Annotated in this window: 61 protein-coding genes (1 of these 61 running past the window's edge); 20 read left to right on the top strand and 41 right to left on the bottom strand. The window is 39.9% G+C overall.

All coding sequences use genetic code 11. The features are described from left to right. Positions 1 to 66: 66 nt before the first annotated feature. From coaD to CSV67_RS14645, 3 genes are read right to left on the bottom strand one after another with little or no spacing between them, the layout of a single operon-like run. Positions 67 to 555: a pantetheine-phosphate adenylyltransferase gene (gene coaD, locus CSV67_RS14635; RefSeq protein ID WP_099632344.1), complete on the bottom strand. Its 489-nt coding sequence runs from the start codon at positions 553 to 555 to the stop codon at positions 67 to 69. A gap of 4 nt (positions 556 to 559) precedes the next feature. Then, positions 560 to 1,114: a 16S rRNA (guanine(966)-N(2))-methyltransferase RsmD gene (gene rsmD / locus CSV67_RS14640; RefSeq protein WP_099632345.1), complete on the bottom strand. Its 555-nt coding sequence runs from the start codon at positions 1,112 to 1,114 to the stop codon at positions 560 to 562. Continuing rightward, a complete protein-coding gene (locus tag CSV67_RS14645; RefSeq protein WP_099632346.1) occupies positions 1,111 to 2,553 on the bottom strand; it encodes a hypothetical protein in 1,443 nt (480 codons plus the stop codon). Before CSV67_RS14645 ends, rsmD begins: the two co-directional genes overlap by 4 nt. Positions 2,554 to 2,624: 71 nt before the next feature. Between CSV67_RS14645 and CSV67_RS14650 the strand changes: the two genes are divergently transcribed. Next, complete coding sequence (locus CSV67_RS14650; RefSeq protein WP_369803192.1) at positions 2,625 to 3,020, top strand: DUF7147 family protein; 396 nt, start codon at positions 2,625 to 2,627, stop codon at positions 3,018 to 3,020. 14 nt (positions 3,021 to 3,034) lie between these two features. Here CSV67_RS14650 and CSV67_RS14655 read toward each other — a convergent pair whose 3' ends face one another. Beyond that, positions 3,035 to 3,307, bottom strand: coding sequence for a YlbG family protein (locus tag CSV67_RS14655; protein ID WP_029052395.1), 273 nt, complete (start codon positions 3,305 to 3,307; stop codon positions 3,035 to 3,037). Between the two features lie 280 nt (positions 3,308 to 3,587). On the opposite strand from CSV67_RS14655, the gene CSV67_RS14660 reads away from it, so the two are divergent. Next, a complete protein-coding gene (locus CSV67_RS14660; protein ID WP_099632347.1) occupies positions 3,588 to 4,457 on the top strand; it encodes a glycerophosphodiester phosphodiesterase in 870 nt (289 codons plus the stop codon). A gap of 151 nt (positions 4,458 to 4,608) precedes the next feature. On the opposite strand, the gene CSV67_RS14665 is transcribed toward CSV67_RS14660, so the two are convergent. Then, positions 4,609 to 5,052 carry a YlbF/YmcA family competence regulator gene (locus CSV67_RS14665; protein WP_099632419.1) on the bottom strand — a complete coding sequence of 148 codons (444 nt, stop codon included), beginning with the start codon at positions 5,050 to 5,052 and terminating at the stop codon, positions 4,609 to 4,611. A gap of 68 nt (positions 5,053 to 5,120) precedes the next feature. Further along, positions 5,121 to 6,533: a UDP-N-acetylmuramoyl-L-alanyl-D-glutamate--2,6-diaminopimelate ligase gene (locus CSV67_RS14670; protein ID WP_158231991.1), complete on the bottom strand. Its 1,413-nt coding sequence runs from the start codon at positions 6,531 to 6,533 to the stop codon at positions 5,121 to 5,123. Between the two features lie 111 nt (positions 6,534 to 6,644). Between CSV67_RS14670 and CSV67_RS14675 the strand changes: the two genes are divergently transcribed. After that, on the top strand, positions 6,645 to 7,376 hold the full coding sequence (locus tag CSV67_RS14675) for an amino acid kinase family protein (RefSeq protein ID WP_099632349.1): 732 nt from the start codon (positions 6,645 to 6,647) through the stop codon (positions 7,374 to 7,376). On the opposite strand, the gene CSV67_RS14680 is transcribed toward CSV67_RS14675, so the two are convergent. Then, entirely contained in the window at positions 7,373 to 8,389 is a 1,017-nt protein-coding gene (locus tag CSV67_RS14680; RefSeq protein WP_158232957.1) for a CAP domain-containing protein, read from the bottom strand. The genes CSV67_RS14675 and CSV67_RS14680 overlap by 4 nt on opposite strands. Positions 8,390 to 8,721: 332 nt before the next feature. On the opposite strand from CSV67_RS14680, the gene CSV67_RS14685 reads away from it, so the two are divergent. Both CSV67_RS14685 and ytvI read left to right on the top strand, forming a co-directional pair. Beyond that, the gene (locus tag CSV67_RS14685) at positions 8,722 to 9,081 is read left to right on the top strand and encodes a YugN family protein (RefSeq protein ID WP_099632351.1); all 360 of its coding nucleotides are present in this window, start codon (positions 8,722 to 8,724) and stop codon (positions 9,079 to 9,081) included. 104 nt (positions 9,082 to 9,185) lie between these two features. Then, positions 9,186 to 10,241 carry a sporulation integral membrane protein YtvI gene (gene ytvI, locus CSV67_RS14690; RefSeq protein ID WP_099632352.1) on the top strand — a complete coding sequence of 352 codons (1,056 nt, stop codon included), beginning with the start codon at positions 9,186 to 9,188 and terminating at the stop codon, positions 10,239 to 10,241. A gap of 386 nt (positions 10,242 to 10,627) precedes the next feature. Here the strand turns inward: ytvI and ctaG are convergent, their stop codons facing one another. The 6 genes from ctaG to cyoE all read right to left on the bottom strand — a co-directional run bounded on the left by ctaG (position 10,628) and on the right by cyoE (position 16,746). After that, on the bottom strand, positions 10,628 to 11,551 hold the full coding sequence (gene ctaG / locus CSV67_RS14695; RefSeq protein ID WP_099632353.1) for a cytochrome c oxidase assembly factor CtaG: 924 nt from the start codon (positions 11,549 to 11,551) through the stop codon (positions 10,628 to 10,630). Positions 11,552 to 11,774: 223 nt separating this feature from the next. Further along, complete coding sequence (locus CSV67_RS14700) at positions 11,775 to 12,122, bottom strand: cytochrome C oxidase subunit IV family protein (protein WP_099632354.1); 348 nt, start codon at positions 12,120 to 12,122, stop codon at positions 11,775 to 11,777. Further along, a complete protein-coding gene (locus tag CSV67_RS14705; RefSeq protein ID WP_099632355.1) occupies positions 12,122 to 12,748 on the bottom strand; it encodes a cytochrome c oxidase subunit 3 in 627 nt (208 codons plus the stop codon). The genes CSV67_RS14700 and CSV67_RS14705 overlap by 1 nt, the downstream gene beginning before the upstream one ends. Next, on the bottom strand, positions 12,748 to 14,625 hold the full coding sequence (locus CSV67_RS14710; protein ID WP_099632356.1) for a cytochrome c oxidase subunit I: 1,878 nt from the start codon (positions 14,623 to 14,625) through the stop codon (positions 12,748 to 12,750). Before CSV67_RS14710 ends, CSV67_RS14705 begins: the two co-directional genes overlap by 1 nt. 33 nt (positions 14,626 to 14,658) lie before the next feature. Beyond that, positions 14,659 to 15,726, bottom strand: coding sequence for a cytochrome c oxidase subunit II (gene coxB, locus CSV67_RS14715; protein WP_099632357.1), 1,068 nt, complete (start codon positions 15,724 to 15,726; stop codon positions 14,659 to 14,661). A gap of 102 nt (positions 15,727 to 15,828) precedes the next feature. After that, entirely contained in the window at positions 15,829 to 16,746 is a 918-nt protein-coding gene (cyoE, locus tag CSV67_RS14720) for a heme o synthase (RefSeq protein ID WP_099632358.1), read from the bottom strand. A 374-nt stretch (positions 16,747 to 17,120) separates the two neighbouring features. On the opposite strand from cyoE, the gene CSV67_RS14725 reads away from it, so the two are divergent. After that, positions 17,121 to 18,065: a COX15/CtaA family protein gene (locus CSV67_RS14725; RefSeq protein WP_099632359.1), complete on the top strand. Its 945-nt coding sequence runs from the start codon at positions 17,121 to 17,123 to the stop codon at positions 18,063 to 18,065. A 103-nt stretch (positions 18,066 to 18,168) separates the two neighbouring features. On the opposite strand, the gene pyc is transcribed toward CSV67_RS14725, so the two are convergent. The 3 genes from pyc to CSV67_RS14740 form a co-directional block, all read right to left on the bottom strand. After that, positions 18,169 to 21,612, bottom strand: a complete 3,444-nt coding sequence (gene pyc, locus CSV67_RS14730) for a pyruvate carboxylase (protein ID WP_099632420.1) — start codon at positions 21,610 to 21,612, stop codon at positions 18,169 to 18,171. A 17-nt stretch (positions 21,613 to 21,629) separates the two neighbouring features. Beyond that, a complete protein-coding gene (locus CSV67_RS14735; RefSeq protein WP_369803193.1) occupies positions 21,630 to 22,787 on the bottom strand; it encodes an FtsW/RodA/SpoVE family cell cycle protein in 1,158 nt (385 codons plus the stop codon). 76 nt (positions 22,788 to 22,863) lie between these two features. Next, positions 22,864 to 23,145, bottom strand: coding sequence for an Fpa/YlaN family protein (locus CSV67_RS14740; RefSeq protein WP_085133128.1), 282 nt, complete (start codon positions 23,143 to 23,145; stop codon positions 22,864 to 22,866). A 177-nt stretch (positions 23,146 to 23,322) separates the two neighbouring features. Between CSV67_RS14740 and CSV67_RS14745 the strand changes: the two genes are divergently transcribed. Both CSV67_RS14745 and CSV67_RS14750 read left to right on the top strand, forming a co-directional pair. After that, a complete protein-coding gene (locus CSV67_RS14745) occupies positions 23,323 to 23,820 on the top strand; it encodes a hypothetical protein (protein WP_099632361.1) in 498 nt (165 codons plus the stop codon). A 13-nt stretch (positions 23,821 to 23,833) separates the two neighbouring features. Continuing rightward, the gene (locus CSV67_RS14750; RefSeq protein WP_085133126.1) at positions 23,834 to 24,037 is read left to right on the top strand and encodes a YlaI family protein; all 204 of its coding nucleotides are present in this window, start codon (positions 23,834 to 23,836) and stop codon (positions 24,035 to 24,037) included. A gap of 19 nt (positions 24,038 to 24,056) precedes the next feature. Here CSV67_RS14750 and CSV67_RS14755 read toward each other — a convergent pair whose 3' ends face one another. After that, the gene (locus CSV67_RS14755) at positions 24,057 to 24,401 is read right to left on the bottom strand and encodes a YlaH-like family protein (RefSeq protein WP_099632362.1); all 345 of its coding nucleotides are present in this window, start codon (positions 24,399 to 24,401) and stop codon (positions 24,057 to 24,059) included. A gap of 15 nt (positions 24,402 to 24,416) precedes the next feature. Then, positions 24,417 to 26,258 (bottom strand): translational GTPase TypA, encoded by a 1,842-nt coding sequence (typA, locus tag CSV67_RS14760; protein WP_099632363.1) that lies wholly within the window; start codon positions 26,256 to 26,258, stop codon positions 24,417 to 24,419. A 100-nt stretch (positions 26,259 to 26,358) separates the two neighbouring features. Here typA and CSV67_RS14765 point away from each other — a divergent pair, with 100 nt between their 5' ends. Then, complete coding sequence (locus CSV67_RS14765; protein WP_099632364.1) at positions 26,359 to 26,544, top strand: YlaF family protein; 186 nt, start codon at positions 26,359 to 26,361, stop codon at positions 26,542 to 26,544. A gap of 55 nt (positions 26,545 to 26,599) precedes the next feature. Here CSV67_RS14765 and CSV67_RS14770 read toward each other — a convergent pair whose 3' ends face one another. Together CSV67_RS14770 and CSV67_RS14775 are read right to left on the bottom strand one after the other, a co-directional pair. After that, positions 26,600 to 27,391, bottom strand: coding sequence for an inositol monophosphatase family protein (locus tag CSV67_RS14770; RefSeq protein WP_099632365.1), 792 nt, complete (start codon positions 27,389 to 27,391; stop codon positions 26,600 to 26,602). A gap of 153 nt (positions 27,392 to 27,544) precedes the next feature. Next, positions 27,545 to 27,745: a hypothetical protein gene (locus tag CSV67_RS14775; RefSeq protein WP_099632366.1), complete on the bottom strand. Its 201-nt coding sequence runs from the start codon at positions 27,743 to 27,745 to the stop codon at positions 27,545 to 27,547. Between the two features lie 158 nt (positions 27,746 to 27,903). Between CSV67_RS14775 and CSV67_RS14780 the strand changes: the two genes are divergently transcribed. Then, a complete protein-coding gene (locus CSV67_RS14780; RefSeq protein WP_099632367.1) occupies positions 27,904 to 28,536 on the top strand; it encodes a YktB family protein in 633 nt (210 codons plus the stop codon). Between the two features lie 148 nt (positions 28,537 to 28,684). Here the strand turns inward: CSV67_RS14780 and CSV67_RS14785 are convergent, their stop codons facing one another. The 7 genes from CSV67_RS14785 to CSV67_RS14815 all read right to left on the bottom strand — a co-directional run bounded on the left by CSV67_RS14785 (position 28,685) and on the right by CSV67_RS14815 (position 35,894). Then, positions 28,685 to 28,963, bottom strand: a complete 279-nt coding sequence (locus CSV67_RS14785) for a UPF0223 family protein (RefSeq protein WP_099632368.1) — start codon at positions 28,961 to 28,963, stop codon at positions 28,685 to 28,687. Between the two features lie 12 nt (positions 28,964 to 28,975). Next, complete coding sequence (locus tag CSV67_RS14790) at positions 28,976 to 29,935, bottom strand: NAD(P)H-dependent flavin oxidoreductase (RefSeq protein ID WP_099632369.1); 960 nt, start codon at positions 29,933 to 29,935, stop codon at positions 28,976 to 28,978. 74 nt (positions 29,936 to 30,009) lie between these two features. Beyond that, the gene (lpdA, locus tag CSV67_RS14795) at positions 30,010 to 31,422 is read right to left on the bottom strand and encodes a dihydrolipoyl dehydrogenase (RefSeq protein ID WP_099632370.1); all 1,413 of its coding nucleotides are present in this window, start codon (positions 31,420 to 31,422) and stop codon (positions 30,010 to 30,012) included. A gap of 4 nt (positions 31,423 to 31,426) precedes the next feature. Next, positions 31,427 to 32,797 (bottom strand): dihydrolipoamide acetyltransferase family protein, encoded by a 1,371-nt coding sequence (locus CSV67_RS14800; protein WP_099632371.1) that lies wholly within the window; start codon positions 32,795 to 32,797, stop codon positions 31,427 to 31,429. Between the two features lie 34 nt (positions 32,798 to 32,831). After that, entirely contained in the window at positions 32,832 to 33,809 is a 978-nt protein-coding gene (locus tag CSV67_RS14805) for an alpha-ketoacid dehydrogenase subunit beta (protein ID WP_099632372.1), read from the bottom strand. Positions 33,810 to 33,812: 3 nt separating this feature from the next. Continuing rightward, positions 33,813 to 34,928 (bottom strand): pyruvate dehydrogenase (acetyl-transferring) E1 component subunit alpha, encoded by a 1,116-nt coding sequence (gene pdhA / locus CSV67_RS14810; RefSeq protein ID WP_099632373.1) that lies wholly within the window; start codon positions 34,926 to 34,928, stop codon positions 33,813 to 33,815. Positions 34,929 to 35,255: 327 nt separating this feature from the next. Beyond that, complete coding sequence (locus CSV67_RS14815; RefSeq protein WP_099632374.1) at positions 35,256 to 35,894, bottom strand: YkyA family protein; 639 nt, start codon at positions 35,892 to 35,894, stop codon at positions 35,256 to 35,258. Between the two features lie 169 nt (positions 35,895 to 36,063). On the opposite strand from CSV67_RS14815, the gene def reads away from it, so the two are divergent. The 3 genes from def (at position 36,064) to rnjA (ending at position 38,743) form a co-directional block, all read left to right on the top strand. After that, positions 36,064 to 36,621 carry a peptide deformylase gene (gene def / locus CSV67_RS14820; protein ID WP_099632375.1) on the top strand — a complete coding sequence of 186 codons (558 nt, stop codon included), beginning with the start codon at positions 36,064 to 36,066 and terminating at the stop codon, positions 36,619 to 36,621. 241 nt (positions 36,622 to 36,862) lie between these two features. Next, positions 36,863 to 37,072 carry a DNA-dependent RNA polymerase subunit epsilon gene (locus tag CSV67_RS14825; protein WP_099632376.1) on the top strand — a complete coding sequence of 70 codons (210 nt, stop codon included), beginning with the start codon at positions 36,863 to 36,865 and terminating at the stop codon, positions 37,070 to 37,072. A 3-nt stretch (positions 37,073 to 37,075) separates the two neighbouring features. Continuing rightward, positions 37,076 to 38,743: a ribonuclease J1 gene (gene rnjA / locus CSV67_RS14830; protein ID WP_099632377.1), complete on the top strand. Its 1,668-nt coding sequence runs from the start codon at positions 37,076 to 37,078 to the stop codon at positions 38,741 to 38,743. Between the two features lie 308 nt (positions 38,744 to 39,051). Here rnjA and CSV67_RS14835 read toward each other — a convergent pair whose 3' ends face one another. From CSV67_RS14835 to CSV67_RS14855, 5 genes are read right to left on the bottom strand one after another with little or no spacing between them, the layout of a single operon-like run. Then, entirely contained in the window at positions 39,052 to 39,711 is a 660-nt protein-coding gene (locus tag CSV67_RS14835) for a potassium channel family protein (protein ID WP_085428510.1), read from the bottom strand. Between the two features lie 36 nt (positions 39,712 to 39,747). After that, positions 39,748 to 40,821 carry an ABC transporter substrate-binding protein gene (locus CSV67_RS14840; RefSeq protein WP_099632378.1) on the bottom strand — a complete coding sequence of 358 codons (1,074 nt, stop codon included), beginning with the start codon at positions 40,819 to 40,821 and terminating at the stop codon, positions 39,748 to 39,750. After that, positions 40,818 to 41,615, bottom strand: a complete 798-nt coding sequence (locus CSV67_RS14845; RefSeq protein WP_099632379.1) for an ABC transporter permease — start codon at positions 41,613 to 41,615, stop codon at positions 40,818 to 40,820. Before CSV67_RS14845 ends, CSV67_RS14840 begins: the two co-directional genes overlap by 4 nt. Next, positions 41,612 to 42,424, bottom strand: a complete 813-nt coding sequence (locus CSV67_RS14850; protein WP_099632380.1) for an ABC transporter permease — start codon at positions 42,422 to 42,424, stop codon at positions 41,612 to 41,614. The genes CSV67_RS14845 and CSV67_RS14850 overlap by 4 nt, the downstream gene beginning before the upstream one ends. After that, positions 42,414 to 43,520, bottom strand: coding sequence for an ABC transporter ATP-binding protein (locus CSV67_RS14855; RefSeq protein ID WP_099632381.1), 1,107 nt, complete (start codon positions 43,518 to 43,520; stop codon positions 42,414 to 42,416). The genes CSV67_RS14850 and CSV67_RS14855 overlap by 11 nt, the downstream gene beginning before the upstream one ends. A 201-nt stretch (positions 43,521 to 43,721) precedes the next feature. Between CSV67_RS14855 and CSV67_RS14860 the strand changes: the two genes are divergently transcribed. The 4 genes from CSV67_RS14860 (at position 43,722) to CSV67_RS14875 (ending at position 46,608) form a co-directional block, all read left to right on the top strand. Further along, positions 43,722 to 44,024: a hypothetical protein gene (locus tag CSV67_RS14860; RefSeq protein WP_099632382.1), complete on the top strand. Its 303-nt coding sequence runs from the start codon at positions 43,722 to 43,724 to the stop codon at positions 44,022 to 44,024. A gap of 165 nt (positions 44,025 to 44,189) precedes the next feature. After that, positions 44,190 to 44,732 carry a peroxiredoxin gene (locus tag CSV67_RS14865; RefSeq protein ID WP_099632383.1) on the top strand — a complete coding sequence of 181 codons (543 nt, stop codon included), beginning with the start codon at positions 44,190 to 44,192 and terminating at the stop codon, positions 44,730 to 44,732. 91 nt (positions 44,733 to 44,823) lie between these two features. Then, complete coding sequence (locus CSV67_RS14870; RefSeq protein ID WP_099632384.1) at positions 44,824 to 45,279, top strand: TlpA disulfide reductase family protein; 456 nt, start codon at positions 44,824 to 44,826, stop codon at positions 45,277 to 45,279. A gap of 138 nt (positions 45,280 to 45,417) precedes the next feature. Continuing rightward, positions 45,418 to 46,608 carry an MFS transporter gene (locus CSV67_RS14875; protein ID WP_099632385.1) on the top strand — a complete coding sequence of 397 codons (1,191 nt, stop codon included), beginning with the start codon at positions 45,418 to 45,420 and terminating at the stop codon, positions 46,606 to 46,608. Between the two features lie 95 nt (positions 46,609 to 46,703). On the opposite strand, the gene CSV67_RS14880 is transcribed toward CSV67_RS14875, so the two are convergent. From CSV67_RS14880 to CSV67_RS14905, 6 genes are all read right to left on the bottom strand, one after another. Next, a complete protein-coding gene (locus CSV67_RS14880) occupies positions 46,704 to 47,591 on the bottom strand; it encodes a transcriptional regulator CcpC (RefSeq protein WP_099632386.1) in 888 nt (295 codons plus the stop codon). After that, the gene (locus CSV67_RS14885) at positions 47,578 to 49,017 is read right to left on the bottom strand and encodes an MDR family MFS transporter (protein ID WP_199173195.1); all 1,440 of its coding nucleotides are present in this window, start codon (positions 49,015 to 49,017) and stop codon (positions 47,578 to 47,580) included. The genes CSV67_RS14880 and CSV67_RS14885 overlap by 14 nt, the downstream gene beginning before the upstream one ends. 141 nt (positions 49,018 to 49,158) lie before the next feature. Further along, entirely contained in the window at positions 49,159 to 49,596 is a 438-nt protein-coding gene (gene cbpB / locus CSV67_RS14890) for a cyclic-di-AMP-binding protein CbpB (RefSeq protein WP_099632388.1), read from the bottom strand. Positions 49,597 to 49,732: 136 nt separating this feature from the next. Continuing rightward, positions 49,733 to 49,963 carry a hypothetical protein gene (locus CSV67_RS14895; RefSeq protein WP_099632389.1) on the bottom strand — a complete coding sequence of 77 codons (231 nt, stop codon included), beginning with the start codon at positions 49,961 to 49,963 and terminating at the stop codon, positions 49,733 to 49,735. 154 nt (positions 49,964 to 50,117) lie between these two features. Then, entirely contained in the window at positions 50,118 to 50,987 is an 870-nt protein-coding gene (locus tag CSV67_RS14900) for an NAD(P)-dependent oxidoreductase (protein WP_099632390.1), read from the bottom strand. Positions 50,988 to 51,175: 188 nt separating this feature from the next. Further along, a complete protein-coding gene (locus CSV67_RS14905) occupies positions 51,176 to 51,334 on the bottom strand; it encodes an aspartyl-phosphate phosphatase Spo0E family protein (protein WP_099632391.1) in 159 nt (52 codons plus the stop codon). Positions 51,335 to 51,571: 237 nt separating this feature from the next. Here CSV67_RS14905 and CSV67_RS14910 point away from each other — a divergent pair, with 237 nt between their 5' ends. Both CSV67_RS14910 and CSV67_RS14915 read left to right on the top strand, forming a co-directional pair. Beyond that, positions 51,572 to 51,802 (top strand): YkvS family protein, encoded by a 231-nt coding sequence (locus CSV67_RS14910; protein ID WP_099632392.1) that lies wholly within the window; start codon positions 51,572 to 51,574, stop codon positions 51,800 to 51,802. A gap of 21 nt (positions 51,803 to 51,823) precedes the next feature. Further along, positions 51,824 to 52,471, top strand: a complete 648-nt coding sequence (locus CSV67_RS14915) for a hypothetical protein (protein WP_099632393.1) — start codon at positions 51,824 to 51,826, stop codon at positions 52,469 to 52,471. Between the two features lie 70 nt (positions 52,472 to 52,541). On the opposite strand, the gene CSV67_RS14920 is transcribed toward CSV67_RS14915, so the two are convergent. After that, the gene (locus CSV67_RS14920; protein ID WP_099632394.1) at positions 52,542 to 53,903 is read right to left on the bottom strand and encodes an ATP-binding protein; all 1,362 of its coding nucleotides are present in this window, start codon (positions 53,901 to 53,903) and stop codon (positions 52,542 to 52,544) included. Between the two features lie 179 nt (positions 53,904 to 54,082). On the opposite strand from CSV67_RS14920, the gene CSV67_RS14925 reads away from it, so the two are divergent. Continuing rightward, the gene (locus tag CSV67_RS14925; RefSeq protein ID WP_099632395.1) at positions 54,083 to 55,837 is read left to right on the top strand and encodes a B12-binding domain-containing radical SAM protein; all 1,755 of its coding nucleotides are present in this window, start codon (positions 54,083 to 54,085) and stop codon (positions 55,835 to 55,837) included. 49 nt (positions 55,838 to 55,886) lie between these two features. On the opposite strand, the gene CSV67_RS14930 is transcribed toward CSV67_RS14925, so the two are convergent. Both CSV67_RS14930 and CSV67_RS14935 read right to left on the bottom strand, forming a co-directional pair. Then, positions 55,887 to 57,236 (bottom strand): TrkH family potassium uptake protein, encoded by a 1,350-nt coding sequence (locus CSV67_RS14930; protein ID WP_099632396.1) that lies wholly within the window; start codon positions 57,234 to 57,236, stop codon positions 55,887 to 55,889. Positions 57,237 to 57,399: 163 nt separating this feature from the next. Further along, a protein-coding gene (locus CSV67_RS14935) for a TerC family protein (RefSeq protein ID WP_099632397.1) crosses the window boundary here: on the bottom strand, positions 57,400 to 57,671 show its 3' end. It continues 493 nt past the right edge of the window; only the last 272 of its 765 coding nucleotides appear in the window; its start codon lies beyond the right edge, outside the window — the gene reads right to left on this strand; its stop codon occupies positions 57,400 to 57,402.

A 57,671-nucleotide genomic window follows, 5' to 3' on the forward strand; every position in this document is an offset into this window, starting at 1 on the left:
ATGTTGTCACCGGTTTTGGAATGCCAGTCGGCAATACGTTGACAGCCTATCCGCTCGTAAGAAGAGTTATCCTAACTTTCCGAACTTTCTCATCAGAGCTACATTGACATGGGGGGGTACGAGCGTGGAGACATCTCCAGCGTAACGTGCCACTTCTTTGACCATGCTTGAGCTAAGGAACGAATACTGACTCTTTGTCATCACGAAGAACGTTTCAATACTTTCATCCAGTACCCGGTTCATCGACGTGATTTGCATTTCATACTCAAAATCCGAAATGGCGCGTAACCCACGAACTATGACCGAAGCGTTAACTTCTTGTGCATAATCTATCAACAGTCCTGCAGAAGTATCAATCTTGACATTGTCATATTTCGATATCGCTTCCTGAATCAAAGCAACACGCTCCTCCACTGTAAATAACGGTTTTTTTGAAGAGTTATTCATTACGGCAACACGGACTTCTTGGAATGTTTTTGCTGCTCTTTCTATAATATCTAAATGTCCATTCGTTACCGGATCGAAACTTCCCGGTACGATTGCGATTTGTGTCATGTCGTTAGCCTCTTTTCTTGTAAATCGTAATAGCAGTACTTCCATAAACAGCGGAACTGATTTGACCATATGTATCGTAGTGTTCAGGCAAGTCTATGTGTTTATCATGTTCACAAATAATAATTGCATCGTCCGCTAGCAATCCTTGTGTTATTACATCTTTAATTACATCATAGTATTCAACCGTTGCATAGGGGGGGTCTACAAATAGCAGATCAATAGAGACTTCTTTCTGCTTAAGAATCGCAGCTGCCTGTCGTGCATCTTTTTTTTCAATCCGCAGACATTCTTCCATTCGGCACTTTTCTGTATTTACTTTGATAATAGCACACGCTTTAGGATTCTTTTCAAATACAATAGCCTGTTCCATCCCTCTTGATAACGCTTCAATGGCAACGGAGCCACTACCGCCAAATAACTCAACAATAGTTCCTCCATCGAAGTAAGGACCGATTTTATTGAAAATAGACTCTTTTACCTTGTCTGATGTCGGTCGCGTAGACGTCCCGGGTAAGGATTTCAATGACGTACCCTTTCTCGAACCGGAAATGACTCTCATTCTTTTTCCATCTCCTTTAGCAACTTTTCAATTTGTTCGATAGAAATAGTTTCATCCGATTTATCAATTAACACTAAGAAGATTCGGCGCAACCAATTTTCATCAAAGTATAACGTTTTATTGATTGTGATATAAGGCTTTTCCGTATAATCATATTTGCGATTATTCATAATGTAGAAAGGTTGTACTTTAGAAAAACGATAGGTGCGATTTGGACTGTCGAAATAAATCGACTGCTCGTTTGAACGAATCGAATAGCCCATTTTGGACAATAATTCTTCTGCAGGGTAAAAACTTTTACCATCCTGTACTAGTACCTTCACTTCCGGAACTTCTTCCCCATCAAGCCATACAGTCCGTGGATCCAATAACAAAAAAGGATAGGTATACCGCTGCTCCTTCATCGTTTTATGAAAATAGTGCGTGTCGAACGCTAGTATCTTTGATAACGACCGATCCAAATCGGATGAAGATATTTTTTTACCTATTGTCTCCTGAATGTTTTGACGGAATTGTTGGTATTGCTCTGCAGAGATGGATTCTTTCAAACGAGTAAATGCTGCTTGTTCCGCTTTTGTTCCGATAGGCTCATCTACAAGTATAGAGGCTATCATACTGCTTATGGACGGCTCGTCCGTTTGGAAAGTGAAACGCGACTGGACACTCATTCTGGCTACTTGGTTTATTACTTGCGACATATTGTCCGTTTTCTCTATAATAAAGCGTTCCGCATACAACGGCTGATTACTTGAAGCTAACACTACACTTATATGATTCCCGCCGATAGCTTCTAGCATTTTAACCAGTCGGTCATTATACTTTTTATCGATACCTTCACCGAAGATTGTCAGCTTGTTTGAAGAGTACGCAAGTGGCACGTCCTGTTTCTGCCAATACAGCTCATTAACAAATCCTACGCCACGATATAAACGATAAGTAATACGCTCTTTATTTGCCTTTCCTACACGTTCCAATCCAGACACCCACATGCCACCAATACCTTGCTCATCTGTCACGTGAAGAACTGTCGTGAGTGGCTTTGCCTCCCGAAGAACCACAAATGGCTCCTTAAATAGTTTACGCTCAGTAAGCAGTTTCTTTTTCAGCAATTTATACTGAACGGATTGTTGACCACTTTCACCTTCTTCAAATGCCACAAGAGAATCATTGAGTCGAGCGCATGCGGAGGAGTCCTCTGCTTCGCATCCGTGCTCCACACTTCCTTTCGGCCAGATAATCTCGTGTCTACCATCTGACAAGTTATAAAAGTGGTGACGAATGTACAATCCATCCGCTCGATTGATGACTTCGATTTCCTGACGATACGTATTTGAATTCGCGCCTTCTCCCTTTGCATTGGCCGATTGGCTGTAATGCAAATAAACGAGTCCTCCGTTTACTGCCGCCAAAAGAAATAAAATCCTTATAATAACTTTCAACGTACAACACCTCATCACATGGTATGATGGACACGAACCATTACTAATCGCCTGAAAGGAAGCGCTTGATTATGATCCAACAACGTTTTATCGAACTAGGGGAAGGCTATAGCGACATCTATGAATTACTCGAAATCATGTCTACCAACGCCGACCGAATTCATAAGTCCTATATTTTTTCATCCAAATATAAATCTAATGAACAATTGTCATTAGCAGTTTCTCTTACACCGGCAACTGAAAACAGTCATTTCATGCCGATCTATATTTGCAGAGAAGGAATTCGTTATTCTGCGGACAAACCATCGAAACGTTATGACTTGTTTGTTGAGCATGCTGAGTCGCTAAATAAAAAGCCTGTCAAAGTTGAAATAAAACATTCAACTGAATTTGCTGAGAATGAGCTATTTTACCAATATATTACTGGTATCTTACGCTTAAACCACTTGTTGCCGCCGCTAAATTAATAAGCGGCAGCAATTTACAAACCTGTTTTATAATCGTATTCTTTTGCTTTATCCGGCTTTGCATTTTCATATATCGTGCTAACAAAGGGACGCTGTGAAGGCAATACTTTCCGTACAGCCGATAAACGCTCCAACTTAGTAATTGTCGTTTCCACGTCTTCCATGTCACAGTAAAGCACAACGTATTTCATTCGTTTAGAAATATAATGAACATGCCCGAATTTGCGCAATGATTTTGCTTGTTTTAAATGATGGAGATAGACAATTATGCCTTGTCGATCAATCATGATTCTCCCCCTCTTTCTTACTTCATACAATACCATAGGTGAGAAAAGTCCTGCAACCTTGCATATGAAATGTTTGCGTATATATGAAACCAGGCCCGTCCTCAATCTTTGTTTGCACACCTTCTCTGGAATAGGTTACAATTAAGAAGACATTTATCTGAATCCAAACTGTTTTGTTTTTTACAAGATGATTGGATACAAGTATTTTCTGTTCAGTTGAAGTATAAACATCGCTAAACAAAAATGTGAAAACTCATTATAGTATTGGGGAGGTTTTAGATTGGGAAGGAAAACAAACGTTGCATTAACTGTCGGAGCTGCAAGTGTGGCTGCATGGGCGGCTACAAAAGTGATAGCAAAACAAGAACCACGTGCTGAAAAGAAAGCGCTTAGTTTTTCTGAAGTAGCTATTTTAACCGATGCACAACTGTGCCAAAATACAGAAGTTGACCCACTTACCGCTTATACCGAGATTGCTGATTTAGGTGTTCACGGATTTGCGGTCGATATACAACTCACGAAAGATGAAGACATTCTTTTAGTGCCTAACCGAGAACTTTTGCTTTCCAATGAAATAGCCGACTCTGCGGTAGATGAAATCCTGACAAAACATCATAATGCCCATGATCTTGATACTTTGCATAGTGATTTATCTAGTGTGTCGTTACGTGAACTGTTGGAAAAGTTCCCCCATCTTTTACTTGTCGTCTCTATGAATGATTGCCCTACAACATATGAAGGAAGTTTAATCCCTTCCAAACTGTGGAGATTATTAAAAGAGATTGATGCTACTGAACGTGTTGTAGTGACGAGTCAATACGATGAACAAATCGATCGATTTAATCTGTATGCGCAGAATTCTGTTGCTTTAGGTGCAGGAAGTGAAGAAATAAAAAAAGCATACGTCGCTTACACGAGCAAGTTCGGTCATCTGTACCGGCCAAACGCAGATCTATTCTGCCTGCCTGAAAAACTTGGTATGTTCCCACTTGCTTCAGAAGGCTTCGTCCGCTTTTTACAAGATCTCAATATAACTGTATTTTACGCATTGAATGAAACGGATGAACTTCCAAAAATAGCTAAATTGGACGCCGATGGTTTCATAACCAGTTATCCAAAACAATTGTTGACATTCTTTAATGAAAACTAAAGACTCAAAGTGACTAGAATGCTTACTGTGGACATGTTTTCACGCAAAATGTTGCTTAACGTTTGCTTGCTCCTTTGATACTAACTTTATTTAAAAAGTAACCCCCTGCAAATTTGTTTCCGCAGGGGGTTACTCATTCTTATGAAATAATTTATGCCGAACAAGAACAGCTACCGCCTGAACCACAACCTCCGCCACAAGAGCTGTTAGAGAATGTGCCGTCGCCTGCTGGTACTTTCACGGCTTCTGAAACAGTCCGGCCAATCAAGATACCAATTTCGTCCAACAGATCCTGTACGTCATTTTCAGCCAGACGCAAGGCAGCCACTTCATCTTGCAAATCCAGTTCACGCTTTTGAAGTCGAATTTCCTTCATAATTACTTTATAGTCTGGATGATAGCGCCCGAAACGCTGCACATCCTCATATTGTTCTTTCATTTTAGTGAAATCCATGATCTTTTTTCGCAGATCGACGTTTGAATATACACGGTTATGTGCGTCTTGATAGGTTTTCACCACTTCAGAACACAGCAGCATATCGGAAAGTTCTTCCGCCATATCGATGACTCGCATCCACTCATCTGTCATCATCACCAATTGCCGCACCTCCTATCACAACTATCATAACAAAAAATTAGTTCCTCGACTATTCATTTAAACTTTTACTTTTTGGCATTTCGATTACAAAATGATTTTTTTACTTCTTCCATATCACAAAAGTGCGTCGTCTGATTCTCTATTTGCTGGATTTGTTCATGTCCTTTCCCTGCAATGAGCACAATCTCGCCAGGCTGTGCTTGTGTGACAGCGTATTGGATTGCCTGGTGACGGTCGATGAAGATTTCGACAGGTGTAGCAAATCCCGCCATGCCTGCCAAAATATCCACAATAATTTGTGACGGATCTTCCATTCTTGGATTATCTGAAGTCAAAATTACGTGTGAACTGTAGTGAGCCGCTACCGCACCCATTTGTGGACGCTTCTGACGATCTCTCCCTCCACCACATCCAAATACAGTAATCAACCGTTTGGAGGACTCAGACAAGGCTTCCAACACCGCTTGCAAAGCGTCTGGTGTGTGAGCATAGTCTACATACACTTCAATACCCGCCTCTTCGTATTTCTCCAGACGTCCAGTTGGAAGACGCAAAGCATGCAAATGGGGGGTTATTGCGCGTAATGAATAACCGAGTGCCATGAGAGCTCCTATAGCCGCTCTTGCATTCATTTCGTTATGATGACCTTGATTAGCAAGTAGAACCTTTTGTTGTTGCGTGCCATGAATATGTCGACTGCTAAAATAAATTGGTGGTGTAGTTAATTCCTCTCCTATAGCACGACACGTCTCGTCATCTTCATTCATCACAAGCTGATCAGCCAATGGAATGAGTAGTTTTTTGGCGTCGATGTATGGCTGCCTACCTCCATGTTCTGCGTAATGATCCATCCCAATATTCAAAAAAACACCAACAGTTAACGGGCAGTGCGCTAAACGATTGGTGGATAACCCAATTGAAGACGCTTCAAGAACAATATGGGTCACTTGTTGCTTAATACATTTACGTAAAAAAGGATGTAATTGTTCAGCCGGCATCGTCGTCATAGAATTTCGAATCGTCTCTGTTAGCTTACCGTCAATGTAAAGACCCGTCGTTCCTATAACAGCTGTTTTATGTCCGAGTTCTTTTAATAATTGCCCGGTAAAGTGACTGACTGTAGTTTTACCGTTTGTTCCCGTAATGCCAATGATGCATAATTCTTCAGCCGGGTTATCTGAAAACTTCGCACTTGCATAGGAAATAAATAGCGAACTATCAGGAATCAGAACGACCGTAATTTCTTCTGGTATGCGTGTTCGATCTAGGTTATCTCGATCGATTACCAACGTTTTGGCTCCATTTGTTATCGCTTTTTCAATAAATATCATGCCATCTGTCTTAACGCCTTTCTTTGCTACAAATACATAGTTTTTTTTGACCCTCTTTGAAGATTCCGTGATCCCATCGATCGTTCGCCGAATTGAACCCTGTAAAATAGTGCATGGCCAATCTTTTAGTAATTCAGATAAAAGCAAGGTCTCCCGCCCCTTCCCGAACATTTTATTCTTCAGAGAATATAATGAAACGAAGCATAAAGTATTCTATGAAAGGCGTAAGAAGAATGTCACGAAGAAAGTTGGGATTCTATGATTATCCAGAAGTTTGGCGGAATTGCCATGCAGAATCAACAACAACGTACCAAGTGTATTCAGCATATTCGACAAGCGTTGTCGAAATACCGTGCCGTCATTGTTGTAGTCTCTGCAATGGGTAGAAGGGGCGACGCCTATTCCACAGACAATTTACTTACTCTTACGGACTCCTTCTCAAAATCCGGGGAAGCCAGAGACTTGGCCGCTGCATGCGGTGAATTAATCGCTTCAGCTGTATTATCTGCAGAATTATCTACAGAAGGTATAGATAACACAATTGTCTATGGACAAAATACAGGCATTCGCACATCGGGAGATTTCTGTAACGCAACGATTGATAAAATTAACAGTACACATATTGTCAGTACACTTCAAACGCATTCATGTATCATCGTCCCCGGTTTCCAAGGAATGAATGTACAAGGAAAGTTTATGACTCTCGGTAGAGGTGGCAGTGATTTGACAGCGATCGCATTAGCCTCTGCATTACAAGCTCATCATGTAGAGTTTTTCAAAGATGTACCAGGCGTCATGTCAGCAGATCCTCACACTACTTCTGATTATAAGCGTTTTGATCGACTCACATTCGATGAATTTCTTCCATTATTAAAATGTAATCGACCCATTATTCAGGAAAAAGCAGCAGTGTATGCAAAGCAAAATGCGATGCCTCTTCATATACGAGGCATCGCATCAAATGAGGAAGGTACATGGATTCTTCCTTAGTCGTCATGTATGGAGTTTTCCGATTCAGTCTGCGCCATAAATGACTGAGTATAGTATTTATTATAAACACCAATGCCGGTATGCGTGAAATTCGGATTCAGTAAGACATCCCGGTGTTTTGGAGAATTTAACCAACCATGTACAGTTTCAATGGCATCAATATAATTAAACGCTATGTTTTCGCCTGCTTTGCTTGGTGTTAGTCCAACACCTTTTAATCGATCAGCAAACACTTCCCCAGGTCCTTCATCATGAGAACTATATTTACGGAATATCATTTCCTGGCTATGCTTTCTTGAAAGTGTGGCCAGCTTATCATTATATGATAAAAGAGGCAGTTGATGCCCTTCACGCAATTGGTTAGTCAATTCAAATGTCTGTCGCTCCATCGCGCGATCCACTTCAGTCTGAACAGTAGATGAAGGCTTTGGCGCTTCCATCATTTCTCCAAGATAGGTCATGTCATAAGGCTGATGTTTCACCAAAGTAGTCGGATTGATGAACCGTACACCTTCGATCCCGCCATCTACTTGATCTATATATAATTGTACATACAAATTCTCATAGGGTATAAGAAGCCGATTCTTAATATCTTCACTATTTAACGAAAATGTATAAATATTTTCATTAATCGTCACGTCAATCTCGGATTCAATTGGCGTAAAGCGGTGAATATCCTGTACGTTTTGTCCGATTTTAAACGGAGCTAAATCTGTTGTAGGATCAGCAGTATATATTTGGTTCACTTTGCCATTCAAAACCCCTGCCATAAAACGCGGTTCTTCCGTATAAACCCACCATTCGTACTGAAAACTCGATGGTTCAATCCTTGAAGGTTTACCAAATTGTTCTTCCAGCTTATTAATTTTTTGCCCAACAAGTACTGACATGCCTTCATTGGGTCTCGGCATACCTTCTCCGCCTATCGATGGACCTTTTTCAGGAACGGCAATCGGTGAACCATGCTGTACCGGTGACTCTAGGGGCAAGTTTTCACTTATTTTATCAGTCATGAAATAAAAGACTCCCATTACGATCAAAAGCAAAACAAGAATCTTCCATCCTACACTCCACATGTTATCTTCCTTTCCACTCTTTATATACTACTCCTATAATAATATTACAAATTACAAGAATTCATTTTGCGGTGAATATTTATTCAAAATGAACATCAATTCTAAATTGGTAACATTCTTATATTGTACAGAAGACACACACTATAGTCACCTATATCGGACAGGAAAGAAAGCGTTGACACAATGTTGTCATTGCAACTAAAAACGATTTGTTTTATGATATAATAGTATACGTATTCGTCAGGACGAACATAGAGGGGGATATACAGATGTATGTTGAAAATATTGGCCTTAAAGGCCTTGTAGCAGATTTACGAGTAATGGAAGAAATTATGAATAAGAACAATCTTGAAATTGATGGACAATGGGATTATGAGCGTGTAACTTTCGATAAGAAGTATATTGTTAAAGAAGGTACATACTACTTGCGCGTCTTCGGCGATCTGGTTGAGGGCGATATCGATGGTAGAAAAGCTACGGTTCGTCTAAAGCAACCTGTTCTAGGAAAGCACTACTACCCACACGGCGTTGAGTATGGCGAGGAAGAAGACTTCCCTGCTAGCTTAGTTAAGGATTGCGAACTAACGTTAAAGAAGGTATATGACGAGTTAAAGCAATATAGTTTGTAATGATATGGGAAAGCCGAAGAGCTAAATGTTCTTCGGCTTTTTCTACTATTACTCCACTAATTTGGTTATAATAAAAACAGTATCTATGTGGAGGACGATTACTTTTGAAATTGCTCACAAAACGTAATATCATGATTGCATTCGGTATCATCGTACTATTGGTTATTATATTCTTTATTTTACCCGTTTCCATTCCTATTATTTTGGCTTTGCTTACGGCACTATTCTTAGATCCCCTTGTAAAATGGGTAGAAATACGATTTAAGTGGAAGCGTAAAGTTTCTGTTATTGTGAATTTTATCGTATTTGTTGGAATTAGTGTGCTTGTTCTTTTCTATACCGTCACTACACTCATCGGAAAAATAGTTAATTTCACAAAAGAGATTCCGAATCACTTAAATTCTCTCTCAAGTGTATGGATTAACACGCAAAGCAAGCTATTTCAGTACACAGTAGGCATGCCCGAAGATATTTTGGCTATGCTGGAGAACGAATTCAATGAAATTATCGAATCCATTCGGATTTCTATCATTACACTTTTAAGTTACGATCGAATTTTAGCCATAATATCGGATATCCCCAATTTCCTTGTTAGCTTTATTGTGTTCATGATCGCTTTATTTTTGTTCATGTTGGAATTGCCAAACTTGAAGAAAACATTTTACTTTCATTTAACTGAAGCTACTGCAGAAAAAGTCCACTATATGATGAACCGATTACGTTTCGTCATAGTAGGATTCGTTAAAGCCCAATTGCTGGTCAGCCTAATTATTCTAGCCGTTTCCTTTATAGGCTTACTCGTAATCATTCCTAAATATGCAGTAGTGATGGCGTTGGTGATCTGGATTATTGATATCATTCCGATACTCGGCTCGATTATAATTCTCGCGCCTTGGTCGATCTACCAGTATGTTTCAGGCGATATCGCAATGGGAACAAAATTAGCTATATTAGCTGCAATCCTTTTGATTATCAGAAGAACAGTCGAACCAAAAGTAATGGGCTCACAAATCGGATTGTCTCCATTACCTACTTTGATTGCAATGTTCATCGGTTTGAAACTTTTCGGTATTCTCGGTTTCTTCATTGGACCATTGCTCGTCATACTTTTTAATACAGCGAGAGAAGCAGGCATCATTAAACTGAATTTCAAGATTTAAAACGAAAAGGGATATCTCCATAGAGGTATCCCTTTTCATATGTACAACGTACGACTTTATGAATTTGCAAGATAAAAAAGACTGAAGCCCACCCTTTAGGGTATGGCTTCAGTCTAAAAATGAAATATGAAATACTACGAATTACTTTACATACTGAAGTTGTTTCTCTACTTTTCTTGAAGACATACAGCAACAAGCACATGACGATCCTTGTAATGACTGTAAAAAATCAGATAGCAGATGTAACATGTTTTTTTGGTATACTCCCATTTTTCTTTGCCGTATCAACTACCATCCAATCGCGACCAAAATAGCAGATAATCTGATGAAAATAGTACCGATGGGCTGAGGGTAGTCCTATTACTCGCTAACTCCGTTTTGCACAATCAGCCATGCATAGTTAAGTTATGGCGTTTGAGTAAATCTTTTCGTGTGATTTCATCCGCATTGTCTTTTTCAAACTTTGACCAGCTATAGAAAATGCGGCCAATAACGACTACATAAACAAGTTCTTGAATAACTTTCATCAAGATTCCACCTAATTGCTGATCATACAGCGTAGGCATATTTGTGAATAGTTCAGGTCCCGAGATGCCAAGGCCTGACAGACCTGCTAGAGTTCCGCTTGGTACACAGAGTGCCATCGCTTGCAGCCATGCTTCACCACTGCTATACGTTTCATACACCGGTACGTCCACGAAGATGATTAACGAACAAGCAGGTGTAATGAGCAATGCACTCAATATTACATATCCTATTTTTTTCAAACCGTGTAGTTGCGGTTGTCCTTTTACTGTATTCACTACTGGCCACCAAAGACAAATAGCAGAGAAGAACAGTGTGATAGTGAACAGCGTGTGTAAAGGCAAACTCAACTTCACTTGATCCAGAATGAGTGGATAGTGATACATCGAAAACATAAATGTAAACAGTAATAAACTAACGAGCGGTTTAGTTAATAGCATGAATACTTTCTTGAACATCGTGAATGATAAAAGTTTTTCCCATACCCAGTTCGGTATGCCAATTATGAAGAACGGTGCTACAATCAAAAGCAATATAGCCATTTGAGCCATATGGACAGAAAATAAAATATGACCGATTAAATCCATGGGTGAGCCTTTGACAATATACAGTAACAGCATGGAAGCTAAAAAATACACGGCCTGTCGTTTCGTTAACGGCTGTGACCCCTCAAATCGATCTCGCCATTTAACCGTTATGAGATAATATAGAACAATTCCAAGTGCTATGGCTATTAAGAAATAAGGACTCCACAAAGCCCTAAAACCAAAAATACTTAACGGCAAAACAATCACTCTCCTTTAATAATTAACCCACTAAATCTATTCTGTGTGTAATACGGAGTTATTTACAATTGATATTCGATCACAGCACGAAGTCGACAAAGTTCTTACCTATGCCTATTATACGAGCATATAGCTCATAACTCAATGTACGAACTTTGACAATTTCATCTAAAAGTGAATAGAAAAAGAGCTTATGGAAGAATCCATAAGCCCTTTCTATTGCTTACCACCAAACGATTGTTACAAATGTTAGTGGGATCAAAAATCCTAACATTGCACCTGTAAACATAAACATTTGTGGTACGCCATGTCCTTTTTCATTCATATGCATGAAGTAGTATAGTTGAAGACCAACTTGTACAGCTGCAAAGAGGAATAATGTTGGAATAACAAAAAATTTCGAGAAACCAGCAACGTCATTTAGATGAGCAAACACCATAGAAAATGATACAAGTGTTAAGAAAATCATCAGCGCAAACATCGCAATTTGGCTGCGCATTGATTCTTTTGCTCGACGTTGAGACAGTGACTGTTCTGCAGGAGATCTTTTAATCATTTGAACTTCTGACATCAACCGACCACTCCCATCAAGTAGACTACAGTAAAGATGAATACCCAAACTACGTCAATGAAGTGCCAATAAAGTGAAAATGTATAATATTTAGTTGCGTTATACAAATTCAATCCACGCTTTGAGTTACGGAAGATCAACAAAGTGACCCATACTAAACCAATTGCTACGTGGAACCCGTGTGTTCCTACTAATGTATAAAACGCGGAACTGAACGCACTATTACTGAAAGTAAATCCTTCTTGAACGTAATGAGAGAACTCATATACTTCTAACATCAAGAATCCAAGTCCTAATAATGCTGTTAGACCTAACCATAGTTGCATTTTTTTGAAATTGAAACTCTTCAAGTGATACATTGCGTAGACACTTGTAAGTGACGATGTTAAAAGAAGCATAGTCATCACAAATACTAACGGCAATGTGTATAGTTCTTGCGTTGTGAAACCAAAGCCACTCGGGCCTTTGTTTTTCAAAGCCATATACGTTGCGAACAACGTAGCGAAGAGAATTGTCTCTCCGCCAAGGAATAGCCAGAAACCAACGAATTTATTCTTTGCTTCCAAAGTAGCTCTCTCTGGATGAGCGGGCCACGTTTCAGGGGTGAATTTTGTATTCAAATCCATTAGTTACGCCCCCTTTTAAAATTTTCTTGATCTTGCAAGATTTGTTCTTTTGTAACATAGTAACCAAGGTCATCTTTCACTGAACGAGTTGCCATTGTTACGAACGTGAAAGCAAGACCAAAGATCAATACTCCTAATCCCCATGAAGTTTCCTGGTGGAACATTGCACCGAATCCAGCGATGAATAATCCAAGACTCATCAACATTGGGATAATTGAACCGTGTGGCATATGAATGTCCGTAATAGGTTCAGCTGGTGTAATCATTTCCTTACTACCTTCCATCTTCTCAACCCACAATGTATCCAATCCACGGATTAATGGTGTTGCAGGGAAGTTATAGAAAGGTGGTGGTGATGGAATCGCCCACTCAAGTGTACGTCCGTCTCCCCAAGGGTCATTTCCAACACGCTCATTTTTAACAGTTGTCATAATGATGTTGATTACCATGACTGTAAATCCAATTGCCATTAAAAGCGCACCGATTGTACTGATAAAGTTTGCAAGGTTCCAACCTTGTCCATCCATGAACGTCCAAACACGACGTGGCATTCCCCAGAAACCTAACCAGTGTTGAATTAGGAATGTCAGGTGGAAACCGATAAAGAAGAATACGAAAGTGATTTTACCTAAAAACTCATTCAAAATCGTACCGAACATTTTTGGCCACCAGTAGTGAAGGCCTGCAAAAATGGCAAGTACTACCCCACCTACAATTACGTAGTGGAAGTGAGCTACGATGAAATAAGAATCGTGTAACTGATAATCAAGTGGTGCTGCCCCTTGCATTACGCCTGTTACTCCACCCATTACGAATGAAGGAATAAAACCTAAAGCATAGAGCATTGGAGTCGTAACTTTAATACTACCGCCCCAAATTGTAAGCAACCAGTTAAAGATTTTAACACCTGTCGGTACAGCAATTGCCATTGTCGCTACCGCGAAGATTGCGTTTGCTGTCGGCCCAAGACCAACTGTAAACATATGGTGAGCCCATACCATGAAGCCTAGGAAACCAATTAACACTGTAGCGAATACCATTGCTGTGTAACCGAAAAGACGTTTCCGTGAAAATACAGAGAATATCTCAGAGAAAATACCGAATGCTGGCAAAATCAAGATATATACTTCAGGGTGACCGAAAATCCAGAAAATATGCTCCCAGATAATCGTGTTTCCGCCCATCGTATGGTCAAAGAAGTTACCACTAAACATACGGTCAAACGTTAGGAAGAATAATCCAACAGTCAACGGAGGGAATGCGAATAAAATCATTGCAGACGCAACAAACGTAGTCCATGTAAACAAAGGCATACGCATATACGTCATCCCTGGTGCACGCATGTTAATGATTGTTACAAGGAAGTTAATCCCTGCCATCAACGTACCACCACCCGCGATTTGTAAACCGATTGCATAGAAATCAACACCATGTCCTGGCGAGTGAAGTGATAACGATGCATAAGATGTCCAACCAGCATCTGGAACTTCACCGAATAACCAAGAGATATTAAGGAATAAACCACCAAATGCGAACATCCAAAAACCTAATGAGTTAATGAATGGGAACGCTACGTCACGTGCTCCGATTTGAAGAGGCATGATCGCGTTCATAAAGCCAAAGAGAATCGGCATTGCTGCTAAGAAAATCATGGTCGTTCCGTGCATTGTAATTAAGTCATTAAAAAGCCCTGCGCTTACGAGATCGTTGTTTGGTGTTATTAACTGAAGACGAATGATCATCGCTTCAATACCACCTAGAACGAAGAAGAATAATCCCCCGAGGAGATACAGAATTCCGATCTTCTTATGGTCGACTGTTGTCAGCCAATCCCATAGTGTTGCGCCAAAGCCACTTTTTTGAGCAACTGAACTCACTGTGTTACCTCCTATTCAATTTCCGTTTGAAAATTATTTTGCAACTTTTAAGCCCATTAAGTATTCAGCTAATGCATCTAAGTCTTCATCAGAAATTTGATCTTTACTGAATGAAGGCATCGTGTTGCCTGGTTTATGTTTCTGTGTATCACGAATCCAATCTTTCAAGTTCTCTTCATCGTGTTCAAGGAAGCCTGCTACACGATTACGATCACCGAATGAAGCCAAGTTTGGTCCTTGTGCACCAGATTCACCTACACCTGAAACTGCGTGACAACCGATACAGCTTTGAGAGAAGACTTTTTCGCCGTCAGCATTTGCAACAACAGGTTCTTCTGCAGTTTTTTGCATAGCTGTAACCCAGCTGTCAAATTGATCTCTCGGTAATGTTTTCACTTTAAAATCCATCAATGCGTGAGAAGGTCCACATAGCTCAGCACATTTTCCGTAGAAGACGCCATCTTTCAAACCATCGGATTCTTTCTCAAATGACAGATAGAATTTATTTACGTTCTCCACGTTCGTATCTAGCTTACCGCCAACTGACGGAATCCAGAATGAGTGCTTTACGTCCGCTGCGATCAAGTTGAAGTAAACTTTTTCATCAGTAGGTACTACTAGTTCCTGAGCTGTAACAATACCTAGATCAGGATACTCGAACTCCCACCAATATAACTTCGCAGTAACATCTACTACTAGATTCTCAGCGTTGCCTTCTTCATCAACTGCTCCCATTGCTTTCACATCACCTAATTTATACGTGTAGTGAACGGTAGGAATAGCAAGAATCAAAAGTAATACGATTGGAATGAATGTCCAAATCAGCTCAAGTGTGTGACTTCCTTCCACTTGCTCTGGTATATGATCTTCACCCAACTTGGAACGTCTGAAGCGGAATAATGCAACAGTGTAAATAATTACTACTACAATGATAACCAGTAACATGATTCCTGATGCTAATAGCAACAACTTGAACTGGTCATTAGCGACTTGTCCAGCTGGTTGGAAGGTTGAAATTTCTTCATTACCACAACCTGCCATGAACACAGCGAAAAGCGCTAGTAAAGAAAAGAGACGCCACTTTTTGAGTCCTTTAATCATCGCTAACTAATACCTCTCTTTCTAAAAAAATGTTTTTCTACTCTGGAGGACTGAGTGCCCCATTATGATGAATTCCTGTTTTAAAGAAAGAATTCCGATACGTTAGATGAATATAGAGAAAATAATCATGGATACAAACAAGATTGTCATATAGTTTAAAGAATATACGAACATTCCCGTCGCCCATTTCAAATCTTCTTTGGCCTTAAATCCTTTAATAGATAAATAAAGCCATCCAACATTCAACAGTGTTGCAAATACTATAAAGCCGGTACCGAGCTGTGGTAATAAGAAAGGCAGTGGAAATAGTAGCAATACCCACATAAGCATCGACTTCTTCGTCCGCTCAAACCCCTTAACTACTGGTAACATCGGAATGTTAGCCGCCCGATACTCTTCTGTTCTACGCATAGCCAACGCATAGAAATGCGGTGGTTGCCATATGAACATAATTAAAAACAATGCCCACGCTCCCATTGGCAGTGTAGGATCAACAGCTGCCCATCCGATTAGGGGTGGAATTGCTCCTGAAAGACTTCCTACTACGGTATTGCTTACGTGCTTACGTTTAGACCACATGGAATACAAAACAACATAAGCGAATACACCCAAGATGCCAAGCCAACCTGCCATAGGTGATGCAGAGAATAGTAATACTTCTCCAGCCAGCAGGAATGTAACAGCTAGCGTCATCACAGCGGGAGCTTTAAATCTACCTGTTACTGTCGGTCTCGACTTCGTTCTCGACATGACGGGATCAATATCGCGATCAATCAAGTTATTCATAGCGCCCGAAGATGCGATGATCAATCCAGTACCTAGAATTGCAAATACCAGTAGATCCAAGTTATGGAGAAAACTTTTACCAGTGAATTGAAATGCCAAAAAAAGACCGGTGAACGTAGTGATCAAGTTCGAGTTGACAATACCTATTTTGATCAGCGCCAAAAAGTCTTTCCACAAGGTAATGGTTTCTACTTTTGGATCTGCAACTGTCGAAAGCGTTCGACCGTTTGACATAATAACCCTCCTTTCAAAGTTTTCAGCAAAGACCCTATCACCTACTATATCTAAAATCGTCCGGAATTTCCAGACCATTTCTCAATTTATAGCGGTTTATGCAACCTTTGTGTCTTTATCATTCACCTTCTATATAGTAATGCATTTCTGGCACTCATTTGTGAAGTTAAAGAGACTATTTTATGAACAATTTGTGAAAAGCCTTATACATCAGTGGTTTATTAGCTTCTTGCATTGTGTTTCTGTTATTTTTTCGTTATCATAAAGCTTGCAATAGATGCTTCAATTCCGCGGAAACCATCGAGATTTAGCTATACATCTCTATATAATCATTTTTGGAATTCAGGCAATTTTTTACGTAAATCGACCTTTTGATGGTCAATTCAATAGAAGAAGGTGTTTCGTACTTGCGATATAACAGATTTTTAAAATGGTTTGGGGTAGCTTCTACGATTGGAATGCTCGCAATCTTACTCGGCGGAGCGCTAGTTACCAAAACCGACAGTGGTATGGGGTGTGGAAGACATTGGCCAGGTTGTAATGGACAACTTATTCCTGACGACATCACAGCGGAAGTTTTAATTGAATTCTCACACCGGATAGTTACAGGTTCAGTAGGTATTTTCATCGTCATACTGGCTATATGGTCGTGGAGGGCACTTGGTCATGTTCGCGAAACAAAGTTTTTAGCTTTCATGGCAGTATTTTTCTTGATTCTACAAGCATTGATCGGAGCAGCTCAAGTATTATGGGGACAAGGTGATTTTATCTTGGCCTTGCACTTTGGGATTTCGCTCATTTCCTTTGCGTCCGTCTTCCTATTAACTTTATTGGTGTTTGAAGTAGACCAGAAATTTGATACAGATAAAATACGCATAGACAAAACATTACGTTTCCACACAATTGGCGTAACTATTTATTCTTACTTTGTTATATACACAGGTGCTCTTGTTCGTCATACTAGTTCGGGCCTTATATGTTCTGACTGGCCTTTATGCCGGAATAACGAATTTAGCTTACCGAACAATATGTATGAGTGGATACAGATGGGTCACCGTTTAGCCGCAGCATTGATTGTCATATGGATTGGATTCATTGCAATTAAAGCCATTAAACATTATAGTGATCAACGTGTTATTTACTGGGGTTGGATTACCGCATTTGGCCTAGTACTCGCACAAGCGACCACAGGGATGATTGTCGTACTGACTAAATTAAATCTCTATTTCGCATTGCTACATTCCTTGTTCATCACTTTATTATTTGGCTTATTAACGTATCTAGTTCTTCTAGTCTCTCGCAGCCGGCAGAAGAAGTAAGTGAGGAGCGTGTAACAACTGTTTTAAAGGTTGTGACGCGCTTTTTGTATAAGTTATATAGAAAAACAGCTTCCACAGTCATAACGACATGTGGAAGCTGTTTTTAATGGTCTAATTCTATCAACAAGTCTCCTGATGAGATGGAATCCCCAGGACCTGCATATATAGCCTTGACTACTCCCGCAAATGGAGCTTGAATCGTGGTTTCCATTTTCATAGCCTCTGTAATTAACAAGTGCTCGCCGCGTTTTACTTTCGCGCCAATTGAAACTGCAACTTGTAAAACAGTTCCTGGCATAGTAGCTGCAATGTGCGTTTCATTTGTCGGATCGGCTTTTTGCTTTGTATCATCTCTTGTTTCCACTTGGAAATCTTGGATAATGATCTCACGTGACTGTCCGTTCAATTCGAAATACAGCGTGCGTGTTCCGTCAGGATTAGGTTCACCGATCGACACCAATTTGACGATAAGTGTTTTACCGAACTCAATCTCAATCTCGATTTCTTCACCTAAACGTAAACCATACAAGAATTCTGGTGTATTGATAACAGAAACATCATCGAACTGCTTTCTCACTTCGATATATTCTTCAAAGACTTTCGGATACAAAACGTAAGCGAGCGCATCATGCATTGTAGCGGGCTTTTCCATTTTTTCCGTCAACCTTTTTAGAACGTCTTGGAAGTTTACTGGTTCTAGTAACTCACCCGGGCGTACAGTGATCGCTTTGCGCCCTTTCAATATTACTTCCTGTAACTCTTTCGGGAAACCACCATATGGCTGACCAATTGAGCCTTCGAAAAACTCAATAACGGATTCTGGGAAATCAATAGTTTGTCCTTTCGCAATGACCGTATGCTCGTCCAATTCATTTTGCACCATGAACAACGCCATATCCCCTACTACTTTCGATGATGGTGTCACTTTGACAATATCGCCAAAGAGGAAGTTCACGCGGGAATACATTTTTTTCACTTCTTCCCAGCGCTCTCCAAGACCTACTGCTTTTGACTGCTGTTGTAAATTCGAATATTGGCCACCAGGCATCTCATGAACATAAATTTCTGAGTGTGGACTGTTCATGCCACTTTCAAAAGGTTTGTAGTATTTTCGCACATCTTCCCAGTAATGCGAAAGTTTCTCTAACGACTCTGTATTTGCACGTACATGACGTTCACTGTTTTGCATTGCATACGCAAGTGAATTGGCCGAAGGTTGTGAAGTCATTCCCGCCATTGAACCAATAGCTGTATCGACAATGTCCACTCCCGCTTCTATCGCTTTGGCGTACATATAAATACCATTGCCGCTCGTATCGTGTGTATGCAAATGAATTGGCAGACTTGTTGACGCTTTCAATTCTGATACTAAACGATAAGCTGCTTCAGGCTTCAGCAATCCTGCCATATCTTTGATCGCCAATATATGAGCGCCAACTGATTCGAGTTCTTTGGCCATCTCTTTGTAGTAGTTGACTGTATATTTAGCACGATTGTCGTCCAGAATATCTCCTGTATAACAAATTGTCGCTTCTGCAATCTTTCCTGTTGACCGTGTTTCGTCAATTGCAACTTCCATACCTTTGATCCAGTTCAAGCTATCGAAAATACGGAATACATCTATACCGGATGCAGCCGATTCTTTTATGAATTCGCGAATGACGTTATCTGGGTAGTTTGTATAACCAACTGCATTGGCTCCTCTGAAGAGCATCTGGAATAAGACATTAGGTACTTGCTTACGTAATTTCTCGAGTCGATCCCATGGACTTTCTTTCAAGAAGCGGTATGCTACATCAAATGTCGCGCCTCCCCACATCTCAAATGAGAAAAGATCAGGTAATAAATGAGCACTTTCAGTTGCAATCTGCGTTAATTCTTTTGTTCTCATACGCGTAGCCAATAAAGACTGATGTGCATCCCGGAAAGTAGTATCTGTCAGCAGTACATCGTCTTGCTTTAACACCCACTCGACTAACCCATCTGCACCTTGCTCATCCAAAATTTGTTTCGTTCCATTTTGTATCGGCATACTATCATCAATTTTGGGTATACGTACCGGATGCAACACAGGACGTGTTGAGTCATCGATACCAGGGAATCCATTAATGGTAACATTTCCCAGATACGATAAAACTTTCGTACCTCTATCATGTTTCTTAGCAAACGCAAATAATTCTGGAGTTTCATCGATAAAGCTCGTATTGTAATTGCCTGATAAAAAGTTTTCATGACATACGACATTTTCAAGGAAAGGTATATTCGTTTTAATTCCACGTATTCTGAACTCTTTCAAATTTCTGTGCATTTTACTTGCAGCATCCCCAAAAGTCGAACCCCAAGTTGAAACCTTTACTAATAAAGAATCATAGTACGGGCTAATCACAGAACCTTGATACGCATTGCCTGTATCCAAACGAACACCAAATCCGCCACTCGAACGATAGACCATTACTTTTCCTGTATCAGGCATAAAGTCATTCAACGGATCTTCCGTTGTAACACGTGATTGAATAGCATAACCAAATAACGGAATATTTTGTTGCGCTGGTATGTTCACTCGTTCAGAATGAAGGGATTCTCCTGCAGCGATAAGCACTTGTGACTGCACAATATCAATTCCTGTAATCATTTCAGTGATTGTGTGTTCCACTTGAATACGCGGATTGACTTCAATGAAATAGAAAGAATTATCAGCCACTAAAAACTCCACAGTCCCCGCGTTGATATAGGATACATTTTTCGACAATTTAACCGCAGCATTACAAATCTCATGGCGTAGTTCTTCAGTCAATGAAATAGAAGGAGCAATCTCCACTACCTTTTGGTGGCGACGTTGAATAGAGCAATCGCGTTCGTACAAATGGACTATCTCCCCATATGTATCACCCAGTATTTGTACTTCAATATGTTTTGGATTCGTAATGAATTTCTCTACATACACTTCATCAGAACCAAATGCTGATTTCGCTTCGGATTTCGCTCGATTATAAGCCTCCTGCACTTCTTCCGGTGATTCGACGATTCGCATACCACGACCACCGCCACCTAACGAAGCTTTAATAATAATTGGATAGCTATGCTGTTCACCAAATGCCGCAACCTCCTCTACAGAAGTAACTGGTCCATCACTACCTGGTATAACGGGGATATCAGCTAATATTGCTTGCTCTCTAGCTTTTACCTTATCACCGAACATTTCTAAATGATTAGACGTCGGACCAATAAAGATAATTCCTTCTTCTTCTAGACGTGCTGCAAACTGAGCATTCTCCGCTAAGAATCCGTAGCCCGGATGAATTGCATCGACATTTGCTTTTTTCGCGATGTCGATTATCCCTTCAATATCCAAGTATGCATCAATTGGCTTCTTACCTTCACCCACAATAAACGATTGATCAGCTTTGTAACGATGTAGTGAAGCACGATCTTCAGCTGAATAAATTCCAACTGTCGCGATCCCTAATTCTGTACACGCTCGAAAAACACGAATTGCAATTTCGCCGCGATTTGCGACAAGTACTTTCTTAATCTCTCTTTTCTCCACTAACAAATCAATCCCCTCTACTCTGATCTCTCATACTTTACAAACATTGAAACGTTCATCAAAATACCTAGCGCAATCGACAAGAACACAACAGATGTACCGCCATAACTAATAAACGGCAATGTAACGCCTGTTAACGGAATTAATCCTGTCAATCCACCTAAGTTTACCAGTGTTTGAATAGCAATCAAACTACCTACACCAGCTGCGAGCATTCTTGCATGTGCGTCTTTTGTACGCAGTGCAACCGTAAACGCTCTCATCACGATGAAAAAGAGACCTCCAAGAACAAGCGTCGTTCCAAGCAGTCCAGTTTCTTCAGAGATTACTGCCATAATAACATCAGTATGTGGCTCAGGTAAATAGCCAAGTTTCTGAATACTGTTTCCGAGGCCTACACCTTTGAGCCCTCCAGCACCAATTGCAATGTATCCATTGACAATTTGCAGGCCTGAACCTTGTATGTATTCAAAGGGATCTGTAAAAGCAAGGAAGCGTCCCATACGCGAAACAGTCATGACCGTATCCCACTTAATCCACAGAACAATCCCGATTAACACGCCTAGCAAAGCGAAAAAACGACTGATGATTAGATAGTTCTTCACTTGCATTCCGCTTGCCATGATGACAGAAATAGCAACAAGGAATAAAATCATGGTGGCTCCAAAATCCGGTTCCAATAGTACTAATAAAAGAGAAGCCGTTAAAACAGAAAATGTCGGGAAAATAGTAGTTTTGATTTCATCCAATGTACCTGCATAATATTTATTCGCAAATACACCTGAAAAATATACGATAAATGCAATTTTTGCTACTTCTGTTGGCTGTAAGTTACCTATTCCAAACGGTAATGAAAGCCAACTCTTCGCCCCTACAGCATCACCAAATCCGATGAACTTTACAATGACCAGTAAAGTAAACATGACGATTAGCGTACTATACAAGAACTTCTTATTTCTATAATGCCGGTAAGGAATAATGGATACCAACAGAAACGCTGGTATCGCAATGGCTAAGTTCGTTACTTGTTTCCTAAAGAAATGAGATGGTTCAAAGTTATAAATATTCATAGCCCACACCATACTTGCACTGTAAATCATAATCAGTCCAAATAAAGAGAGCAGTAAATAGACAAAAAATAATGGATAGTCAAAATTGCGTAAAATTCGATTCATATAAGTCTTCATTTTCATTGTACCTCGTCGTCTTAAATAAAAAACTCAAACTGTTGGAGTAGTTTGAGTCTTCCATTTATTTATTTGTATACAGTTCGTGTAAAATATTTAACTCTTTTTCAAGAACAGAGATTATTTCACGGCCTTTATCTTGTTCGACTAGTCCGAGCTTAACAGCAAAATCAATCTCACGGGATAATCCGTACATTTGCGTATCGAGTACTTCCTCATATAGTGGACATTGCGGCATCGTTAAATTATCCATTTGAACTTTGATTAGCTTTGCAATTTTCTCTGCATCAATTTGCAGTTGTTTCATGGCCTGTTCTTTGTACGTATCTTGAACTTCTATTTCCATGGAGACGCCCCCATTATTCATTATTCCCGCAAGGTGTTAATGTCTAAATTGTATCTTTTGCTCTTACAAAATGCAAGCGTTACCCAATGAAAAAATTGAATCGAAATGAAATCCTTTTCACATCTTCTATGAAAAGGTATACTAAAACTAGTGACTATCGATTGAGGGGGATATATTTTGGAACTTATTATACCAATTACCGGAAACGTGAAACATGCAATTACATTAGATCCTACTGTTTGGATATTTGATGATCGTCGTATTGATCTGGATGAATTCTTCTCAGAGGATTTTATTGAAAAAGATGAAATGGAAGAGTATAAAGAAAGAATGGGTAAACACTGGTCTAGAGAAATCATGGAAGGTGCCACATACCCACCTACTTTAAAAAGTGAAAAAAGATATGAAAAAGATAAAATGTTGTCAAACAGCTTCGGTATTGTATTGAAACCATTCATACACAATGCTGTTCCATCTGCAAATGCAACAACATTTACACTCATTACAAAAGACGAAAAATACACGTATCCACTTGAGGAAGCAAACAACGTCATTTTCAAATTCAGTCATAATGGCAAACCTCTTCGAGAAGACGGTCCTGTACATGTACTGTTTAAAGACGGATCGAATCAAGATTCACCGATTCGTTATGTCCAGGCTATCCAAGTGGATTGAAGGAGAAATTCCAATGCGCGTTAAATGTGTCATATGTGACCAAAACGATCAATTAGAGGATGATAATCCGCTTGCCAAGAAATTACGAAACCGGCCTATTCATACGTATATGTGCCCTACTTGTAGAGAGCGGATCAGTAATTTAACAGAGAAGCGTATTGCAACTGGCAACTTTGTTTTCCACCGCAGCTCAGATCCGACTGAAAAAGATTTTTAATCGAATAAAAAAGACTCCGTTACTCAGTAACGGAGTCTTTTTTGTGTTCATTCATTCGTCGAACACGATAGATAATAAGAATAGCAGCAGCCACAAACAGTCCTTCTACGATTGGAAGAAAGAAAGCTAAGAATGTTAGTATGATACATCCAATAAATAGGAACGTATAAATGATAACGTTTCGACCAAAGCCAATCTTCCTTGCAAATCCAAGCTTATACACAATAGCAGACATGATGAAAACGAGCGCAAACAGAATATAGCCGGCTGTCGTGAAATTTGGCGCATATTCATAAATAATGCGAGCGGTTCCCGACAACCGATTGTAGACCATTTCTGAATCTTCTACTCTCATTCCATACATTCCCTTCTATCTTTATTATTCGCCAAGTTTTTTCTTTTTATTTATACGTTCACGTTCATTTTTGTCTAGAACTTTTTTACGTATACGAATAGATTCTGGTGTAACTTCACAGTACTCGTCATCAGCAATATATTGCAGTGCTTCTTCAAGCGACATAAGACGTGGCTTTTTCGTTGTAACAGTTTGGTCTTTCGAAGCTGAACGAACGTTAGTAGCATGTTTGATTTTCGTTAAGTTAATCGTCAAATCGCTATCACGGTTACTTTCTCCTACTACTTGACCAGCATAGATTTCTGCACCTGACTCCACAAACATGGTTCCACGGTCTTCAAGTTGCATAACACTATAACCAGTTACTGTTCCATTCTCCATAGACACAAGAACTCCGTGACGTCTGCCACCGATTTTACCAGTAGTAACTGGTTTATAGCTGTCAAACGTATGGTTTAAGATTCCGTATCCACGAGTCAATGTAAGGAAGTCTGTTGTATAACCGATCAATCCGCGAGCGGGTACCAAGAAAATTAAACGCACTTGGCCGTTACCGTTATTGATCATATCCAACATTTCACCTTTACGTTCACCAATAGATTCGATGATTGATCCAGTATGTTCTTCCGGTACATCAATTTGAACGCGTTCGAAAGGCTCGCTACGCTTACCATCAATTTCGCGAATGATTACTTGTGGCTTAGAAACTTGAAGTTCGAAACCTTCACGACGCATATTTTCGATAAGAATAGACAAGTGAAGTTCTCCTCGTCCAGATACGATCCATTCGTCCGGAGAATCTGTTTGTTCCACTCGTAATGAAACATCTGTCTCAAGCTGTTGATCTAAACGCTCTTGAATTTTACGTGAAGTGACCCATTTCCCTTCGCGTCCAGCGAATGGACTGTTATTAACTAAGAAACGCATTTGTAGCGTCGGCTCATCGATGTGGAGTTCAGGAAGCGCTTCTTGATGATCGGTTGGGCAAACTGTCTCACCGACATCAATGTCACCCATTCCCGAAACGGCTACGAGGTCACCTGCGTACGCTTCTTCAACTTCGACTCTTTTCAAGCCTAGGAAACCGTATAGTTTTGTTACCCGTAATGTTTTTACAGATCCATCACGCTTAAGAACTGCGACTTGCTCTCCAACTTTCATCGTTCCACGGAAGATACGTCCGATTCCGATACGACCAACGTAATCATTGTAGTCCAGTAGAGATACTTGGAACTGAAGTGGTTCGTTGCGATTGTCGATTGGTGATGGAATGTTTTCCAAAATGGATTCATAAAGAACACGTAATGTGTCTTCTTGTGTTTCAGGATCTGGAGAAAGACTCGCAGTACCATTGAATCCTGAAGCATAAACAACCGGGAATTCCAATTGTTCATCATTCGCATCAAGTTCGATGAATAATTCAAGTACTTCGTCTACTACTTCTTCCGGTCTTGCGAAATCACGGTCAATTTTATTTACAACAACAATTGGCTTTAGGTTTGTTTCCAGAGCTTTTTTCAGTACGAAGCGAGTTTGTGGCATACAACCTTCGAATGCATCAACAACTAAAATTACGCCGTCGACCATACGCAAGATTCTTTCTACTTCGCCACCAAAGTCAGCGTGTCCTGGTGTATCCAAGATGTTGATTTTTGTGTCATTATATTCAATAGCAGTGTTTTTAGCTAGGATCGTAATTCCTCGTTCACGCTCTAGTTCGTTTGAGTCCATTGCGCGGTCATCTACATGTTCATTCGACCGGAAAATACCGGATTGTTTTAGTAATTGGTCGACCAATGTCGTTTTACCATGGTCTACGTGGGCAATAATTGCAATATTTCTAAGATCAGTACGTTCGTTTGTCATTTTTTCACTCCGTTTATCTTTATTTCAGATGTTCAACTGTGTTATTATAGCACAAGATAGTCTAATTAAATAATATTTTAATTTATATGGAGGGATTTTTTTGAAAGACATTAAGTGGATTTTCGTAATTTATTCACTCGGTGCCGTACTTTCCATGTCCGCAATTGGTATTGGAGTAGGTATGCGTAGTCTATTCGTTGTTGTCCTTGCCATTGTCGCCCTTATTTTAATAATGGGTAACGGATTTAAAACGAAAGCACGTATGCGTAGAGAAGGCACGCTATAAATAACTCAAAGGGACTGAATATTAAACCGTTTTGGTTTAACAAACAGCCCCTTTTTTATTTTAGTCGGATATATTTCGATAAAATCTCTTCATGTAATCCCGGACGTGTGACAATAAATGTGTCAGATCCGAGTAGATGTGGTTTCACACCTTCTAAGTTCGTTGCTACAGCTCCTACTTCTTGCGCAATGACGATTCCCCCAGCTATATCCCAAGGCGCCAGCCGCATAGAAATATACGCGTCGATTCTTCCCGACGAAACATATGCTAGCTCAATCGCAGCCGAACCATATGATCGTGTCCCACGGCAACGTGTGACGAGCTCAATAATTTTTTCATTTTCCACGCGATGATTTGGCGCAACCCAGCTAGCATTGATGCCGATGATCGCTTCTTCAAGTGGTGTGATTTCCAGCTGGGGTAGACGCTCATCGTTGAAATAAGCACCTTCACCTTTCGCTGCATGGTATAACTCATCCCGCATTACATCATATATGTAGCCCAGCATCCCCACGCCGTCTACATAAATCCCCAAGGAAATCGCAAAGTTCCTTCTCTGATGGATAAAATTCATCGTTCCGTCAATTGGATCAAGGAACCAAATTATTCCGTCAAGCGAAGATATCTTATCTCCAAATCCCTCTTCCGAAACCATTTTATGCTCAGGAAAGTCTTGTTTTACCCGTTCTACAAAAAAGCTTTCCACTTCTTTATCGATATTGGTAACTAAATCATTAGCGTCAGCCTTTGAATCGATGTCAATTGTACTAAAAAAAGACACTCGTATTTTGTGGCCAGCCTCTTTGATTAACGATTTCGCATATCGATCTATCGCATTAAGATTCATTCTGCCACCTCTTCCCATTCCGACTATCGCTAGTATAACACAGAGGCAACGGAACAAAAGAGATAACAGTGATAGGATATTAAGTAAAAAGACACCCCGTCACATTTCCTTCAATTTCTGAAGTGAATGGGGATGTCTTTTATTAAACCATGCTTACATCGAAAAAACATTAAGTGTCTCCATTTCATTGTGAATTTCCGTCAATCGTAGTTTGCTTTTATCAACTTGATCTGTGTCTTGGTCTTGTAGTGCGTCGTATAGAGTAGCTAATTCATAATCCAATTCCAATTGTAAAGTTCTCACATATTCTCTCTCAACATCTTCTTTTCGGATAAAATGAACGACCTGTTTCATAAGTAGCACCCCTTTTAAGTTAATATTTGACCCCAACCGTCTTATTAGTAAGATATGCAAAAATTCCGACTTTTAGTGGTTAGAAGCCTTGTTATTTTAAATTATTCCCCAATTACTGATAAGATAAACGTAGTCACTACAAACTGGAGGAGATTTTCTTGTTTCAGTCTTATTGGTCATCAAATGATTTTGACGTTTTTACCATTGATGGCTTGGATAATCGCATGAAAGCTTTGCAGGAAAAGGTACAACCGAAATTCATAGAATTAGGAAATCATTTTGCACACCGCCTTTCCGCCCACGGTACGGGTGAGTTTTTTCCACATGTTGCAAAACACGCGAGGCGAACTGTCAATCCGCCACGGGATAGCTGGGTAGCATTCGCTCCCGCTAAGAGAGGCTATAAAGCGTTACCTCACTTTCAGATTGGCTTGTGGAGCACTCATTTATTCATTGTACTGGCAATTATTTATGAAAATCCCGATAAAAAAGGGATTGCTACACGTTTAGAAAAAAACTTGGAAGTTATGACTGCCTTACCAAAAGATTTTATAGTTTCCGGAGACCATATGAAGCCTGAAGCTGAGCATATTAGTGAAGGAGGTGTAGAAGGTCTCGAAAAATTGTTGGATCGTCTACAAACGGTGAAAAAAGCGGAGTTTTTAGTTGGTCGTCACCTTTCAAGAGATGAAGCATCCAAAATGAGTGAAGAGCAATTTTATGAGTATGCAGAGGATACTTTCACGAAGTTATTGCCTGTTTATGACGTGGTTATTCATTCTTTAGATTAAAATAAAAATTGCATGTGGGAACACACCATGGATCGACATACTAGGCGGATGCTTCCACGTTCGATCAACAGTGCGTTTTGTAAAAGGCCTATTAGGAAGTGAAATCAAAGCAAAAGACACCTTTTAAAATGGGTGTCTTTTACTTTGATTATTTTTTCACCTTTAGCAGTTCGCCTGGTTGGCTCTCTTTTGCCGCTTTCACTACGCGAAATGCAACATAGTCACTGCTTTCCTCAAATTCCTTGCATAGCGTTTTTTCTTCGGCCATGGATGGAACAACACTTTTGAAAGCTCGATAATATCTCATGAATTCGTCTCGTTCGATACTCGATTCATAGGCTTGCTCCACTTTTGTGAAAAAATCAATCACCTTCACGATCTCTTCTGTTGACCAATCCGCACGTAGTGGATATTGATAACCTGCCATTTACTTCTCTCCTTATCCGACACTCCATTTTTTTCGAATAGTTATTGCTTCTTTTTTCATTCGTTCAAACAATTCGGCAACGCTTGGAACATCTTCAATCATACCCGCTACTTGGCCACCCCAACCAAAGCCTTGATCATTCATACCATCGTGAATGAATTTACAATTTGCTTCCCCGCTAATAAATGCTTTCAGTCCTTCGTAACCAGCATCTTCCGCTTCCAACTTCAGAATCTTCTCTGTCCATTCATTCGTCAATGCACGAGCAGGTGCACCAATCGTGCGTTTGATAATCGTTGTATCTTGTTCACTGCTCGCTAAAAGAGTTTCAAGATAAGCAGGTGATGCATCCACACATTCTTTTGTCGCTATGAAACGAGTACCCATCTCGATTCCTTCTGCCCCTAGTGCTTGCGCTGCCATCCAGCCCCGTCCATCACCAATACCACCTGAACCAATGACCGGTATACTAACAGAATCTACAATCCTCGGAATTAAGACCATCGTACCTATATCGTCACGGCCTAAATGCCCTCCGCCCTCTTGTCCAACCGCTATGACAGCATCCGCACCAATCTCTTCGGCTTTTTGCGCTTGTCTTCTAGCAGCCACCAACACCATCTTCTTCACGTTAGTACCGGTTAACATGTCAAAAAGCGGCGCGGGATTTCCCCCGGTAACCGATATAATATCGATCTTTTCTTCTAATGCAGCTTCCACCATCGCTTCGTAGGATCTACCATGATTACCAATTGCAAAATTTACACTGAATGGTTTATCTGTCTTTTCGCGAACTTTGCGAATCTCTTCTTTCAATGCGTCAGGTGAAGTCAAGCTCATGGCTGTAATTTGGCCAAGTCCACCCGCCTCCGAAACGGCAGCAGCAAGGTCTGAATAAGCCAGATACGCAAGTCCCCCTTGCACAATTGGATATTCAATTCCAAACAGTTTTGTCACTCTAGTTTCCCACATGAAAATCCCCCATTTTTCATAATGTAAAAAGACCCATGAGAAAAAATCCCATGGGCTGTTCAATTCTAGCTGTTTTATTTCGTCATCATGTGAATCGGCTTACCAAGAGCAACTTCTGCTGCTTCCATAGAAATCTCACCGAGTGTAGGGTGAGCATGAATAGTCATAGAAATATCTTCAAGAGTCATACCCGCTTCAATCGCTAGACCAAGCTCTGCAATCATGTCAGAAGCATTTTCCCCAACGATTTGAGCGCCTAGTAATAAACCGTCTTCTTTGCGACCGACAAGCTTCACGAAACCTTCTGTAGCATCCAATGAAAGGGCACGGCCGTTAGCTGCAAACGGGAATTTACCGCTTACTACGTCATAACCTTCATCTTTTGCTTGTTGTTCGTTTAAGCCTACAGTTGCCAATTCCGGATCGGTGAAGCATACAGCCGGAATAGCCATATAATCCACTTCAGATTTTTCTCCAGAAATAGCTTCCGCTGCAATTTTCGCCTCGTAAGACGCTTTGTGCGCAAGCTGAGGTCCCGCTACGATATCACCGATTGCATATACATTCGGTAGATTTGTACGGCATTGCTTGTCCACTTCGATCAAACCGCGGTCAGTCATGTTCAAGCCAAGACCTTCCAAGCCGATTTCATCTGTATTCGGACGACGGCCCACTGTTACCAGAACGTAGTCCGCTTCAATTTTTACTTCTTCACCTTTAGCTTCGTATGTTACTACGACGCCGTCTTTCGTTTCTTCAACGCCTTTAGCAGATGCTTTCACAACTACTTCAACGCCTTTTTTCTTCAAGCCTTTTTTAACGATTTGCGTCATTTGTTTTTCGAAACCAGCAAGGATATCATCCGCGCCTTCAAGAATAGTTACTTCAGATCCTAGATTAGCATAAGCAGATCCAAGTTCTGTACCAATATAGCCGCCACCAACAACGACAAGCTTTTTCGGTAATTCTTTCAAACTTAAAGCGCCTGTAGAATTGATTACACGGTCTGTGAATTTGAATGAAGGGATTTCAACTGGGCGTGCACCCGTTGCGATAATAACGTTGTTGAATTTATATGTTTGAGCAGAGTTGTCTGTCATGACACGTACAGTGTTCGCATCTACGAAATACGCTTCACCTGCAACTGTTTCTACTTTATTCCCTTTAAGCAAACCTGATACGCCGCCAGTTAACTTAGAAACAACACTTTCCTTAAATTTCATAGCTTTAGAAAAGTCTAGTTCGACAGATTTCGCAGTGATTCCCATACCATCTGCATTCTGAGCATCCACAAAGCGATGTCCAACAGAAATCATCGCTTTAGAAGGAATACATCCAACGTTTAAACAAACACCGCCGATTGTATCTTTTTCTACGATGGTAACTTTTTGACCAAGTTGAGCTGCGCGTATTGCCGCTACATATCCCCCTGGGCCTGAACCTACTACAAGTGTGTCAACTTCAATTGGAAAATCTCCTACTACCATTGCTTTACGCCTCCATTAATAAAAGTGATGGATTACTTATTAATTCCTTAAGATAGTTTAACGCTAATTGCCCCGTTACGCCATCAATCACTCTGTGATCAAATACTAATGATAATGCTAACATAGGTGCAGCTACAATTTCACCATTTTTTACAATTGGTTTTTCAGAAATTCTTCCGATACCTAAAATAGCTACTTCTGGATGGTTAATAATCGGTGTAAACCACTGTCCACCCGCGGAACCAATGTTCGTAATCGTACATGATGCACCCTTCATTTCTGCCGCTTGAAGTTTTCCATCGCGCGCTTTTCCAGCTAGCTCATTCACTTCATTTGAAATGGCAAACATGGACTTGCGATCAGCATTCTTAACAACTGGTACCATTAGACCGCGATCTGTATCTGCTGCAATTCCGATATTGTAGTAGTGTTTTTGAATTAATTCCTCTGTCGCATCGTCTAGTGACGTATTTAGTTGAGGGAACTCACGCAATGTGGCTACGAGCGCTTTTACTACATACGGAAGATATGTTAACTTCACATCTTTCTCTGCTGCAATCGCTTTAAATTCTTTCCGATGTGCAACAAGTGCTGTAACATCTACTTCATCTAACAGTGTAACATGTGCTGCTGTGTGTTTTGAATTTGACATTGCTTTTGAGATTGCTTTTCGCATAGGAGACAGTTTTTCACGAGTCTCTGGGAATTCACCTTCAAAAACAGGAGCTTTCTTCTCTGAAGTGCTAGGTGTTTCCTCGGTCGACTGCGATTGGGTCGTTTCTTCAACCGATTGTTGTTGATCTCCCGCTTTAAATGAATCTATGTCTTCCTTTAATACACGGCCGTTTTTTCCACTCCCAGCCACTTGTGCTATCGTTACATCTTGTTCACGTGCATATTTACGAACGGATGGCATCGCAATTACTCGGCGATTTTCATCTACCTCACTAGTAGTTGTCTCGATGTTTTGTTCTTTTTGCGGTTCTGTCGATTGCTGCTCTCCAGATGCCTGTTCAGGTTTCTTGGAATCTACACTACCAAGTGCTTCCCCTACTTGTTCATGAGATTTTTCTGCACTTGCTTCTTCAGAAGAGTCCGCACTTTCTTCATCGTCTTCATGATCTGGAATACCGTGATCCGGTGCATCAAAACGTACTAATTTATCTCCAACAACTGCTACCGTACCTTCAGTAACATAAATTTCTTCCACTGTACCTGATACAGGTGATGGAATTTCAACTACGGATTTATCATTTTGTACTTCTAGTAATGTATCATCTTCTTGGATTTCATCGCCCGGTTTTACGAACCACTTAACGATCTCCCCTTCGTGTATACCTTCACCAATATCTGGTAATCGAAATTCATAAGTCACGTAATTCACCCTTCCTGGATTGTCCAACAGTTATTTAGAATGTTAGAACTTCTCTTGCTTTCGCTGCAATGTCTTTGGCATTAGGCAACCATGTGTTTTCGCCTGCCGCAAAAGGATATACCGTGTCTGGTGCAGTCACACGCATCACTGGAGCTTCTAGACTCAAAATAGCGCGTTCAGTAATTTCAGCTACTACGTTAGCAGCAATTCCCGCTTGTCGCTGCGCTTCTTGTACGACGATTGCGCGGTTTGTTTTTTCAACAGATTGTATAATTGTTTCTATATCGAGTGGCTGAATCGTACGTAAATCGATTACTTCCACTGAGTAATTTTCTTTTTCAAGCGCTTCAGCAGCTTTTAAGCTTTCCTGCACCATTGCACCGTACGTGACAATGGTCAAATCTTTACCTTCACGCTTCACATCAGCTTTGCCTAAAGGAATAGAATATTCTTCTTCAGGAACTTCTTGTCTGAATGAACGATAGAGTTTCATATGTTCCAAGAAAATTACAGGGTCATCACTTTTGATTGCAGAGATAAGCAATCCTTTTGCATCATACGGAGTCGATGGAATAACTACTGTTAAACCAGGTTGTGATGCTACTAGACCTTCTAGACTGTCCGCGTGCATTTCCGGAGTGGCTACACCTCCACCAAATGGCGCACGGATCGTAATCGGCGCATTAAAATGGCCGCCTGTTCTAAAGTTCATTCTCGCAATTTGTCCACTCACTGAATCCATTACTTCAAACAGAAAACCAAAGAATTGAATTTCCATAATGGGACGAAAGCCAGTAAGTGCTAGTCCAATTGCCAATCCACCAATACCAGATTCGGCTAGCGGCGTATCAAAAACCCGCTCCTCGCCGAATTCTTTGTGGAGGCCTTCCGTCGCACGGAAGACACCTCCGTTTGCGCCTACGTCTTCACCGAATAGCAATACGTTTTCATCTGTCTTTAGCTCAGTACGAAGGGCATCTGTAATCGCTTGAATCATTGTTAATTCTGCCATGGATTAGTTCGACTCCTTTCCAGCATACGCATCCAATTGTTCTTGTAAGTTAAATGGCATATCGCCTTTATACATGATTTTCATAAAGTCTGTCGCCTTTTGTTTAGGCTGTGCATCCGCTTTTTTGATAGCTTCTTTAATTTCTTCTTTTGCTCGTTCAATTACTTTTTCCTCTTGTTCTTTAGACCAAATACCTTTGGCTTCTAAATACGTTCTAAAACGCACAATCGGGTCACGTTTTTCCCATTCATTATCCACATCAGATGTACGATAGCGTGTTGGGTCATCACCAGCCATCGTATGAGGTCCGTAACGGTAACACATTGTTTCGATCAACGTTGGTCCATCTCCATTAACTGCACGTTCTCTTGCGTCACGTGTTGCAACGTATACCGCCAATGGATCCATTCCGTCTACTAATACACTTGGCACGCCTGCCGCTACACCTTTTTGAGCAAGGGTCTTTGCAGCAGTCTGTACATCACGATGTGTAGAGATTGCATATTGGTTATTCTGAATGACGAAGATAGCAGGCACTTTATATGCCCCTGCAAAGTTCAATCCTTCGTAGAAATCACCTTGCGAAGTTCCGCCATCACCTGTGTATGTAATGACGACTGATTTTTGACCTTTTTTCTTAAAGCCTAGACCTACACCAGCTGCCTGGACATATTGTGCACCAATAATGATTTGCGGTGGGAAAATATTAAGTCCATCAGGAATCACGCTTCCTGCATAATGCCCTCTCGACCATAGGAATGCCATATACAATGGCCAGCCATGGAATAATAATTGAGGAACGTCACGATATCCAGGGAGAATGAAATCATCTTTTTCCAACACATATTGAGAAGCTAACTGGGAAGCTTCTTGCCCTGCAGTAGGAGCGTAAAATCCTAGACGCCCTTGTCTATTTAAAGAAATAGATCGTTGATCAAGGATACGTGTATAGACCATGCGATTCATCAATTCCACTAATTCCTCATCGGGAAGTTTCGGATCTAAGTCCTTATCAACGATCTTTCCTTCCTCATTCAATATTTGTACCATATCAAATTGACTTTCAATCAGTTGAAGCGCTTTCACCGGGTCATACTGATTACCTTTTTTAGCTACCATATCTTGATCTCTCCTTCGTATCTGTATTATACCTTTTTCAAATAAAATTGATACAACTTCTTATAAATACTAGTATACGCAAAACTGAGCGCTTGGTCAACCATTGTAATCAAAGACTTTTAATCATTTTTATATTTTTCTAAAAATGTACTGTACTAACACAATATCGTTTCTGTATTGGTACAGAACTGCTTTTATTGGGTCATACCGGCCAATCTATATCTATGAAAGTCATCAATGAACATTCATATAACAACTGAAATGATAAGTCCTTACAAATACCTATCGCGTACTAGTTGTCGCTTTTAATCCTACCTACTCACTACTTTATATTTCCTTTTTATTGTTTTCTAAACTTTTCAAAGCGCGGGCCACTAACCTGTTTACTTCCCTAGTTGCTTCATTGAATTCTATAAGTGATCGTTGGCTAGAAGTGATTAAATCATTTACATCACGAACATGCTTTTGAAGTTCATGCTCGCGGATGGATGGATCTTCAATTTGCGTATATAATTGCGTCTGACTATCTATAAGTTTTTTATACTGCATGATGAATGTCTCTTGTATTTCAGAACGTTCATACAATGCTTCAACTACTTCATCTAGTGAATCATGTAATTCCATACGCTCTACCCACTCAGACATCCGGTCTATCGCTTTCTTCGACTCGTGTAAAGCACTTTCCTCTTTTTCTAACAGTTGAGCCCGTTCATGTGCAGACTTTTTCATCGCAACCACTCGTTGTTTCACTTCTTGATATTGCTGTTGAGTCAGTTCCATTGTCTCAATAAACAAGACTTGTTCATTCTGCTCCTTCTCGTGTAACTTCTTTCCAAAGTTGTTCCCTTGTTTTTCTTTTTCATTCAGAACCACGAGTAAATCTGTAAGTTGTTGAGTTACTTCAGTCTCTTTGGAACAACTAGTTAGTAGAAGGAAGATGAACAATACGCAAATTACTTTCTTCATTAATAACCCTCCAGACACTTTATATACTTTTTTCTTTCACCATTTTTCTCATTCGTCTATACTGTATAAGAGGAAATTGGTTTTTACGATTATATACCCTTCATGCACAATAGTTACTATTTTATCGTAGATTGTACTATACCTAATATATCCGAGAGGAAGAGTAGAAATGATTTTAATGAATGATATTATCCGGGAGGGTCACCCAACGTTGCGATTAAAAGCAAAAGAGGTGAGTTTTCCTTTAAGTAATGAAGACCGTCAATTATGCGATGATCTGTTGGAATATGTCGTCAACAGCCAAAATGATGAGTTGAGTAAAAAATACGGCTTACGATCTGGCATCGGTTTGGCCGCTCCACAAGTCAATGCATCTAAAAGAATCTTCGCTCTGCATATCCCGGACGGCGAAGTTCTATTGGAAAACTTTATAGCTATTAACCCGAAAATCATTAGCCATTCCGTTGAAAAGACCTATATAGAAACCGGTGAAGGTTGTTTATCAGTAGATCGTGAAGTGCCTGGTTATGTTCCCCGGTATGCAAGAATCACCGTAAAAGCTTTTGATAAAGAAGGAAACGTAATCAAAAAACGTCTAAAGGGATTACCCGCCATTGCATTCCAGCATGAACTCGATCATTTGAACGGCATTATGTTTTATGATCATATTGATGCGAATGCCCCTTACAAGGAAATCCCCGGCGCAACAGCATTCGACAGAGAGTAAAGCTCTTACACTTGACAGGACGAAGTTTTTCTGTTACAGTCTTGTCAAGGAGTGATGATGCCATGTACAAACGTCTAAAACGCAAACTGCTAAGACGACTTAATGGCCTGCTCGGTAAAAAGACAATTGCTTAGACATTTACGCCCGCCAACTAAATTGGTGGGCTTTTCTTTATTTTAGGGAAATTGCATGCTATTATTGATGATATGTATTATTAGGAACGTAAAAAGGAGAGTTAAACATGATTTTTAAAGTATATTACCATTTAAACGTACATGAAGTTCCAGTCCGCGAGAACACACTCAGCTTGTATGTAGAAGCTGAATCAGAAAAAGAAGTCCGTGATCAACTTAAAGATCGCGATCTTATGATTGAATACGTACAAAAGCTGGAGGGTGAGCATTTAGCATATGAACAAGCCTCCCCAGACTTTCACGTTGAGCAGGTCTAATCAATGAAATCTATTAAAAACAATGAAACAGCCGTTTTTGCCCTAGGCGGACTAGGTGAAATCGGTAAAAATACGTATTGTGTACAATTCCAAGATGAAATCATCATTATTGATGCCGGAATTAAGTTTCCTGAAGATGAATTGCTTGGTATTGACTATGTAATTCCAGATTACACTTATCTCGAACGCAATATTGATAAGATTAAAGGCCTTTTCATCACACATGGTCACGAAGACCATATCGGTGGAATTCCTTATCTATTACGCAAAGTGAACGTTCCCGTCTACGGTGGTAAATTAGCAATTGGTTTACTTCGCAATAAGTTGGAAGAACACGGTTTGTTGCGCACTACGGAAATTCATGAAATTGAAGAAGATGATTTTATCAAATTCCGTAAAACCGCCGTATCATTCTTCAGAACAACGCACAGTATTCCTGATGCATTCGGAGTAGTGGTTAAAACTCCTTCCGGAAACATCGTTCATACAGGTGACTTTAAGTTCGACTTTACGCCTGTCGGTGAACCTGCTAACTTGCATAAGATGGCCAAAATTGGTAGTGAAGGTGTACTTTGTTTGTTATCAGATAGTACAAATGCAGAAGTACCGAACTTCACGATGTCTGAACGTAAAGTTGGAGAAAGCCTAAATGATATTTTCCGCACTGTAGACGGTCGGATTATTTTCGCTACATTCGCTTCAAATATCCATAGATTACAACAAGTGATCGAATCGGCGCAGATTTTTGGTCGTAAAATCGCTGTCTTCGGGCGTAGTATGGATAATGCCATCACGATCGGTCGCGAACTTGGTTATATTGATGCTCCGAAAGATTTATTCGTAGATGCTCAATCACTCAACCGACTTCCAGCTAATAAAGTGATGATTTTATGTACAGGTAGCCAAGGTGAACCGATGGCTGCACTATCACGTATCGCAAACGGTACGCATAGACAAGTCCAAATCCAACCTGGTGATACCGTTATCTTCTCATCTTCACCCATCCCAGGTAATACTCTGAGTGTGAACAAAGCGATTAATTCATTGTTCCGTGCAGGTGCAGAAGTTATTCATGGTCCATTAAACAACATCCACACATCCGGTCACGGGTCACAGGAAGAGCAAAAGCTGATGTTGCGTTTAATCAAACCTAAATACTTCATGCCAATCCACGGTGAATACCGCATGATGAATATGCACTCCCAACTTGCTATAGACTGTGATGTTGAACCTGATAACATTTTCATTATGGGCAATGGTGATGTACTCGCACTCACTGACTCGACAGCAAGACTTGCCGGACGTGTACCTTCAGGCGATATATACATCGATGGAAGCGGTATTGGGGATATTGGTAACGTTGTACTACGCGACAGACGAATTCTTTCTGAAGATGGTCTAGTCATCGTTGTAGCAACCATCGACACCAAAAAGAACCGTTTAGTATCTGGTCCTGACCTGATATCACGCGGTTTCGTCTATATGCGTGAATCAGGCGCTATGATCAATGAAGCACAATATATGCTTTCGAAAACATTACAACGCAAACTGGCTGCTAAACCTGATTCCGTCAACAACCTAAAAGGCGATATCATCGATACACTCGTTCCGTATTTATACGAGAAAACGAAACGTAAGCCGATGATCCTTCCTGTCATTATGGAACTCTAAAAAGCATACAAAAAAGCAAGCGCACATTAGCACTTGCTCTAGACTGAAGGCAACTCCTATAAATTAGGGGTTGCCTTCATTTTTTTATTTGGATTTTTTATACGATCTTTTAACCATTTACTAGATGTTCCAAGTTGAAAAACAACACTAGTTGTTCCTAAGTGAAAGGCGGCGACTGATGGGTCAGCTCGACAGGTGAGACAACCAAAGGGAGCTTGCGACGTGGTTGGCTCACCGCGGGTCCATAGGAAAGGGTACGCCTGGAACGTCGATCAACGGCGCTCTCCCCTTCTCGCACTTTCTATTCATTAATGCAATGCCTTCCGTTCAAACCGATGTATATCCAGATCAGAACCGATCACAATCAACACATCGTTCACTTCTATTTGCTCAATCGCCTGAGGAGAGACTAATATATGTGTTCCACGCTTGATCGCTACAATATTCACACCGTACTTGGCACGGATATCCAAATCTATTAGCGAAGAGCCTGCGATGTGATTATTAGCTTGAATCTCCACGATAGAGTATTCATCGGATAACTCCAGATAATCCAGAATATTATTCGAAACCAAGTTATTCGCAATGCGTTTTCCCATATCTCGCTCAGGGTGAACAACTTGATCCGCTCCGATTTTTCGCAACACTTTTTCATGGTAGTCATTTTGGGCTTTCACTGTAATTCGCTGTACACCGATTTCCTTCAAAATCAACGTAGTCAAAATGCTTGCTTGAATGTTTTCACCGATTGCGATTACCACATGTTCGAAATTTCGTATGCCTAACGACCGCAATGCTGCTTCATCCGTCGTATCGACAGCCACAGCTTGTGTAGCAATATTTGCAAATTCCTCTACGCGTTCTTGTGACTTATCAATCGCCATAACATCGGCTTCTAATTCAATAAGTTCTTTAACGATACTACCGCCAAAACGACCTAAGCCAATTACTACAAATTCCTTTTTCATCTCATTACTCCTCGCCATTGAGAATAGTCACATGTCTTATCGCAATCCCATTTTAAATTTCAGGAATAACTCATTATACACTCCAAGTGTTTCTAAACCTAAATTTTCATACACTTCCAGGTTCTTTCTTGCCTCTTCATCAGGATAAAATCGTTCATCACCTGTAATCTCATCATCCATAAATGACAAAGCCGCCTTATTTGGTGTAGAATACCCCACGTATTCTGCGTTTTGCGCTGCTACTTCAGGATCAAGCATGAAATTAATAAATTTATACGCGCCTTCAACATTCGTAGAGGTTTTCGGGATGACAATATTATCAAACCATAAGTTTGAACCTTCGTTCGGCACGATATAATTAATGTCGTCGTTCTCAGAAATCATATCTGCCGCCTGACCAGACCACGTCAACGCCACAGACGCTTCGTTATTGATCATAAGTTGCGTGACTTCATCGCCTATAACCGCTTTAACGTTCGGACCCATCGTTTCTAGCTTGTCTGTTGCCTCTTTTAATTCCTGCAAACTAGTGGAATTCAATGAGTAGCCAAGTGAATTCAATGATATTCCGATCACTTCTCGCGCACTATCGACCAAAATGAGCTTCTGCCGCAGTGAAGCATCCCATAAACTCTCCCAACTCTCAAACGTCTGACCTTCCAATAAGGATGCATTATATGCGATACCCACTGTTCCCCAGAAATATGGAATCGAATACTGATTGTTTGGATCAAACGGCAAATTCATGAAGTATGGATCGATATGTTGAACGTTCGGAATTTTCGAGAAATCGAGTGGCAGTAAAAGATTTTTCTCTTTCATCATCTGCACCGCATATTCGGACGGAACTGTTACATCGTAAGCAGTTCCCCCTTGTTCAATTTTTCCCATCATACCTTCATTCGAATCAAACGTTTCATAGATTACTTTGATGCCTTCTTTTTCTTCAAATTGCTTCAGAAGGTCTGGGTCAATATACTCTCCCCAGTTGTATACTGTAATCGTGTCTTTACCTGCTCGCCCCGCCTTATGCTCGAGCTGATAATTAGCGAACAACAAGATACCCGAAACGAGTAGGATCACAAACGCACTACTCATTAATCCTTTCATTTTTTCACCCCCTGAGGTGATTTTGCTTTATTTCCGATTATATAATAACCAAGCACTAGAATTATTGTTATTAGGAAGATCAATCCGGATAGCGCATTGATTGTCAACGTGATTCCCGTGCGTGCCATAGAATAAATTTCTACGGACAGGGTAGAAAATCCATTTCCTGTCACGAAAAAAGTAACAGCAAAATCATCCAATGAATAGGTTAACGCTAGAAAGAACCCTGCGAAAATCCCCGGCTTAATATAAGGCAATATGACACGCGTCAATATATCTTTACGTGAAGCGCCTAAATCCCGTGCTGCATCTATTAACGTCGTACTCATTTCTAATAACTTCGGCAGTACCATAATGACGACGATCGGTATACTAAAAGCGATATGAGAAATTAGCACCGAAGCAAAGCCCAATTTCACACCAACCAACGTGAATAATATTAAGAAAGATGCACCGATAATTACATCTGGACTGACAATCAATATATTATTTAGCGACAATACCGCTTGTCGTGCAGATTTATTTTTCATGAAGTAAATGGTGAGCGCACCAATCACACCGATTGTAGTAGACAGTAGGGCCGATAATAATGCGATAATGACTGTATTTAAGACAATGATCAGAAGTCGCGTATCTTGAAATACCGCTTGATAGTGATCCAAAGTGAATGATTCGAAATGCGACATCCCATCTCCCGAATTGAAGGAGTAGTATATGAGATAAAAAATAGGAGCATATAAAATTACAAAGACTGCTGCCAAATAAATTCTCGGCAAAATCCCCAGTTTCTTCATTTAATGATGCCTCCCTTTTTACCAGAAGTCAGTACCATGATTAAGAACATGAAGATGATGAGAAAGACAGCAATCGTAGAGCCCATTCCCCAGTTTTGTGTAACGAGGAATTGTTGCTCGATCGCGGTACCAAGTGTAATCACTTTATTACCGGCAATTAAACGGGTAATCATAAATAAAGAGAGTGCCGGTATGAACACAACTTGTATACCTGATTTCACGCCATCCGTAGTCATTGGCCAAATCACCCGTTTGAATGTCACCCATGCATTCGCTCCTAAATCTTTCGATGCATCCAATAAAGTAGGATTGATTTTATCCAAAGAGTTAAAAATAGGCAATATCATAAATGGAATAAATATATACACGGAAACAAACACGAAACTGAAATCCGTGAATAATATTTGCTGACTGCCTATCCCGACAGCCTCCAAAAGGGCATTAATAGGCCCATAAACCCCCATTAATCCGATAAATGCATAAGTCTTTAACAACAGATTAATCCATGAAGGTATAATAATGAGTAACAACCACAACTGCTTATGCCTCGTCTTCGTTAAAAAGTAGGCTGTCGGATAGGATATCAATAAAGCAAAAAAAGTTATGAGAAATGCATACCAAAACGAACTTATCGTTAATTTGAAATAGATCGATGTAAAGAAGTTTCGATAGTTAGCCAATGTTAAATGGCCCGACAAATCAAAAAATGAGTAATACACAATAACGGCAATCGGTGCTAGCACAAATAATAATAACCAGGCTGCATACGGTGTGGCATATATAAAACGTAACGGATTTTTACTCCTCATCTTCCGCCACTCCAAACGATTCCAGACGTGCATCAAAATCCGCTTCAGATTCATTCAAACGCATAACGTGAATGTCTGCTGGTTCAAAATCTAAACCGATTAACGTTCCTACATCCGCTGGTTTCGTTGAATGAACTAGCCACTCATTACCATCGGAATCGTACGTTGACAGTTCATAGTGTACACCCCGGAATAATTGCGTATCTACAGTGACACTTAATTTCCCTTTTTCAACAGTCGTCATTTCCAAATCTTCAGGACGAATGACAATATCCACTTTTTCATTAGGATAGAATCCGCCATCTACACATGGAAATTGTTTACCGGTAAATTCCACTAGATAATCTTTAATGATTCTTCCAGTTACTATATTCGATTCACCAATAAAGTCTGCCACAAAGCGATTGATGGGCTCATCGTAAATATCAATTGGTGTCCCCGACTGTTGAATTTCTCCATTATTCATGACGAAAATTTCATCGGACATCGCAAGTGCTTCTTCCTGGTCATGCGTAACAAAAACAAATGTCTTGCCTAGACGCTGCTGGAGCTCCCGCAATTCATATTGCATTTCAGAACGTAATTTCAAATCTAGCGCCGACAATGGCTCGTCCAATAAAATCACTTCAGGGTCATTGATGATTGCTCTAGCAATAGCCACGCGTTGACGCTGCCCACCCGACATTTCAGTAATTTCACGGGTTTCGTAACCATCTAGATTTACAAACTTCAACGCTTCTTTTACCCGACGATCCACTTCATTCTTATTCACTTTTTTTATACGTAAACCGAATGCAACATTTTCATACACATTCAAATGAGGAAACAATGCGTAATCTTGAAATACCGTGTTCACTTGGCGTTCATTTGCGGGAACGGAGTTGATCTTCTTTCCATTAAAGAAGATTCCCCCATCCGTCGCTTCCGTAAATCCGGCGATCAAACGTAAAATAGTTGTTTTTCCACAGCCTGAAGGTCCAAGTAATGTATAAAACTTACCGCGTTCCATTTCGAACGAAACACGATCGAGGACAGTTGTAGATTCATTATAGCGTTTTGTAACATTCTCAAAACGAATAATAGGGTTAGTAGTCAATACGTCTCCTCCTTGCCTAAACATATTATTTCTTGTAATGAATGAACAGTTGTAAACTCACTCATTATACACAAAATGTTGGTGAAATCAACTATCTATTATAAGTAGAATCAGAAAACAGCCTACAGGAAAATAGTCATGATTATTGTTTTTTCGCAGATGACATAGTAGAATGAAACCATATATTGAGGAGGGATTCAGTTGGAAGACCATTTATTTTTTTATCTGGACTCTGATGCCAAGCGGAATCGAAAAAACGAACCCGCAACAAGAGAAAATCATCTAGAAGGAATTTTTCTAGTAAATAATAAAAAAATCCGAACATGGAAAGAGATGGCCTCTCATTGCGTAGAGTGCATGGAGCCATTACATTATAGCGATGAATTTGACGCACGTTACTGTAAAGATTGCAATGAATGGCGAGAAATGATTTGTGATCCTAATTGCAAAACATGTCAAACACGCCCAGTAAAACCTTCTGACTGTAAACAAGACTTTGAGTAATCAGATGCTCAAATCCTAAATATATGAAGTGTATCGCTCTTTATAATAATAATTATTATCTTCAAGTCATTCTAATTGAATTTCACATGAAACTTTGTTATTCTACTTATAATTGTGCAACACAGTCATGTTGTTGTACAAAAGACTAATTGGAGGTTTTATATAATGGCTGAGCGTATGGTAGGTAAACAAGCTCCAGATTTCACAATGGAAGCAGTACTAGCTGACAAATCTTTTGGTAAAGTTAGTTTACAAGAAAACATGAAGAACGACAAATGGACAGTTCTTTTCTTCTATCCAATGGACTTCACTTTTGTATGTCCAACAGAAATCACTGCAATGTCGGATCGTTACGATGAGTTCGAAGACTTGGATGCAGAAGTAATCGGTGTTTCTACTGATACTATCCACACTCACCTCGCTTGGATCAACACTGATCGTAAAGACAATGGTCTTGAACAACTAAAATACCCACTAGCAGCAGATACTAACCACTCTGTTTCACGCGACTACGGTGTATTGATCGAAGAAGAAGGTATTGCATTACGCGGCCTTTACATCATCAACCCTGAAGGCGAACTTCAGTATCAGACAGTATTCCATAACAATATCGGTCGTGACGTGGACGAAACTCTTCGTGTACTACAGGCACTACAAACTGGCGGTCTTTGCCCAGCAAACTGGCGTCCAGGTCAAAAAACTCTTTAATTTTTGGACAACCATCCCCACGCGTTACACTATTCGTGGGGATTTTTTTATCACATACTATATACACCCACTTGGCTAGGAGGAATTCTCGATGAAATTACGTGAGCAAATGCCTGAACTTCAAGGTGCTACTACTTGGTTGAATGGTGAAACTTCTAAATCGGAACTTGTTGGAGAAAAACCGACACTGATCCACTTCTGGTCTGTAAGTTGTCACATGTGCAAAGAAGCGATGCCGGATGTAAACAATTTCAGAGATCGATACAAAGAAGAACTAAATGTGGTAGCCGTACACATGCCTCGTTCAGAAGACGATGTCGATTTGGAACAAATCAAGGAAGTAGCAGCTGAGCATGATATTACACAACCTATTTTCGTTGATAGCGAATTGAAGTTAAACGATGCATTTGAAAACCAATATGTCCCTGCATACTATGTCTTTGACAAAGACGGTCAATTACGCCATTTCCAAGCTGGCGGTAGTGGTATGAAAATGCTAGAAAAACGTGTAAATCGCGTGCTAGATGAAATGAAAAAAGAAGATTAATTGTACCATCGACTCTTTTCTAAAAGGAGTCGTTTTTTCTGCCTTCTCCTCATAGTACTCTACAGCAAACATGAGACAGACATTGCCGATTTATTTATGATACGATTAGTAAAAAGTTTTTAGAAAGCGAGCTGCCGAATGAACAAAATACCTACAACAATCGCACTTTATATTTTAATGTTCAACATGTTCATCGCAATGGCTGGTGTCGGCTTGATCATCCCCATTATGCCTGAATTCTTAGGTACTTTCGGAGTCGCAGGACGCGCACTCGGCCTATTGATTGCCATGTTCTCTTTCGCTCAATTTATCTTCTCTCCGATCGCGGGAAATCTTTCAGACAAATACGGCAGAAAAAGCATTATTATTTTCGGTTTAATTATCTACGGACTTTCTCAATTAGCTTTTAGTTTATCAACTGAACTATGGATGCTCTATCTCGCACGATTCTTTTCCGGCTTAGGTGCCGCCTTTATTATTCCGCCTACTATGGCATTTGTAGCGGATATTACATCCACTCAAACCCGCGGTCGCGGAATGGGATTACTTGGCGCTTCAATGTCTTTAGGTTTTATGATTGGTCCTGGAATTGGCGGTTTTTTATCTAAAATCAGCTTATATTTCCCATTTTATTTCGCTGCATCCGCGTCTATTCTAGCGGCGATCGTGTCCTTATTGCTTCTACCGAACCCTAAGCCTGTACTGCAAGGAAGCACAATGAACGAAAACATCTTCCAACAAATGCGTAGATCTACACAAACTTCTTATTTCATTATGCTGATTGTCATGTTTGTATTTTCATTCGGATTAGCCAATTTCCAATCCACCATCTCGTTATATGTGGATCATAAGTATAACTATACGCCTGCTCAAATCGCTGTCATTATTACAGTCGGCGGATTTGTAGGTGTCATCATCCAGACATTTGTCATCGATCGTTTGTTCAAACGTTTTGGCGAAATGCGTATTATTTTAGTCAATTTAGTCTTAGCTGCTTTCGCAATGTTAGGCATTTTATTCGTGAATACATTCTTCACTATTCTCTTGGTGTCAACGATCTTCTCAACCGCCACTTCATTGTTGCGACCAGCAGTCAACACCTTAGTTTCGAAACTAGCCGGTAAAGAACAAGGTTACGCAGCCGGTATGATGAATGCTTATATGAGTCTAGGAAACATGATTGGACCCGCTACAGCTGGATATATATTCGATTGGAATATGGAGTCTCCCTATATAGTCGGCACAATCATTCTCTTACTCTGCTTTATCCTCGCTTTATACTGGGCTAGAAACAACAAGCCACTTATTGAATCTGCGAGAACTCCATAACACAGTGTCGTGATAGTAAAAAATGAAGACAATCTCTAGTAGTAATAGAGGTTGTCTTCATTCAAGCAACCTCCAAACTGAATGGAAGTTCTTTTTTAATGATCTTTTCTTAATAACTTCGCATACTCCTGCACGATATCTACAAATGCCTTCACTTGCTTCAATTCAAAAGTAGAACTATAGCCAATCAGCCATGTATCACGTGTCAGCTCAAACTCTTCTTCGCTATTGAGCAACGGGATCAGATTGACTTTTTCATCGCCTGACAATGTGATAGAAGGCAGTATGGCATAACCTATACCTTTCAACGCGAGTTGCTTGCACATTTCAATTTGATCCACTACGATTTGACGGCTTGGATTTTGATTGAAGTGCTTATTCCACCAGCGCTGGATTTCCATGTAATAATTTGAATCACTTTTATACTGAATGAAGTGACGGTTCGTGTCTTTTAATTCATCAATTGTAGAGATTTCAGAATCTACTAGATAGAGCTGATCACGAAATAAATAGACGCGATTACTTTTCCAGTCTGTTTGCCCTCTAACAATACCAATATGCGCTTCCCCTTCATACAATGCTTTGGAGATTTCTGAACTCCATCCTGTCATCAATGAAATTTTAGCGTCGGGGTAAAGTGCTACATAGTCTTTCAATACTTGGGGCAACCAAGTTTGACCGATTATAGAGGCACAAGCAATCTTCAATGTTCCATGTACTTTATCTTCGAGTGAGGCAATCAATTCCATCGTCTCATCTTTCTTCGCCAATGCTTCCTTCGCATAGCTGATGACGTGTTCGCCTGCGGGTGTCGGTTCCAAGCCTTTTTGCGAACGTATGAACAATTGCATGCCCCATTCTTTTTCAATCGTCTGAAGGCGCTGTGACAAAGCAGGCTGAGACAAATGAAGGCGCTCTGACGCTTTGCGCATATTACCTTCTTCAGCCAAAGCTTTGATGATATCCAACTCAATTGTTGACATGATCTTGCACCTTCCCTCGTGGAATTCGTAAAATCAACAATAAGCTGATGACTGCAAATACGGCAATCGCAATATACACCCCATGCAACGAACTATCCAAACCATTTTGTAAACTGATTAGCTCTTGTGATGCAATCATCGAACGACCATCTTCGGTTAACAATGTATTTACATCATCAATCGTGTAGGGCAATTTTTCTTTGGCAAAATAGGTAATGAGTGTAGCGTTCAAAATGGCACCAAACACAGCAGCACCAATCGTATTGCCAAAATTCTTCATGAACATATTAGCTGCGGTAGCCGAACCTCTTTGTACGCGCGGCACAGCTCCTTGAATCGTCACAATAAAGGATGTATTGGTCAGCCCCATTCCGACACCTATGAAGAAACTTGAACACCCTGCCCATACCGGCCCTAGCGTCGCGTTCATGAAGACAAACATCATGGTGCCAATCACAAGGGACACACCACCTGCAAACGATACGAGAAATGGACCGAATCGTATGAGTAAGTGCCCTGCCAACGAGGAAGCTAAAGGCCAACCAATTGACATGGCAGTTAATGTGAAACCTGCTATGATCGCTGGTTGTTCCATGACTCCAGATACGTAAGTAGGTAAATAAGAAGAAACCCCTATTAAAATAACTCCAGTAGTCAACGAGACGAGATTCGCATATAAAATAACGGGGTTTTTCCATATGCCAAAAGAAATAAGTGGATCTTTCGCCAACTTTTCTTGTCTAAAAAATAACCAAAATGAAATCCCTGAAACTACGATCAATGCTATACCGAAAGCTGAAAGACGTCCAAATCCTTGACCTCCCTCTACTAGCCAGATTAAGATGGTCGCCAAAGCAGATGTTAGAAAAAAAGCACCTTTGTAATCTACAGAAGCTTTTTGTGTTTCTTTTGGTTCATATAAAAAGAAATAAATGACACCCATTGAAAGTAATCCGAGCGGTACGTTCACCCAAAATATATATTGCCAGCTTACGTACTGTACAAGGAATCCGCCAATGACAGGGCCCGAAACTGCAGAAACGCCCCACACACTCGACAAATACCCCTGTATTTTCGCACGTTCTTCCGTTGAATAAATATCGCCAATAATTGTAGTCGCAATTGGCATAACAGCTCCTGCTCCCAAACCTTGTATGAGACGATAGACAATTAATTGCTCCATTGTGATGGCAAATCCACAAAGTATGGAACCAATTAAAAAAATGGTTAAGCCCATAAAAAAAATCGGTTTTCGACCAAATAAATCGGCTAACTTTCCATAAATCAAGACCGTCACGGTACTCATTAATAAATAAGATGAGAATATCCAACTATATCGTGAAAATCCACCTAATTCGGAAGCGATCGTCGGCATGGCAGTGGTAACAATAGTCGCTTCAACTGCTCCCACAAACATAGCGAGCATAACAGCAGCAAGTACAAAGGGCCGATTAGTTTCTTTACGCACAGCTATTTCAACTCCATCTATTAGAAAAAGACCCCTTTATCGGAGTCCTCTTATATTTTACCGATATATTCGCTTCACTGTTTTATCTACATCCATACATTATACATTGTAAATATATTTTTTAAACTCTTTCATAATCACACGTCGTGTAATAATACCTGCAAATGTTCCATCCTCTTCTGTAACGCAGAGAAATGGATGATCAATCAATAGATCGACAGCACGTTGAAAACGGTCATTAACACGAATCGTTGGTAGATTCGTATCCATAATTTCATCTACTTTTATATCTTCTAATCTCTCATATTCAATGCGTTCCATGCCCAAAATGGAATCTGTAATCATCCCAATCCCAAGGAGCCCTTTCAAATGATACTGATTATCCAGTACAGGGATCGCGGAATAGCCAGTCTTCGTCAAAACAAGTAGCGCATGCTCTGCGTTATTGCCAATTTGCACGTGAGCAACTTTTTCCGAAGAAATAATTTGGTCTACGATGGGTGCGGTAAGAAAATCTTTATTGTTTATAGAAACCATAGGTGATCGCTCCTTCTGTTCTTCATCTACATACATTTACCTAAAAGTCCGTTCACTGCTTCCCATCCATCATACCACAAAAATCCATCTCTCACCTCAAAAGAAAGCGGATTCACAAAACAAAAAACCTCTTTCTTTAATAGAAAGAGGCCCAGTAATAAAAAATGATGATAAAGATAAAAACTGAAGCGATAATGATAATCCACAGTAATGGATTCATTGTAAATGGATGCTTCGCTACAACATTCGGTATACGATCCTTTTCATTTAACTGGAATGCACGACTCATTTTTCCTACTCCAGCTATTCCGATCCCTAGCATAATGACGGTTACAAACACCATAGGCCACAACCAAATATCCCACATCATAACTCCCTCCTTTTCGCACATACTATATGAAAGAGCATGTGCAATAAGTGAGTAAGTATGCATACCTAACATTCAATAAATCATTCGCAATTTGTTCGTTTGGATTCTTTAGACGACATATATTAAGAAGCTCCTATGATTTGCTTATATTTCACTCTATATACTTTTTAATCAAAACTTGTGTTCCTTTTTCCCCATAACCTTTAGCGAGTAATTCCGTATACATATCGCGAGCTAGCTGTAATCCTGGCAATTTCAGATTCATTCTTTCTGTTTCCTGTAAGGCAATATTTAAATCCTTTACAAAATGTTTTACATAAAATCCTGGTTCATAATTCTCGTTAATAATTCGGGGACCCAGATCTGATAAACTAAAGGAATTCGCTGCACCCGAAGTGACGGATTGTAACATGGTGTCCGGATCAAGACCTGACTTCATAGCGTATGCAATCGCTTCGCATGCTCCTATCATATTTCCAGCGACAGTAATTTGATTGCACATTTTGGCGTGTTGCCCAGCTCCCGCTTGTCCTTGATAGACAATTTGTTTGCCGAAAACAGACATAACTGGTAACAGCTTTTCAAATAAATCTTTTTGACCCCCACACATGATAGAAAGTGTGCCATTTTGAGCGCCTATATCTCCACCAGATACAGGTGCATCAAGTGCATTCATTTGTAGTGATGCAGCCTTTTCTGCAATGGCAACGGCTAGCTCTGGGCTTGAAGTTGTCATATCCACTACAGTCTGAGAAGGGCGACTGTTTGCAAATATACCTTGACGGGAAAAATACACTTCCTCCACGTCGGCTGGCATGCCAATCATCGTGAAAATAATGTCCGCATCTTTAATAGCTTCAGCCACGTGATCAGCCCATTTAGCTCCTAAAGCCATCAATGGTTCCGCCTTTGTTTTCGTTCTAGTGTATACGGTTACTTCATAAGATGCGTTAAGCAAATGCTTAATAATACTAGAACCCATCACACCTGTACCAATAAATGAAATTTTTTCTTTTTGCATATTCCCACTCCTCATGATATATGTTTATGTCCATCGTACAGAAGTTCAAATATTTTTACAATTGAGCAGACATAAAAAAGAGGACCAATACAAGATTGGTCCACAAAAGGGGGAAATGAGAATGTTGCTGTGTTCATTTATATTGTTCCCACTTTTATTTTAAGTTAAACATTCAATTTGGTATTAATTCAAGGTGATTGTGTTTCTTTTTTCTCGTTGAATTCATTAATCAATACATCTAATTTACGACTAAGTTCAATGGTGTCCTCAGCGTTCATACCATATTTTTCTGCGACTTGGATTAGTTGTTTTCTTACACGTTCAATTTCTACATTGCATTTATGCACTAGTTGCACACCTTCCGTCTATAATTACTCTATTCTTTAATATACCAACAATTTAATTTTATTAAACCGAAATAGCATCGACATTTTACGACATTATTTACATATGTATATTTTCTTGATTTCTAGAAATAAGACTTTACGTTTTGAAGATTATAAGGCAAACTATAAAGGAATTCCCAATAGTATGATTCATTGTTTCGCTTAAAGTACATGATGATTGAAGAAAGGATGGTTAGAATGACGATTGCAGAAATAGGTGATATTATAGAATTCAAGGAAGGCTTACAAGGAATTGTGGAAAAAGTGAACGAAAACTCTGTAATTGTAGACTTAACGTATATGAAAGACTTCGATGAATCGGTCATGCAGGAGAAAACAGTCATCAATCATAAACGTTATATCATTTTGAGTAGTAGTTCGCAAGAAGGAAACATTCCTCGCTGTGATCCGTCCAATAGAATAGAATAGTATAAGAAGGAGTGGTACCATATGAACAACAAATGGCGTATTATTTTCACTTCACTGACAGCCTCTATCATGCTTGCTGCATGCGGAACATCTGATGCAGATCCGGAAAAGGATACAACAGGTAATGCTATCGAAGAACCTGCTGCTCCCGTAACGGATGTGGAAGATAGCACTTCTTCCAACAATGAAGCAAAAAATGAAACAGACACTGAAGTAGGAACAGACGACAATGCAATGAAAAATGCTGTGGAAACAACTAGCGATGAACAAGATTACTCGATGAAGGTACTCCCTGGATATAAACTTACAAGTGAAGAACCAGGCAGAGATAGTCTATATCTGGAAGAAGACGGCGAAATATTCATGCGAATCGAAACTATGCCTAAAGATGAGGAATCCTATACTTTTGATGAGCTCTATGAAAATATGGAAGAATTGTTGACGGCTTCAAGTAACAGTGGAACACCTGTTGAGATCACAGAGCAAACAGATCTTCCACAAGCTGATGATATTCTGTCTGTTAAAGGTGCAGTAGTAGATTCTTCTGAAGGTTATTTTACAGGCTATGTCATCGAACGTGAAGACAAGTTAATTCGTGTAACTATTTACGCTCAAGAAGACAACGAACATATAACAGACTTTAAGAATATGGCAGCTACAATCAAGTGAATATATCCATATAGAAAAGGCCTATCCTTTTAGGATTGGCCTTTTCTATATGGACTTTCAATGATTCTGATCACGATACGAAAATTTGTGGGAAAGATAAATGGAAAACTGTTCCTTTACCGACCTTACTAGTAACGGATATAGATCCACCATACTCTTGAACGGTTTTCTTAACAAATGGAAGTCCCAAACCAGTTCCTCCCGGTTTGTTTGTAATAAATGGCAAGAATAAATTTTCAAGCATCTCTTTTTCCATTCCACTCCCTGTGTCGGATATAAAGATATCTACATTCTGCTGATCACCTTCGCTTATCAAGACAGACAACGTATCATTTGTACTCATCGCTTCCATTGCATTTTTAAGAAGATTAATGAATACTTGTTTAATACGGTTAGGATTGGCTTTAATTAATAATGACCCGGTAGCATTAAATTCATTTACTAAATGAATTTGATCCAACAATGCTTTAGGGCGAAGCAATATAAGTACGTCTTCTATTAAAACGGATAATGAAAATACAGTGATTTCGTCAACAGTTGGTTTTGATAGTGCGAGCATTTCGTTCATACGTTTGACTTCATCTTGAATTACGTTTACATACATTTGTGCATTTCCAGTTACTTCGTGTTCCAGTAGTTGAAGAAACCCTTGTAATGTTGTCATCGGATTGCGTACTTCATGTGCAATGCTTGCAGCAATTTCTCCAGTTGTGCTTAATTGATCGGAGTGTGCTAGTTGCTCAAATAGACGTTCTTGTTCAGTAATATCTACAATTCGTAAAATGAACATTTGTGTTTTACAATCCAGTTTCAAACTAACGTCTTGGTAACGCTGTATTTCCTTAAATGTGTAAGACATTTTCACTGTCGAAGATCCTTGTGTTAGAGCTTTTAAAATATATTCTTCAAAAGAAAAAGAAGAGGTTGGAACCATTAAATTAAAAAGATCTTGTAGATGTAACAGTTCACTAGAATTTTGATCTGGGAATATTTCTGAAAATAAATCATTGGTTGAAATGATATACCCAGATTCATTCACTAGCGCCATTGGTATAGTCGCCGTTAAATAGGCACTTTCATAAAGTTGATGCAATTTATGATTTTGTTCACCTATTTTTATTGTTAAAAGCGCCCTACCGTTATATTGTTGGTATATAATATAACAAGGTTCACGATTGTTATTCGGCATAATTAGATGACCAGTCAATACAGTTTGATCGGCTGTTGTTTCTGTTTTCAACAGAAACAAACGCTTCTCTATTTGTTCCAACAAACTATGATCAAATATTTCAGATATATGGTGTGGTATGAAATCTTTAGGCATGAGTAATTTAACAGCTTCCGTCATATTAAGTATATCGCCCTCTTCATCTAAGACGATTTTAAAAAGTGAACTTTCTAGATAACGATTGATATCTAGTGTGTTTAACACTGTAGCAGTCCCCCCATAAAGTAGCAACTATCAATTACTTACTTGTAATTTTTTTCTCGTTTGGAAGTAAATTCTGATTGATTCTTATTATGCCATAATGACGTACTTGTTCACATAGGCTTATAGTCTATTTTGTTATTTTCAACTACTTATATTATTTTGAGATTAGGAGTTTTGTCATGAGCATCATTTTATCTACATTAAACGCTAAATATATACATACCAATATTGCAATTCGCTATTTGAAAGCTTATGCAGCACCTGAATTTCATTGTGAACTAGCTGAATTTACCATTCATGATCCAACGCTCTCTATCGTTTCGGAGCTATATCAACATTCTCCAGACGTCGTAGGTTTTAGCGTATATATTTGGAATATAGAAGAAACTATAAAAGTAATTCGTATGCTGAAACTGACAAGTCCTAAAACCGTTATAGTTTGTGGTGGACCTGAAGTAACGTATGACTATGATCAGTGGTTAAAAAGAGTACCGGAAATTGATATTATTGCGATAGGAGAAGGCGAAAAGACGTTTAAGGATATACTTCGAGCAGTCGATGGACAAACTGATCTTTCTTCTGTACAGGGTATTGCCTATCGTACAGAAGGAAAATTAAAGATTACAGCTCCAGGTCCTAAATTGGATCTTCGAGAACTGCCCTCCCCTTTTCGTTTTCCGGAGGATATTCCGCATCTTACAAATCGTGTAATGTATATCGAAACAAGTCGCGGCTGTCCATTCTCTTGTCAATTCTGCCTTTCTTCAATCGAAGTGGGTGTTCGATACTTTAATCGAGAGGCCATAAAAGAAGACATTCGCTACTTGATGCAACATGGCGCAAAAACGATTAAATTTGTCGATCGTACATTCAATATTAGTAGAAGTTATGCAATGGAAATGTTCCAGTTTCTTATAGATGAACATTTGCCTGGAACCGTCTTTCAATTCGAGATCACCGGTGATATCATGCGACCAGAAGTGATTCAGTTTTTAAATGACAATGCACCCAAAGGCCTATTTAGATTTGAAATTGGTGTCCAATCTACCAATGACCTAACCAATGAATTGGTTAAAAGAAGACAAAATTTCACTAAGTTATCGCGAACGGTCACTATGGTAAAAGAAGGTGGAAAAATTGCTCAGCACCTTGATTTGATTGCTGGACTTCCTGAAGAAGATTATGCATCTTTCCGTGATACGTTCAACGAAGTGTTTGCTTTACGACCTGAAGAATTACAGTTAGGCTTTTTGAAGCTACTACGCGGAACCGGTTTACGTATCCAGGCAGAGCAATATGGTTATCGTTACATCGACACCGCCCCTTATGAAATTGTATCAAATAATGTCCTGTCCTTTGATGATATGCTGAAGATTAAACAAACAGAAGACATTCTCGAGAAATATTGGAATTCAGGTCGATTTATACACTCTATGGAGTATATTGTCACAGAATTGGTCGATACACCATTTGACTTCTTCCAATTATTCGGAGCATTTTGGGAGAAGCAAGGTTGGTCACGAATCGGTCATCAGTTCGAAGACTTATTCACTCGCTTGGAACGCTTCCTAGAAGAAGTATTGAAAATCGATACTTCTATAGCAGAAAGTCTATTGAAGATGGACTATTTACTTCATCAAAAGTTTTTGCCGAGAAAGATCTGGTGGAATTCTGGTGTGCCTGAAGAAGAGTTAAAAGAGGTCTATCAATTACTCTTACGTTCCCCACATTTGCTTGGTGATACGTTTGAGTCAATGGATTACACTGAACGAACGATTCGAAAGCAAGTTTTCATCACAAAGACCTCTGCTAAATTAAAAGAAGATCTATCCGTAATAAAAGATCCCGGTTATCTGATTGTCCAATACACACCAGGTAAAGAAGCACAGCACTACCATCTGTCTGAACAAGCACTAGACACCGTTTATCTATAATAAAACCGCAGCATGCGAACATTCGCTTGCTGCGGTTTTATATTTCCTATTAACCAATAATTACACGCTCTTTTGGGTAATGATAAGGCGTTTTATTCGATTTGCCACCTATCGTATAGATGAACGATATCAAACCTACTCGACCGATAAACATTAGCACCATAATAATCACTTTACCGAACACTGATAAATCACTTGTAATACCAAGTGACATGCCACACGTTCCGAAAGCGGATGTGATTTCAAATAACAACGGGATTACAGGTATTCCAGGCTCCGTAAGTAATAGCAACAATAATGCCGCCAACACCATAAAGCACGCTACGAGGATGACTGCATACGATCGGAATACGTCAATTAGTTTAATTTGGCGTTTAAAAACGTGTATAACGTCATTCCCCTTCGCAAAGTTAATGAGAAATAATAGCGCAATAGCAAAGGTCGTCGTGCGGATACCGCCACCTACTGAACTGGGCGAAGCACCAATGAACATGAGCGCACTGACAAAAATATCTGTTGCTTCACTAAATTGCGTTACGTCATACGTCACAAGACCCGCCGATCGTGCAGAAACTGAATGGAATAACGCCGTGAAAAATTGCTGATGCCAGCTCATTCCTTTAAATGAATTCAATGATTCCAACACCCAAATAGTGAATGTACCTGCGAGTAACAGAATACCGAATGTCGCGGTCGTAATCTTAGTGAAAAGGGAGAAGCGAAAATGCGGCACTTTTTTCGAAAAGAAGCTCTTCACTTCAATCAGAACCGGAAAGCCAATAGCACCTAAAATAATTAATATCATTAGTATAAGTTGCACGAAGTAATCATCATGATACGGTATCATCGATGAACCCGTAATGTCAAAACCCGCATTCGTAGTTGCAGACACCGCCATGAACATGCCATTCAACAACGCTTCACTAAATGAATTGTAAGAACGATAAATATATAGTGTTAAAATACCACCGCCAATAATCTCAATGGCTACGATAATTTGGATGATGTGACGTATTAATTGAACGACACCTTGTAATGTGTACTGATTCGTGTCCACCATAATCAGTTGCCGCTCTCTCATGCCAATTCTTTTCTTTACAAGTAGCCAGAAAAATGTTCCTAATGACATGATGCCAATACCACCGAGCTGAAGGACGAGCATGATCATGCAAATACCAAATACAGAGTACGTTTCTCCGATACTAATAGAAGACAAGCCCGTTACGCTGACGGCGCTCACAGCCGTAAATAAACTATCTATAAAGGCCACCTTCACGCCCGGTTTATAGACACCCGGCAAGTTTAACAAGACAAAAGAAGATGCAATTGCCAAAAAGTAGTAGAAGGCGATAATCTGTGCTGGGGTAAACTTATGAAAAACTTCCCTGGAAAGCCTCATCTTTTTCAAATTCCTTTCATAACGGAAACTTCATTTTCCTACTTTATCAAATCCCTTAATGAAAAGATAGCTATATATAGAACATTACACTCTTTATACACTTCTAAACTGAGGCAACAAAAAAGCAGTCCCTTCCGTTCACATGGAAGAGACTGCTTTCGTATTATCTGTTAGCTTTCACTTTAGATTTGGCAACGGCCAGTAGATATCCGCCGATAGCTAAGATTAATAACACAACCCAGAATGTTGTTTTCCACATTGTAGAGTGTGGGAATGCTTCTGGAATGATGAGAAGCGCAGGGTGTGCCAGCGTTAATACAACTAGCTTTACACCTACCCATCCGACAATTAAGAATGCTGCAGTTTCCAAGGTTGGATACTTTTCAAGCATTACCACAAATTGTTTCGCTGCAAATCGAATCATGACCAAACCAA

Origin of the sequence: Sporosarcina sp. P2 (genome assembly GCF_002743255.1) — a bacterium.
GTDB lineage: Bacteria > Bacillota > Bacilli > Bacillales_A > Planococcaceae > Sporosarcina.

What these genes read in the sequence shown, in the direction of transcription:
- CSV67_RS14790 (WP_099632369.1), bottom strand. Translation starts at nt 29,935, where the DNA reads ATGTGGGAAACTAGAGTGACAAAACTGTTTGGAATTGAATATCCAATT.
- CSV67_RS14700 (WP_099632354.1), bottom strand. Translation starts at nt 12,122, where the DNA reads ATGTCAGAAGTTCAAATGATTAAAAGATCTCCTGCAGAACAGTCACTG.
- CSV67_RS14880 (WP_099632386.1), bottom strand. Translation starts at nt 47,591, where the DNA reads ATGTCAACAATTGAGTTGGATATCATCAAAGCTTTGGCTGAAGAAGGT.
- def (WP_099632375.1), top strand. Translation starts at nt 36,064, where the DNA reads ATGATTTTAATGAATGATATTATCCGGGAGGGTCACCCAACGTTGCGA.
- CSV67_RS14925 (WP_099632395.1), top strand. Translation starts at nt 54,083, where the DNA reads ATGAGCATCATTTTATCTACATTAAACGCTAAATATATACATACCAAT.
- CSV67_RS14740 (WP_085133128.1), bottom strand. Translation starts at nt 23,145, where the DNA reads ATGGAAATAGAAGTTCAAGATACGTACAAAGAACAGGCCATGAAACAA.
- typA (WP_099632363.1), bottom strand. Translation starts at nt 26,258, where the DNA reads ATGACAAACGAACGTACTGATCTTAGAAATATTGCAATTATTGCCCAC.
- CSV67_RS14805 (WP_099632372.1), bottom strand. Translation starts at nt 33,809, where the DNA reads ATGGCAGAATTAACAATGATTCAAGCGATTACAGATGCCCTTCGTACT.
- CSV67_RS14785 (WP_099632368.1), bottom strand. Translation starts at nt 28,963, where the DNA reads ATGGCAGGTTATCAATATCCACTACGTGCGGATTGGTCAACAGAAGAG.
- CSV67_RS14835 (WP_085428510.1), bottom strand. Translation starts at nt 39,711, where the DNA reads ATGAAAAAGGAATTTGTAGTAATTGGCTTAGGTCGTTTTGGCGGTAGT.
- CSV67_RS14725 (WP_099632359.1), top strand. Translation starts at nt 17,121, where the DNA reads ATGGTCAATTCAATAGAAGAAGGTGTTTCGTACTTGCGATATAACAGA.
- CSV67_RS14685 (WP_099632351.1), top strand. Translation starts at nt 8,722, where the DNA reads ATGTATGTTGAAAATATTGGCCTTAAAGGCCTTGTAGCAGATTTACGA.
- CSV67_RS14930 (WP_099632396.1), bottom strand. Translation starts at nt 57,236, where the DNA reads ATGAGGCTTTCCAGGGAAGTTTTTCATAAGTTTACCCCAGCACAGATT.
- CSV67_RS14840 (WP_099632378.1), bottom strand. Translation starts at nt 40,821, where the DNA reads ATGAAAGGATTAATGAGTAGTGCGTTTGTGATCCTACTCGTTTCGGGT.
- CSV67_RS14910 (WP_099632392.1), top strand. Translation starts at nt 51,572, where the DNA reads ATGACGATTGCAGAAATAGGTGATATTATAGAATTCAAGGAAGGCTTA.
- CSV67_RS14650 (WP_369803192.1), top strand. Translation starts at nt 2,625, where the DNA reads ATGATCCAACAACGTTTTATCGAACTAGGGGAAGGCTATAGCGACATC.
- rsmD (WP_099632345.1), bottom strand. Translation starts at nt 1,114, where the DNA reads ATGAGAGTCATTTCCGGTTCGAGAAAGGGTACGTCATTGAAATCCTTA.
- CSV67_RS14875 (WP_099632385.1), top strand. Translation starts at nt 45,418, where the DNA reads ATGAACAAAATACCTACAACAATCGCACTTTATATTTTAATGTTCAAC.
- CSV67_RS14870 (WP_099632384.1), top strand. Translation starts at nt 44,824, where the DNA reads ATGAAATTACGTGAGCAAATGCCTGAACTTCAAGGTGCTACTACTTGG.
- CSV67_RS14865 (WP_099632383.1), top strand. Translation starts at nt 44,190, where the DNA reads ATGGCTGAGCGTATGGTAGGTAAACAAGCTCCAGATTTCACAATGGAA.
- CSV67_RS14915 (WP_099632393.1), top strand. Translation starts at nt 51,824, where the DNA reads ATGAACAACAAATGGCGTATTATTTTCACTTCACTGACAGCCTCTATC.
- CSV67_RS14705 (WP_099632355.1), bottom strand. Translation starts at nt 12,748, where the DNA reads ATGGATTTGAATACAAAATTCACCCCTGAAACGTGGCCCGCTCATCCA.
- CSV67_RS14750 (WP_085133126.1), top strand. Translation starts at nt 23,834, where the DNA reads ATGCGCGTTAAATGTGTCATATGTGACCAAAACGATCAATTAGAGGAT.
- CSV67_RS14770 (WP_099632365.1), bottom strand. Translation starts at nt 27,391, where the DNA reads ATGAATCTTAATGCGATAGATCGATATGCGAAATCGTTAATCAAAGAG.
- CSV67_RS14895 (WP_099632389.1), bottom strand. Translation starts at nt 49,963, where the DNA reads ATGTGGGATATTTGGTTGTGGCCTATGGTGTTTGTAACCGTCATTATG.
- pdhA (WP_099632373.1), bottom strand. Translation starts at nt 34,928, where the DNA reads ATGGTAGCTAAAAAAGGTAATCAGTATGACCCGGTGAAAGCGCTTCAA.
- cbpB (WP_099632388.1), bottom strand. Translation starts at nt 49,596, where the DNA reads ATGGTTTCTATAAACAATAAAGATTTTCTTACCGCACCCATCGTAGAC.
- CSV67_RS14885 (WP_199173195.1), bottom strand. Translation starts at nt 49,017, where the DNA reads ATGCTCGCTATGTTTGTGGGAGCAGTTGAAGCGACTATTGTTACCACT.
- CSV67_RS14755 (WP_099632362.1), bottom strand. Translation starts at nt 24,401, where the DNA reads ATGTATGGAATGAGAGTAGAAGATTCAGAAATGGTCTACAATCGGTTG.
- CSV67_RS14775 (WP_099632366.1), bottom strand. Translation starts at nt 27,745, where the DNA reads ATGAAACAGGTCGTTCATTTTATCCGAAAAGAAGATGTTGAGAGAGAA.
- lpdA (WP_099632370.1), bottom strand. Translation starts at nt 31,422, where the DNA reads ATGGTAGTAGGAGATTTTCCAATTGAAGTTGACACACTTGTAGTAGGT.
- CSV67_RS14675 (WP_099632349.1), top strand. Translation starts at nt 6,645, where the DNA reads ATGATTATCCAGAAGTTTGGCGGAATTGCCATGCAGAATCAACAACAA.
- cyoE (WP_099632358.1), bottom strand. Translation starts at nt 16,746, where the DNA reads ATGTCAAACGGTCGAACGCTTTCGACAGTTGCAGATCCAAAAGTAGAA.
- CSV67_RS14845 (WP_099632379.1), bottom strand. Translation starts at nt 41,615, where the DNA reads ATGAAGAAACTGGGGATTTTGCCGAGAATTTATTTGGCAGCAGTCTTT.
- rnjA (WP_099632377.1), top strand. Translation starts at nt 37,076, where the DNA reads ATGAAATCTATTAAAAACAATGAAACAGCCGTTTTTGCCCTAGGCGGA.
- coxB (WP_099632357.1), bottom strand. Translation starts at nt 15,726, where the DNA reads ATGATTAAAGGACTCAAAAAGTGGCGTCTCTTTTCTTTACTAGCGCTT.
- CSV67_RS14815 (WP_099632374.1), bottom strand. Translation starts at nt 35,894, where the DNA reads ATGAAGAAAGTAATTTGCGTATTGTTCATCTTCCTTCTACTAACTAGT.
- CSV67_RS14680 (WP_158232957.1), bottom strand. Translation starts at nt 8,389, where the DNA reads ATGACTGATAAAATAAGTGAAAACTTGCCCCTAGAGTCACCGGTACAG.
- coaD (WP_099632344.1), bottom strand. Translation starts at nt 555, where the DNA reads ATGACACAAATCGCAATCGTACCGGGAAGTTTCGATCCGGTAACGAAT.
- CSV67_RS14850 (WP_099632380.1), bottom strand. Translation starts at nt 42,424, where the DNA reads ATGAGGAGTAAAAATCCGTTACGTTTTATATATGCCACACCGTATGCA.
- CSV67_RS14735 (WP_369803193.1), bottom strand. Translation starts at nt 22,787, where the DNA reads ATGAATCGAATTTTACGCAATTTTGACTATCCATTATTTTTTGTCTAT.
- CSV67_RS14655 (WP_029052395.1), bottom strand. Translation starts at nt 3,307, where the DNA reads ATGATTGATCGACAAGGCATAATTGTCTATCTCCATCATTTAAAACAA.
- CSV67_RS14900 (WP_099632390.1), bottom strand. Translation starts at nt 50,987, where the DNA reads ATGCAAAAAGAAAAAATTTCATTTATTGGTACAGGTGTGATGGGTTCT.
- CSV67_RS14825 (WP_099632376.1), top strand. Translation starts at nt 36,863, where the DNA reads ATGATTTTTAAAGTATATTACCATTTAAACGTACATGAAGTTCCAGTC.